This window comes from Thiobacillus thioparus DSM 505, from assembly GCF_000373385.1.
Classification (GTDB): Bacteria; Pseudomonadota; Gammaproteobacteria; order Burkholderiales; family Thiobacillaceae; genus Thiobacillus; species Thiobacillus thioparus.
Window position 1 is genome coordinate 1 of the sequence record NZ_KB891330.1, and the last position, 55883, is coordinate 55883.

The window sequence follows — 55883 nt, forward strand, 5'->3', positions numbered from 1 at the left end:
CATGTTCTTGACGTAGTCGGCGTGACCCGGGCAGTCAACGTGGGCGTAGTGACGCTTGGCGGTCTCGTACTCGACGTGGGCGGTGTTGATGGTGATGCCGCGCGCCTTCTCTTCGGGCGAGGAATCAATCTCATCATACTTCTTGGCAGCCCCGCCAAATTTCTTCGACAGAATGGTGGTGATCGCCGCGGTCAAGGTGGTCTTGCCGTGGTCAACGTGTCCAATGGTGCCAACGTTTACGTGCGGTTTCGTCCGCTCGAATTTTTCCTTAGCCATTTCCAAGTACCCCTCAAATTTGCACAAGAACGATGCGGCTCATCACAACCAACATCCCGACTACCGCTTTAATCAAATACAGGCACGCCGCCTCAAACGGCGACCACCCAAAACCTGGTGCCCATGGGCAGGATTGAACTGCCGACCTCTCCCTTACCAAGGGAGTGCTCTGCCACTGAGCTACATGGGCTTCGGACTTACTACCAAATAAGCCCACACAAAAACTGGAGCGGGTGAAGGGAATCGAACCCTCGTCTTAAGCTTGGAAGGCTTCAGCTCTACCATTGAGCTACACCCGCATGGGGTGGGCCGTGGTTGTAAAGCCGCTAAAGCGTCAACAACCACGCTCCTCCCGCTTCGCCCTGCTCCTACTTCAAAACTGGTGGTGGGGGAAGGATTCGAACCTTCGAAGGCAGAGCCGTCAGATTTACAGTCTGATCCCTTTGACCGCTCGGGAACCCCACCCAAACGAAGCGCGAGATTATAGGGGGGTTCCCGAGGCGCTGTCAAACACCTTCACTGCAAAAACCTGTCCAGATCACACATTGAACAGGAAATTCATGACATCGCCATCCTTGACGACATATTCCTTGCCTTCCGCACGCATCTTGCCCGCTTCCTTCGCCCCTTGCTCGCCCTTGCAGGCAATGAAATCGTCGAACGCAATGGTCTGTGCCCGAATGAAGCCCCGCTCGAAATCAGTATGGATCACGCCGGCCGCCTGCGGGGCGGTGTCGCCCTTGTGGATGGTCCAAGCGCGCACTTCCTTGACTCCGGCCGTGAAATAGGTCTGCAGGCCAAGCAGATCGTAGGCCGCGCGAACCAGGCGATTGAGGCCTGGCTCGTCCCAGCCGAGTTCCTTCAGATATTCCATGCGATCTTCCGGCGACAACTCCTGCAGTTCAGCCTCGAGCGCCGCGCACACCGGAACGACCGGGGCCCCCTCCTTTTCGGCAAAGGCCTTCAGCGCGTCCAGCATCGGATTGTCGTGGAAGCCGTCCTCGCTCACATTGGCTACATATAAAGTAGGCTTGACCGTCATCAGGCACAGGGGCTTGATCGCTGCCAGCCCCTCCGCATCCAGCCCGGCGGCACGCGCGGGGCGGCCCTCATTCAACGTGGCCACCACGGGTTTGAGCGCGGCAACCATTTTCTGCGCCTCCTTGTCGCCAGCACGCGCCGGCTTCTCGTAGCGCGCCAACGCCTTCTCGGCGCTCGCCAGGTCGGCGAGCGCCAGCTCGGTGGCAATGGTTTCCACATCCGACAACGGATCGACCTTGCCTGCGACATGGATCACGTTTTCATTGTGAAAACAGCGCACCACGTGACAGATCGCGTCCGTTTCGCGGATGTTGGCGAGAAACTGGTTGCCCAGACCCTCGCCTTTGGAGGCCCCTGCCACCAGGCCGGCGATGTCGACGAACTCGACGATCGCCGGCACCACACGCTGCGGCTTGATGATCTCGGCCAGCTGCGCGATGCGCGGGTCCGGCACCTCGACCACACCGGTGTTCGGCTCGATGGTGCAGAAAGGATAGTTCTCCGCCGCGATGCCCGCCTGGGTCAGCGCATTGAACAGGGTGGATTTTCCGACGTTGGGCAAGCCAACGATGCCGCATTTGAGACTCATGGGTTTTCCAGTTTAGGTTTGACTGAGGCGGTTTTTACGGACGGATTGGTATTGGCGCGCTGGGTGGCCGCATTCCACTCGCCTTGTTCGATCAACGGCACCAGATCGAGTGCACGATCGATGGCCGCGTCGATCTCTGCCTGCTCCTCGCGCCGCGGCGGCTTGAGGACATAGTTCACGACTTCGTTGCGATCGCCCGGGTGGCCGATCCCGATACGCAGCCGCCAGTAGTCCTGCGTGCCCAGATGCGAGGTGATGTCCTTGAGGCCGTTGTGCCCGCCCATGCCGCCGCCGAACTTGAGGCGCAACTGGCCGGGCGGAATGTCGAGTTCGTCATGCACCACCAGGATCTCGCCCGGCGCAATGCGATGAAAACGCGCCAGCGCGCCGACCGCCTGGCCGGAACGGTTCATGAAGGTCTGCGGCAACAGCATCCAGATGTTTCCCGCACTGCGCCCGACAATGCCGTGAAAGCGCGATTCATGCGCCAGCGGAATGTTCCACGCCTGCGCGAGACGCGCGCAAAACCAAAACCCGGCATTGTGCCGGGTTTCTTCGTAGTCACGCCCCGGGTTACCGAGGCCGACAATCAGGCGGGGGGCCATCATGACGACTCACAACGCAACCACAGCCGGGTTGCGTCAAGACTCAAGCTGCGGGTGCAGCAGGCGTCTCAGGCGCGGGTTCGTCAGACTTCATACCCTTGGGCAGTGTGACCGTCGCCACTGCGGGATTCTCGTGCTGTACATGCGCAACAAGCTCCACGCCCTCGGGCAATACGAGGTCATTCGCATGAATGGAATGACCGATCTCCAGCGCCCCCATGTCCACAGCAATGAACTCGGGCAGATTACCCGGCAGGCAGGTCACGTCAATTTCGGTCACCACATGGCTGACCTTGCCACCACCGGTTTTAACGCCAGGGGCGCTATCCGCATTCAGGAAGTGCAGCGGGACCTTGACGTGTATTTTGTGCGTCTTGTCGACACGCTGGAAGTCGACGTGCAGCACCTGCTGCCGGTAGGGGTGCCATTGCGTATCGCGCAGCAGCACCGACTCCTTGGCGCCGTCGACATTCAGCGTCAGCACGGAAGCGTGAAAAGCCTCCTTGCGCAGCGCATGGTAAAGCGCGTTGTGATCCAGCTCGATCTGTACCGGAGCGGTCGTGCCGCCGTAGACGATGCCGGGAACCTTGCCAGCGTGACGCAGACGGCGGCTCGCACCCGTACCTTGCAATTCACGCTTGGCGGCGATGACTTCGATTTCCATAGTATTTCTCCAATTTACCTATAAAAGCCCCCGCGACCAGGGGCATTCCCAGCCCGCTATTCGATGAAGAGCGAACTGACAGAATCTTCGTTGCTGATGCGGCGGATGGTTTCTGCCAGCAATTCAGCCACCGACAGCTGCCGGATTTTCTTGCATGCGCGCGCATCGTCGCGCAACGGGATGGTATCGGTCACCACCAGTTCGTCGATCGCGGAATTCGTCACGCGTTCGGCGGCGCTGCCAGAAAGCACGGCATGCGTGCAATACGCCATCACCTTCTTGGCGCCATGCTCCTTCAGCGCATTGGCCGCTTCGCACAGCGTATTGGCCGTATCGACCATGTCATCCATGATGATGCAGGTCCGATCCTTGACGTCGCCGATGATGTGCATCACCTTCGCCACATTCGGCTTGGGGCGACGCTTGTCGATGATCGCCAGGTCGCATTCCAGCCGCTTGGCGATCGCCCGTGCCCGCACCACCCCGCCCACGTCGGGCGACACCACCATCAGGTTCGGGTGGTTGCGCTTCCAGATATCGCCCAGCAGGATCGGACTGGAATAGATGTTGTCGACCGGAATGTCGAAAAACCCCTGGATCTGGTCCGAATGCAGATCCATCGTCAGCAAGCGGTCGATTCCCACGCCCTGCAGCATGTTGGCCACCACCTTGGCGGTGATCGCCACCCGGGCCGAACGGGTGCGCCGGTCCTGGCGCGCGTAGCCGTAATACGGGATCGCCGCGGTGATGCGGGCAGCCGAGGCGCGTTTCAGCGCATCGACCATCACCATCACTTCCATCAGGGTGTCGTTGGTCGGCTGGCAGGTCGACTGCAGTACGAACACGTCCTTGCCGCGCACGTTCTCCAGTATCTCGACCATCACCTCGCCATCGGAAAACCGCGACACCGTGGCACGGCCGAGATGAATGTTCAGATGGCGTACCACGTCGCTGGCTAGACGCGGGTTGGCATTTCCGCTGAACACCATCAGGTTGTCTATGGACACACGAGTCTCCGGCGATTTGGCTGGTCCGACACAACAACAAAAACAGCCGCCACCGGCGGCTGTTCGCTTAACTGGCTGGGGAGGTAGGGATCGAACCTACGAATGTCGGAATCAAAATCCGATGCCTTACCACTTGGCGACTCCCCAATAAAATCGGGTGCTGCTCAGTCGCAGTACTCGTACAGCGGATGCCGATCGAGCCCCTGCGCCACAAAACCCTGCATCGTTTCGGGCAGTTGGCGCAACACGCCGCGCGCCGCTTCTTCCGTCCCGAACGATGCAAATACGCAGGCCCCCGAACCGGTCATCCGCGCCTCGCCGAAATTCGCCAGCCATTCGAGATGACGCGCGACTTCGGGGTATCGACTGACCACCACGGACTGCAGGTCGTTACGACCCATGCCTGCGGAAAAGGGCGCTATTTTGAGGGGTGGCGTGTTGCGTGTCAATTCCGGTACGGCAAAAATTGCTGCGGTCGGCACCTGCACCGGCGGCATCAGTACCACATACCAGGCCGGGGGGGCGCTCACCGCATGCAGGATTTCGCCCACGCCTTCGGCAAATGCGGTCTGCCCGAACACGAACACGGGCACGTCGGCCCCCAGCCGTAGTGCCAGTTCCTGGAGCGTTTTGCGCGACAAATCAACCTGCCACAGGCGATTGAGCGCCAGCAGGACCGTAGCGGCGTCCGAACTGCCGCCGCCCAGGCCGCCGCCCAGCGGCAGATTTTTATCCAGCCGGATACTCACGCCCGCTCCGGCAGGTGCATAGGCCTGTAATAGCCGCGCCGCACGAACAGTCAGGTCATCGTCCTCGGACACGCCGGGAAGGTCGCCTTCACGCACGATCCGGTCATCGTCGCGCAATTCGAGATGCACGGTGTCGCTGCGGTTGATCAGCCGAAACACGCTCTGCAGGAGGTGGTAGCCGTCGGCACGCCGGCCGATGACATGCAGGAACAGGTTAAGTTTGGCCGGGGCAGGATAGGCGTGGCTGCTCATTCGTTTTGCCAACTGTCGGCCACCAGCCGGATTTCCAAGCCTTCGCGCGCCACCACCAGCTTGCGCGGGCGCGCAGACGCATCGGCAGCATACTGCAGGTAATCGATCGTCCAGCCATCCTGCCTGAGTTGCGCAAGACGGCCCGAGGCGTCACGCGTGGCCTCGAAAGCACTGCCCGGGGCCGGGCGCGCCTGCACCCACCAGGTGAGCCCCGTGACCGGCAGTACATAACCGAGCGCCTCGCGCGTCAGGGTATCGGCATCGCGGGCGTGACGCGTGGGCTGATTGGGGACTTCGAGCGTCACGCCATCGGCGTCGCGCACGATGCGCGCCACCCCCTGCCCCAAGGGCGACGTCATCAGCAACTCGTCCCGGTCTGCCCGATGCTGCCAGCGTATCTGGCCCGACAGATTCTGCTCGCCGCCCTGCACGCCGATGCGGCCCTGCAGGGTCCAGTTGGCGAAGGACTGGGCAGGCACCTCGACGACAGGAGGAACGGAGGAAACCGATGCGCAACCGCCCAGTAGCAGCGCCAGCAGCGCTGTCGCAGATGCGGCGCGCATCAAGGCTTGAGACGGCGCAGCGTTTCCAGCAGCACCTCGTTCTGCGGGTGACTCTGCAGGCTGCTTTGCCAGAGCTTGCCCGCTTCGTCGCGCTGGCCGCTCGCCCACAGGACTTCGCCCAGATGGGCGGCGATTTCGGGGTCGGGGCGGGCCTTGAAGGCACGTTCGAGATATTCCTGCGCGCGCGACAGATTGCCCGAACGGTATTGCGCCCAGCCCACGCTATCGAGAATGAAAGGATCGTCCGGCGACAAGGTCAATGCCTTGTCGAGAAGAGTGAGGGCTTCGGAAAGGCGCTTGGTGCGATCGGCCAGCGTGTAGCCCAGCGCGTTGTAGGCTTGTGCATCCATGGGACGCAACACGATCACGCGGCGTAAATCCGCCTCCAGCACATCGAGCTTGTCGAGTTTCTCGGCCGCCATGGCATGGTCATACAGCAGATCCGCCGAATCGGGGTAACGCTTGAGCCCCTCCGACAGCACGTCATAGATCGCCGCGTACTGCTTGCTGCCGCGCAGCACTTCGGCCTGGGCCTGAATCAGCCGCACATTCTGCGCATCGTTCTCGCCCCGGGTCGCTTTCAGCAAGGCGCTCGCCTCATCCGGCCGACCGGCTCCTACCAGCAGCGCGGCCTGACGCGCACGCGCCGGCACCAGATAATTGCCGGTCTTGACCCCGGCGTAATACGCGCCGGCCGCTTCCGGTTGTTTCATCTGTTCGGCCGCCTGTCCCAGGTAGTAGTACACGGCATCCGGATCGCGCGGGTTGTATTCCAGGGTTTTCGCCAGAAAATCGTGGGCCGTCTTGGCATCGCCCATTTGCAGGGACAACAGGCCCGCCGCGAAACTCGCTTCGGCATTGCGCGGAAAATCCCGGGTCAGCCGGGTGAATTCGGCGCGGGCCTCGTCGAAATGGTTGGCGCTGACGAGAACGCGCGCGTAGGCCAGCCGAACCTCGCGGGCATCGGCATGCGCAGCCAGAAACGTCCGCATGAACGCGAGCGCGTCGGCATGCGATGTCTGGTCGAGTATCTGGGCCCGCAGCAAAGCGGCAGGCTCCCAGCCGGGACGCAGGTCATCGGCCTTCTGCAAGGCGGCGACCGCCGCCTCGTTGCGTCCGACGCTGGCCGCGGCCTGGGCCACGGCAAAGCGCGCTTCCGGCAAGGCCGGATAGCCCGCAGCCAGCCGTTCGACCAGATCCAGCCCAGCCGGCGAACCACGCGTTTTCCCTATCACGGAGGTCAGATGCAGAAAGCCATTCGCAGGATCTTTCTTCAGCAGAACGCGCAGGATGGGCTCGGCCTCGGCGAATTTGCCCTCGTTCAGCAGCAGTACCGCCATCGTCTGCTGGGCAGACTCCGAGTCCGGTTCGGCCGTCATCCACAGCTGCGTGGCCTCCAGCGCGCCGGTCGGGTTACGGGCGAACATCGAAACCTCGGCGGCACGGCGAGCAATACGGGGATCGTGCGTCTCCCGCGCGAGATCGAGGTAGGTCGACTGGGCGATGCCGATCTGGCCGCGCTGCCCGGCCACTTCCGCCACCAGGAACTTGAACAGGATATCCGGCGTAAGCGGCTGCTTGGGCAATGCGGCTTGCGCCTTGGCCGCTGCCTCTGTTGCCGGGTCGACGGCAGGCTCGGCCACCGCCTCGGCAGACAACCGAGCCTGGGATTCCAGCGTGTCAGGCGGCGGTTTGACGCCAAGCTGGCTGCACGCGGCCACGAGCGCCAGCATTGCGTAGAGAGGGAAAGTCTTGAGGAATGCCATGTTGTACCTTGTTGATCGGTTGCTTGTCACGATTCTAAGCGTTCGAGGCCTGCCTGTATGCAAGGTTCAACCTTGCCCTCTATTGCGACCGTAGCGCGTCGATGGGATCGAGCCCTGCGGCGCGCCTGGCCGGGTAAAAGCCGAAAAACACGCCGATCAGGAAAGATACGCCGACTGCCATCAGCACCGAGGCCGGCGTGACCGCTACCGGCAACCCGGCCAGCCGCTCGACCAGCCAGGCGCCGCCGATGCCGAACAGCAATCCGATTCCGCAACCGATCAGTGACAGGGTCAGCGCCTCGATCAGAAACTGCCACAATACATCGCGGCGGCGTGCGCCGATCGCCATGCGGATGCCGATCTCGCGGGTACGTTCGGTCACCGACACCAGCATGATGTTCATGATCCCGATGCCGCCCACCACCAGCGAGATGGCGGCGATCGCGCCAAGTAGCAGGCTCATGATGCGGGTGGTCGAGGCGGCGGTCTCGGCGAGGGCCGTCAGGTTGCGCACGGTAAAGTCGTCATCCTGGCCCAATCCGATCCGATGCCGGCTGCGCAACAGGTCGTTGATGGACGCTTCGGCGGCATCCATGCGTTTTTCCGACACGGCTTGCACCATGATGAAGCGGGCGCGGTTGCGCAGGGTGTTGCTGAATATCTTTTGCTGCGCGCTGCTGATCGGCACCAGCACGGTGTCGTCCTGGTCGCGCCCGTCGAGGCTCTGGCCCTTGGACGCCAGCACGCCGATCACCTCGAACGGCGCCTGCTTGATGCGGATGATCTTGCCGACGGGATCCTCGTCGCCGAACAGTTCGCGCGCCACCACGCCACCGATGACCGCCACCCGCGCGCCCCGGCGCACGTCGGCGTCGCTGAAGAAACTGCCCGACGCCATCGACCAGTTCCGCACCACGGCATAGTCCGGCGTGGTGCCGTAGACCGAGGTATTCCAGTTCACGCCGCCGTAAATCAGCTGGGCGCCACCGGGCGATACCGGCGCCGACGCCATGATGTCGGGCAGGTCGCGGATGGCGTCGGCATCGTCGAAGGTGAGCGAGGGTGCATCGCCGGTCGCCACCCGCGCGCCCCCCGACGAGACGGCGCCCGACATGATGATGAAGAGATTGCTGCCCATCGACTCGATCGAGCTGCGCACCATTGCCTGTGCACCCTGGCCGATCGCCAGCATGAGAATGACGGCCGCCACGCCGATGACCATGCCGAGCATAGTGAGGAAGCTGCGCATGCGGTGCGTGGTGAGCGCATGCCAGGCGGTCTCGAAGAGGCTGGTGAAAATCATGCAGCGACCTCAGCCTGTGCCACGTCCTCGATCACCCGGCCATCCTGGAAACGGATGCATCGACGCGCATAGGCGGCGATGTCGGCCTCGTGTGTCACCAGAACCAATGTGATGCCTTCTTCGCGGTTGAGCTGGCTGAAAAGATCCATCACCTGGCGGCTGGTTTCGCTGTCGAGATTGCCAGTCGGCTCGTCGGCAAAAATGATGCGCGGACGCGTAGCCAGCGCGCGGGCGATCGCCACCCGCTGCTGTTGGCCGCCTGACAGTTGCAACGGAGTATGGTGCGAACGCTCGCCCAGTCCCACCCGCTCGAGCATGGCCTGTGCCTGCCGGCGGCGCGCCTCGCGCCCTATGCCGGCATACATCAGCGGCAGCGCGACGTTGTCGAGCGCGGTCAGCTTGGGCAACAGGTTGAACCCCTGAAACACGAAGCCGATTTCACGGTTGCGCAAGGCGGCCAACTGATCCGAAGACAAACGGCCGACATCCTGCCCGTCGAGGTGGTAGCTGCCGCGGGTGGGCCGGTCGAGGCAGCCGAGCAGATTCATGAAAGTGCTCTTGCCCGAGCCCGACGCGCCCATGATGGCGACGAACTCGCCCTCGGCGATGCGCAGGCTCACGCCGCGCAGCGCCTGGAATACGCCGGCACCGGTCGGGTAGTCCTTTTCGAGATTCTCCACCTCGATCAGGGGCGCCCCGGGTGTCGTCATCAGAACAGGCGTCCGCGCGACGTACTGGCATTGTCTTTCTTGGCTGCCAGATCGGCCACGATCACCACATCCCCCTGCTTCAGCTTGCCGGCGACGATTTGCGTAAAGGCCTTGTCGCTGATGCCAGTCTTCACCGTCACCCGCTCCGGCTTGCCGTCGACCAACCGATACACCGCCGCGCCGCGCGGCTTGCCGGCGCCCTCGACGACGTTGCCCGCCTGAGGGCGGAAACGCAGCGCCGTCGTCGGCACCCGCAGCACGTCCGGCCGCGTCTCGACCAGCACGCGCAGGTTGGCCGTCATCCCTGGCATCAGCGCCAGATCAGGATTGGCGACATTTACCACCACGTTGTAGGTCACGACGTTCTGCGCGGTCGTGGCATTCAATCGGACCTGCCGCACCGCACCGGTGTATTCGGTATCGGGAAACGCGTCGACGCGGAACTTGACCGGTTGCCCCACCTTGATCTGCCCGATATCGGCTTCCGACACGGTTGAGTCGATCTGCATCTGCGTCAGATCCTTGCCGATCTGGAATAGCGTCGGTGTCTGGAAGCTCGCCGCGACGGTCTGGCCGACGTCGACCTGGCGGTTGATCACGGTGCCGTCGACCGGCGAACGGATGATCGAAAAGCCGAGATTGGTCTGGTCGCGCGTCACCTGCGCGCGCGCCAGCCGCACCTGCGCCGCGGCCTGGGCGCGGGCCGCCAGCGTCTGGTCGAGCTCCTGCTGCGACACGTATTCCTGCTTGAACAGCGTCTGCATGCGCGCTGCGTTGGCCTCGGCCAGATCGAGTTGTGCCTGGGCGTTGGCGAGATTGGCCGTGCTTTGCGCGAGCGCCGCCTTGAACAGCGCCGGGTCGAGCTCGGCCAGCACCTGCCCTGCTTTCACCTGCTGATTGAAGTCGGCATCGATGCGCCGCACCGTTCCCGAGACCTGGGTGCCCACGTTGACCAGTGTGACCGGGTTGAGCGTGCCATTGGCCGACACTTCGGCCGCAATGTCGCCGCGATCCACAGTCACCGTCCGGTATTGCGGTTCGGCAGGCTTACTCTTGCCGTTCCACCACCACGCGGCCGCTGCAATCACCATGACCAGCAGTACAAGCATCCCTGTTTTTTTCATCGCTTTCCTTCCTGCTGCGCCGGTTCCAACCAGTCCCAACTCAAATCCCCAATGGCCTGCGCCAGCTGCGCCCGTGCCACCCGCAAGCCCAGCCGCGTCTGCAACTGGGTCTGGCGCGCCTGGGCCAGATTGGCCTGCGCGCTCAATACATCGAGCAGGATGCCAAGCCCTGCCTGGTACCGTCCCAGCGCGAGTTTCTCGGCCGCGGCCGCGCTTTCCACCAGATCGGCGCTGCGGCTGTCCGCTTCGGTCTCGCTCTTCACGCTGTAATAGGCGCGCCACACGTCCAGCGCCACCTGGTTGGCCACCCGGTCGCGTTCCGCTGCGGCCAGGCCGGCCTGGGTTTGCGCCGCGGCGACCTGATAGGTGTTGCGATAGCCGGTGAAGAGCGGAATGGTCAGATTGATCCCCACGCTGGAGCTGGTCGCCGCCAGGGAACCGTTGTCCAGCCGTTGCGCGCCATAGAAAGCCGAGAAGCTGGGCTTGCCGGCTGCCTCGGCGCTACGCACACCAGCCTGCTGGGCAAGCACCGTGGCCTCCGCCGCACGCAGATCCGGCCGACGGCTGCGTGCGGCTTCGATCAAACCATCCACTGCCGCGCTCAGGTCCGGCGTCTGGCTGAACGCCGCCTCGCTGTCGATGACGCTGAAGCCGGTTTGCCGGGTATCGCCCATCAGCGCAGCCAGCTCGCCCTGCATCCGCGCGGCCTCGCCCTCGGCACGGATCCGCTCGATCTGGCGCTGGGTATACACAGTTTTCGCCTGCAGCCGATCCAATGGAATGGCCGTCCCCACAGCCACCCGTGCGGTGGCGGCCTTGAATGCGGCAAGCGCCGAAGCCTCGGCCTCGCGCGCGACGCTGGCCGCACCCTGTGCGGTCAGCAGATTGAAATAGGCGGTGACCGTCTGCAGATAGAGCTGGCGCACACTGTCGTCCTGGCTGGCACGTGCCGCCGCCAGCAATGCCTCGGCGGCATCGCGCTGGGCCGCACGGCCCCCGAAGTCGTACAGCAGGTATTGTGCGTCCAGCCCCAGTTGCCAGGCGTTGCGATCGTTCGGCGGCATGCGGTCCCCGGTGCGGGACACACTGCCGCTGACCGACAGGCTGGGCAGATAGGCGCTGTATGCCTGCCCCAGTTCGGCGGCGCGCAGCCGCGCCGTGAGCCAGGCGGTGCGGGTGGCCGGATTGGCGCACAGGGCGCGCTCGACCGCGCGTGCCAGCGTAATCGGGCCGGTCGGAACAGCCGTATCGCATACCGCTGCCGGGCGCAGTTCGGCCATCGGCGACGGCGGCACCCGGTCGAGTACCCCGAAGGGATCCGCAGCCGAAGCCGCGCTGCTGACCAACATCACCAGCAGCAGAGAAAATCGTGCATTCAAAGTAAGGGGGTTCTGGGGTAAAAGCGCGTTATATAGAATGCCAGTGTATCGGTTCAGTTCCCATTTGCGGGGACAAACTATCGCAGGGCATCAGCGCTTCCCCGAAACGTCTCTGTCCCTTTACCGTCGACCCCTTCCGCCCACGCCATGCCCGAATTACCCGAAGTCGAAACCACCCGCTTGGGATTGCTGCCCCGCCTGCAGCATCGCACGCTCACGCGCATCGTGGTGCGCAATCCGCGCCTGCGCTGGCCGGTGCCAGCCGATCTGGAAACGCGGCTGGGCGGGCTGACACTCAAGGGGCTCGACCGGCGCGGGAAATACCTGCTGTTCGATTTTGGTGCCGCCACCCAGATCGTCCACCTGGGCATGTCGGGCAGCCTGCGCCTGGCCGGGCCTGACGAGCCTGCCGCCCTGCACGATCACGTCGACTGGCTGTTCGACGACGGCAGCACGCTGCGATTGCGTGACCCGCGCCGCTTCGGTGCCGTGCTATGGACCGACGACGTGACGCGGCACCCGTTGCTCGTCCATCTGGGACCGGAACCGCTGACGCCGGCGTTCGACGCCGCCTACATGCACGCGCAGTGCCAACGCCGCAACGCCGCGATCAAGCAGGTCATCATGGATGCACAGGTAGTAGTGGGTGTCGGTAATATCTACGCCTCCGAGTCGCTGTTCCATGCCGGCATCCGCCCGGCGACCGCTGCGCGTCGTCTCAGCCGCCCGGCCTGCGCCCGGTTGGTCACCGCAATCAAACAGGTGCTGACAGCCGCCATTGCCGCGGGCGGCAGTTCGCTGCGCGATTACGTCGCGAGCGACGGCGAGCTGGGTTATTTTCAGTTGCAAACACGCGTGTACGACCGCGAAGGCCTGCCGTGCAAGACGTGCAGCAACCCGATCCGCCGCATCGTGCAAGGTCAGCGCGCAAGCTTCTACTGCTCCACCTGCCAGCGTTGATCTGGCAGGCACAGAATCAAGTTTTGTCATTAATATGTCGTTAAATGACAATGCCTTATCTCTGACTGGCCCCATGCAATCCACCACCCTGGTTGACGAATTCGAGCACTACAGCACTTGGCGCGAAGCCGTGTATGTGCGCGTCGAAGCGTTGCGTGACTGGCTCGACGCCCAGGAACTGAGCGACGCCGAATCCGAGATGCGGTTGAATCAGCTGCTCGGCCGCCTGCAGGAAGACAAGCTGAACGTGGCCTTCGTTGCCGAATTCTCGCGCGGCAAGTCCGAACTCATCAACGCGATCTTCTTTTCGGACTACCGGCAGCGCGTGCTGCCGTCGTCTGCAGGGCGCACGACCATGTGCCCCACCGAGCTGTTTTTCGACCCGTTGCATCGCCCTTCGTTGCGTCTGCTGCCGATCGACACCAAGACCCGCGAGGGCAGCATTGTCGACTTCAAACGCGACGCGGATGCCTGGACCGAATTCCCGCTCAACCTCGATTCAGCCGAGGAGATGAGCGCAACGCTGATGCGGCTGGCCGACACGCTCGATGTCGACGCCGCCACTGCCGAAGCGTTCGGCCTGATCAATCCCGACGACGAGGAAACCGCACGCAGCCTGGAGCGCGACGGCAGCATCGCAATTCCGCGCTGGCGCCATGCGCTGATCAATTTTCCTCACCCACTGCTGAAGCAGGGATTGGTCATCCTCGACACGCCGGGCCTGAATGCCATCGGTACCGAGCCCGAACTGACGCTCAACATGCTCCCCAACGCCCATGCGGTGCTGTTCCTGCTAGCCGCCGATACCGGCGTCACCAGGTCGGACATCGAGATCTGGCGTCAGTACATTGCGCCGGTGCAAGGGACCAGCCGCGCGCGGCTGGTGGTGCTGAACAAGATCGACGGCCTGTGGGACGAACTGAAGACGGAAGCGCAAATCGACGCTGAAATCGCCAAACAAGTCGCCAGCAGCGCAGTCTTGCTCGGCCTGCCACCAAGCCAGGTCTATCCTGTATCGGCACAGAAAGCGCTGGTTGCCAAGATTCGCAACGACGGCGCCCTGCTGGAAAAAAGCCGTCTGCCTGGGTTGGAAGCGGCCCTGACGCAGGAGCTCATTCCTTGCAAGCAGGCATTGGTCAGCGAATCGTCACAGGCTGCAGTGGAAGACGTGGTGATCAAGACCACCGAGCTATTGGAAACCCGGCTCGCCACGATCCAGGATCAGGTCGACGAACTGCAGGGTCTGCGCGGCAAGAACCGCGACGTCATCCAGCACATGATGGTCAAGGCCAACGAGGACAAGCAGCAGTTCGAGCGCGGCCTGGAGCAGTTCAATGCCTTGCGCAATGTATTCGCGACGCAGGTCGAGGCGCTGAGGCAGCGGCTGGGCATGGAGGCGCTACGCAACGAGGTCCGTCATACCCGGCAGGCGATGGAAAAAAGCCATTTCAGCGTGGGACTACGCGAGGCGATGAGCCATTTTTTCCGCCAAGTGGACGGCAACCTGGATGCGTCGGCAGAGACTATCAAGGAAATCCGCGCCATGATGACGGCGATGTACCAGAAATTCAGCGACGAACACGGTCTGGCAGCGGTCAACCCGCCCGATCACAGCCTGCACAAATATCGCAAGGAAATGGCACGGCTGGAACGCATCTTCGACGATCGCTTCAACACCGTGTTCAAGATGCTGACGGTAGGCCAGAGCCAGCTGACCGCGCGCTTTTTCGAGACGCTGGCAAGCAAGGTGGTCCAGGTATTCGAACTGGCCAACAGCGAAACCGAATCGTGGCTGAAGGCCCTGATTGCACCCATGGAAACCCAGGTGCGCGAACACAAGCTTCAACTGAAACGTCGCCTGGAAAGCGTCAGCCGCATCCATGCCGCGACCGAGACGCTGGACGAACGCATTGCCGAACTGGAAGCCTCGATCGGAACCGTGAGCGACCAGCTGGACAACCTGGCACGCATCAACCTGCGCATCGCCGATGCCCTGGCAGATGAGCTAAACAAACCCGCTCTGGCCAGAACGGCCTGAGCGATTACTTGCTGGCGGTCAGACGCAGGAATTTCTCCTGCAGTTGTTCCTTGGTTTCCGGGTAATCCGGATTGAGCGGAATGCAATCGACCGGGCACACCTCGACACACTGCGGCGTATCGAAATGACCGACGCATTCGGTGCACTTGTTGGGATCGATGATGTAAATCTCGTCGCCCTGCGAAATGGCGTCGTTGGGGCATTCAGGCAGACAGACGTCGCAATTGATGCATTCGTCCGTGATCATCATTGACATGTCATTCTCCGAGTCATATCAGTTTTTTCTTATTTTCTCACTTAATCGCCGCGCCACCAATGGGTGGACGAAAGGCGTGACGTCGCCGCCCAGTTGCGCGATCTCGCGGATCATGCTGGCCGAGATGAACATGTATTGATCCGATGGTGTGAGAAACAAGGTTTCGATGTCAGGCTTGAGATTGCGGTTCATGCCCGCCAGCTGGAATTCGTATTCAAAGTCGGACGCCGCGCGCAGCCCCCGCAGTACTGCGATCGCGCCCTGTTCGGCGACAAAATCGATCAGGAGACCGGAAAACCCTTCGACCCGCACCTGCGGAACATCGGCCAGCACGTCGCGCGTCATCGCCACCCGCTCCTCCATGGTGAAGAAAGGCCGCTTGTTGCGCGATTCGGCCACCGCGACGATGACGCAGTCGAACAGCCGCACCGCACGCCGAACCAGATCCTCGTGGCCGCGTGTGATGGGGTCGAAGGTACCGGGATAGACGGCAGTCAGCATGGATTCATCATTCCTTGATCAGTAGCGCGAAATGCGAACGCCCCGCGCGTCCGCTGCGGTGGATGATAAACCCCGGAGGCGCCACGACTGCCGTCTCCTGTTCGATATAGGCATGTCCGCCGGGCTTGAGATGGCGCGCCAGATCGGCCAGCACCGTCCCGGCCAGGCCGCTGTCGAACGGCGGATCGACGAAAATCAGGTCGAACGTCTCGCGGTTGTTCGCCAGCCACGCCAGCGCGTCGGCGCGGAGGATCTCGACCTGGTTCACTCCGAGCGCCGCACGGTTCATTTCCAGCGCACCGCCGGCCTTGAGATCGCGTTCGATCATGACGACTCGTCCCGCCCCACGCGAGGCCGCCTCGAAGCCGAGCGCGCCGCTGCCGGCAAACAGGTCCAGACATGTCCATCCCGGCAGATCCTGGCCCAGCCAATTGAACAGCGTCTCGCGCACGCGGTCGGGCGTCGGGCGCAAACCCGCGCCATCGGGGAAATCGAGCAGGCGGCGGCGGTATTGCCCGCCGATGATACGCACCCGGTTGGACGCGCCGTGCGCCCGCTGGGGTGCGGCGCGCTTAGCGAGCACTCTCTCCTCCCACGATGACCGTCACCAGCTTGTCGGGATCGATGTGACGGGCAAACGCCTGTTTCACGGTCACCACATCAACTGCATTGATTTTGTCGACCCAGGTATCCAGATAATCCAGAGGCAGCTTGTAGAAGCCCATCAGCGACAGGTATTCGAGAATCTTCTTGTTGCTGTCGATACGCAAAGGAAAGCCGCCGGTGAGGTTGTCCTTGGCCTGCTTCAGTTCCGCCTCGCTGGGGCCGTCGGCGATGAACTGCCGCAGCGTGGCCTGCGCTACTTTGAGCGCGTCGTCAGTTTGCGCCAACTTGGTCTGCAGGCCGAGCTGGAAGGGGCCGGCCTCCATCATCGGCAGGAAATAGCTATACGCACTGTAGGCATAGCCACGCTTGTCGCGCACTTCGCGCATCAGCCGCGAATCGAAGCCGCCGCCGCCCAGCACATAGTTGCCCACGAATAACGGAAAGAAATCGGGGGCGTTACGCGCTACGCCTACTGCTCCCACCAACACATGACTTTGCGTGGAGGGAAACGCAATCCGCTGCTCATTTGTCCTCGCCGGCTCAGGCTTCGGCAACGCCGAAACGGCTGCCGCACTGGACAGGCCACCCGCCAGACGAGCGGCAATGGCCTCTGCCTCGGCACGGGAGATATCGCCCATCAGCGAAATCACGGCATTGGGTGCACTGTAGTGCGTACGGTAGAACGTCTGCACATCCCCGCGCGTCAGTTTTGCGATCGCTGCCGGGTCGCCTGATTCGTCGTGGGCATAGGGATGGGTGCCATACAACGCACGATAGAACGCCTTGTCGGCCACGGTGCCCGGGTCGGCCTCCGCCTCGCGGATACCGGCAATGAGTCGCTGTTTCTCGCGCTTGATCACGGCCTGCGGGAAATCGGGCTGTTGCAGCACGCGCGCCAGAATGTCGAGCGCTGCGTCCTTCTCGGCCTGGGACGACAAGGTACGCAACGTGACGCCTCCACGATCGCGGTCGAACGTGCCGCCCAGCACGGCTCCTACATCGGCCAGGCGATGGGCGATCGCCGTATCGCTGAGACCGCCGGCTCCCTGGTCGAGGAGAATGTGGGTCAGCTGGGCTAGGCCCGCCTGGTCGCCTGGATCGCGGGCGCTGCCCGCGGGGAAGTCCACCGAGATGTCGAGGATGGGCAATTCATGGCTTTCCACGAAAATCACCTGCGTGCCGTGCGGCGTTTGCCAGTGTTGGATGGCCAACGCTGCCTGCGCCGACAGAGGCAGGCTCAGCAATAGCGCGATACAAAAGGCCTTAATTGTCATGGCGGACTCCCGGCACCGCTGGGCGGCGCGTCTGGGGTTGCAAAGCTTGCGGGTCGAGTATGCCTACGCTCAACTGGTCATCCTGCAGCCATTGCTTTGCTGCGGCCTGCACCTCTCCGGCGCTCACCGCGCGCAATTTGTCGACCCTGTGCGCGAGCGCCTCGGGCGGCAGGCCCGCGGTCACGTATTCGCCCAGTTGCATCGCCTGGTAAAACAACGAGTCGCGCTGGTAGACGTCGGCCGCAATGACTTGCGCCTTCACCCGGGCGAGTTCCGCTTCGCTGACACCATCGCGCTGGATACGTTCGACCTGGCCACGTATGGCTTTTTCGAGTTCATCCGCCGTCTTGCCCGGCGCTGGCGTCGCGTCGATCATGAACATGCCCGGACCGCGCGAAACGGCGTCGTAGCCGGCACTCGTGCTCACTGCGATCTGCTGCGTCTTGACCAGCGATTTCTGCAGGCGCGCCGAGTCGTTCCCGGAGAGCACACCCGCGAGTATCTGCAGCGCATAGGGCGCGGTATCCTTTTCCCAGTCCTTGAGGATCGGCGCATGCCAGGCCATCAGCAGATAGGGAACCTTCGCCGGAACCTTGACCACGACGCGCTTCTCGCCGATCTGCGCGGGCTCGTCCTGCGGCTTGCGCACCGGCAACACACGGGCGGGAATCACTCCGAAATACCGCTTCGCCATGGCGATCACGTCGTCCGATTTCACATCGCCGGCCACTACGAGGGTCGCATTGTTCGGTACATACCAGCGGGCGTACCAATCGCGTGCTTCCTGCGCGGTCATGTGCTGGAGATCGTCCATCCAGCCGATGACGGGACGGCGATAAGGGCTCTCCTGGTAGGCCGTCGCCATCAGGCGTTCATATACCACCGACTGCGGCTGGTCGTCGGTGCGCAGCCGGCGTTCCTCCATCACCACCTGCATTTCCTTGGCGAACAGATCATCGCGGATGACGAGGTTGGCCATGCGGTCGGATTCCAACTGCATCGCCAGCTCCAGCCGGTCTTTCTGCATCTGCTGGAAATACGCCGTATGGTCGCGGTTGGTGAACGCGTTCTCGCGCCCGCCCGCGGCGGCAATGCGCTTGGAGAATTCGCCCGGCGGCACCATATTCGTGCCGCGAAACATCATGTGCTCCAGCACATGTGCCACCCCGGTGGTACCGTTGAATTCGTCCATCGATCCGGCGCGATACCATACCTGCGACACCATCACCGGTGCCCGATGATCTTCCTGTACGATCACCCGCATACCATTGTCCAGCGTGACGTCCGTCACCGCCGCCTGCGCGCTGCCCACCATCAGCAGCGCCAGCAGCATTCCCCGCATGCCGAGCATGTTTCCACCTCTTGTTGAATGAGTCCGAATGATAAGCCGTAGCCGAATGATAAGATTAGGCGTCCGTCAAACAGCTATGCTGACTGCCTTTATCCGTGTTTAGTTTCTTCAAGCCCAAACCGCCTGCTGCCGAACCGGCCACGCCTGCCACGCCGGTCGAGTCCGCACCCCTGCCAGTTGAGTCGCGTCCCGGCTGGGCGCAGCGGCTGAAGCAGGGTCTCGCCAAGACCCGCGATCGGCTGGGCGGCCAGCTGGCCGGCCTGTTCGGCGTCGGCCGCAAAATCGATGCCGAGCTGTTCGAGGAACTCGAGACCATCCTGATCACGGCCGATGTCGGCGTGGACGCGACCCAGGCCCTGCTCGACACCCTGCAAAAAAAAGTCAGACGTGAAAACCTGACCGAGGCCTCCGACCTGCAGGCGGCCCTGAAGCAAGCGCTGGTCGACCTATTGACCCCGCTGCAGGCACCACTCGACGTCACCCCGCACAAGCCCTTCATCCTCATGCTGGCGGGCGTCAACGGCGCCGGCAAGACCACCACCATCGGCAAGCTCGCCAAGCTGTACCAGTCGCAGGGCCTGTCGGTGCTGCTGGCGGCCGGCGACACCTTCCGCGCAGCCGCGCGCGAACAGTTGCAGGTCTGGGGCGAGCGCAACAACGTGACGGTGGTAAGCCAGGAAAAAGGCGATTCCGCCGCGGTGATTTTCGACGCCATCCAGGCCGCGCGCGCGCGCAACATCGACGTGGTGCTGGCCGACACCGCGGGCCGCCTGCCGACGCAGCTCCATCTGATGGAAGAGATCAGGAAGGTCAAACGGGTGATCGAGAAAGCGATTCCCGGCGCGCCGCACGAAGTGTTGCTGGTGCTCGACGCCAACACGGGCCAGAACGCCGTCACCCAGGTCAAGGCCTTCGACGATGCACTCGGCGTCACCGGCCTGGTGCTGACCAAGCTCGACGGTACCGCCAAGGGCGGCGCCATCGCCGCGATCGCCCACGCTTGTTTAGCACGGCCGCGGTCGATCCCGGTCCGTTATATCGGCGTCGGCGAGACCGTGGACGACCTGCGCCCCTTCGATGCGCGCGAATTCGTCGAGGCGGTGTTTACTGCATGATCAGCTTCAACCAGGTCACCAAACGCTACCCCGGCGGCCATGAGGCCCTGTCCAACGTCAGCCTTGCCATCGAGCAGGGCGAACTGGTTTTCCTGACCGGCCATTCCGGCGCCGGCAAGAGCACCCTGCTGAAGCTCATCGCCGCCATCGAGCGCCCCACCAGCGGCGTGGTGTCGGTCAGCGGCCAGAATGTCAGCCGCCTGTCGCGCCGTGCGGTGCCCTATCTGCGCCGCAATATCGGCCTGGTGTTCCAGGATCACAAGCTGCTGTTCGACCGCAGCGTGATCGACAACGTGGTGCTGCCGCTCGACATCGCCGGCTTCGACCGTCGCGAGTCGCTCAAACGCGCCCGTGCGGTGATCGACAAGGTCGGCCTGCTCAACCGCGAGAAGGCCAATCCCGTCAGCCTGTCGGGCGGCGAGCAGCAGCGCCTGTGCATCGCCCGCGCGCTGGTCTCCCGCCCCGCGCTGTTGCTGGCCGACGAACCGACCGGCAACCTCGACGCCGGCTACGCAGCTGACATCATGGCCATGTTCCGCGATTTCCATCAGGTCGGCACTACCCTGGTGATCGCCACTCACGACGAACGCGCCATCACGGCGCTGGGCGGACGCACGCTGCATCTGGATCACGGCAGAATCGGCGAGGTGCCGGCATGATCGGCTGGATGCGCCACCACAAACACGCGCTCGGCACCGCCTTGCATCGGCTGCGTATCCAGGCGTTCACGGCACTGCTGACCGCGCTGGCCATGGGCGTGGCGATCAGCCTGCCCAGCGGGCTGTATCTGGGACTGGAGAATCTCAGCCGAGTGGCAGGCGAACTGCCGGCGCAGCCGGAGATCAGCCTGTTTCTTGACGCTGGAGCGTCTCCCGAACAAAAACAGGCCATCGCCACTCGGCTCAAGCAGCCCGATATTGCCCAAGCCCGCTTCGTACCCAAGGACGAGGCGCTGGCCACCCTGAGCGCTTCACAGGATCTGGCTGACATCACGGCCGGCCTGACGGAGAACCCGTTGCCGGACGCCTGGATCGTGCGGCCCCAGGCCACGTCACGCGACGCGCTGGTACGTATTTCCGACGGTCTGCGCAAAATGCCGGGGATCGCCGAAACCCATCTCGACAGCCAATGGGCAGAGCGCCTGCAGGCCGCGCTCGCCATCGGACATACTGGGGTCTGGCTGCTGGCTGGATTGTTTGCCATTGCCTTGATCGCCATCTCGGGCAATGCCATCCGTGCCCAGGTGCTGGCCCGGCGCGACGAAATCCTGGTCAGTCGCTTGATCGGCGCCACTGACCGCCATATCCGCCGCCCGTTCCTCTACCTGGGCGCGCTACAAGGCTTGTTCGGCGGACTTGCAGCCGGTGGCGTGCTGGCGGTGGCGGGCACAATCCTGCGTGAGCCGGTCGAACATCTGGCGGTCCTTTATGGGTCGACATTTCATCTGCTTCCACCGGACGGGGCCGAAATCGCCATGGTGCTTGGACTGACCACGCTATTCGGCTGGCTAGGCGCCTGGCTCTCGGTGACGCGGAGCCTGCATCAGGTCGAAGCGACACGCTGATTTCCCCTTGTTTTCCCACGCCGGGGAACCCAGCCCGGCCTTAGCACTCTTAGGATGAGAGTGCTAAAATGTTTAAAAGGGGGTTTTACACGCATGAATCAATCGATGTCTTTACCCATTCCCGCGGCTTATAGCCTGGATAGCTATATTCAGACCGTCAACCGCTATCCCATGCTCAGTCTGGAGGATGAGCAGAAGTTTGCGCGTGCCTGGCACGACAAGCAGGATGTCGAAGCCGCCCGTCAGTTGGTTGTCTCGCATCTCCGCGTGGTCGTGAGCGTGGCGCGGCACTACCTCGGCTACGGCCTGCCGCACGCCGATCTCATCCAGGAAGGCAATGTCGGCCTGATGAAAGCCGTGAAACGCTTCGACCCGGACCGGGGCGTGCGTCTGGTGTCGTTCGCGCTGCACTGGATCCGCGCCGAAATCCACGAATATGTCCTGAAGAACTGGCGTCTGGTCAAGGTGGCGACCACCAAGGCGCAGCGCAAGCTGTTCTTCAACCTGCGCAGCCTGAAACAGTCGCTCAATGCCTTGACGCTCAAGGAAGCCGACGCCATGGCCCGCGAACTCAATGTCAGCCGCAAGGACGTACTGGAGATGGAAACGCGCCTGTCGGGGCACGATGTGTCGATCGACCCGACCATGGACGATGGCGAGGAAAGCTACAGCCCACTTGCCTATCTGGCGAGCCCGGACGAAAACCCTGCCCAGTTGCTGGAACGCGAGCAGACCGAACAATTGCGGCACAAAGGGCTGGCCAACGCACTGGAAGATCTTGACGAACGCAGCCGCCACATTATCCAGGCACGCTGGCTGACCGAGGGTGAGACCGCCACGCTGCACGAACTGGCTGCTGAATATGGCATCTCTGCTGAACGCATCCGCCAGATCGAAGCGCGTGCCCTGCAGAAAATGCGCGCCGCGATTCCCGCATAAGGTTTGCCTTTCCCCAATGACAAGGCCCCGCAATTGCGGGGCCTTGTCATTGGGGAATGGTTGATCAGAAAAACGAGCCGATCAGTACCGAAAAAATGCTGATCCAGGCCCAGACGATCAATCCCGTTACCACGACCATGGGAAAACCTTGAAAAGTCAAAAGCTGTTTCATTGTGCGTGCTCCATTAAAGTTGGTGAATTTTAATTGACTTGCGCCGTTTTGGGTACGTGTTCGCTCTTTATTGCCCTATGAATCCTCGTGCTTGCCGCTCGGGCGGCGCGTAGGAAGCAGGGGATCATCGTCGTCCATCAGAATACGTTCGGCAGGCCCTTCCAGATCGTCGAACTGGCCGCTTTTGATCGACCAGAACACGCCGAGGGCGATCAGCAACACGAATATGCCGGATAGCAAGAACAAGAACCCCAGGGTGCTGTTCATGGCATCACCAACTCCTGCGTATGCTGATAATGCAGCGTGTTTTGCCGCGAAAGGCGGAGTTCGGCCAGCCAGCGGCCGCTCGCAGGCACCCGCAGCACGCCGCCATACACGCCTGCATCAAGCTCCGGCAACGGAACAGTGAGCGTGGCCTGGATGGCGCCGGGACGATACAAGCGCAACTCGGCTACGACGCGGTCGACCGGCAAGCCGGTGTGATTCCGGACGCGGACTCGGATCGTCCGGACGGATTCGGCGCCGTCCAGGCCACTGACGTCAACGTCCCAGCCCAGCTCGGCCTCACGGTGCGCCTTGGAGAGCTCCGACGAAATCGCCGTGGCCGCCTCCTGATTGTGGGGAACGACGCCTGAGAATCCGCTATACACCGGCCCCCCATTGCTACCCAACCACCAGCGCCCGATCGGCTCGGGCAATCCTTTGTTTGCGATGTAGAGAAATCCTCCCATGAGCACCGTAAGTCCCGCAAAGAAAAGCATGAGCAGCTTGGGCGCCCAATGCATGCGGCCGCCACGCCGTCGGAACAAGGTCAGGGCAAACAGCACCAGTGCGGTCGCGAAGAAAACCGAGATATGGATGGCTACCACATCCAGCCCGGGCCAATGGCCGACGATGAGGACGAAATAGGCGACCAGCGGAATGCCGCCCGCCAGCACCGCCCGCAGGATGGGCGGCAGGCTGCGGACCAGCCCCCCCATGGCGTACAGGACGAGCACAGCGGCCAGCCCGCCAAACAGGGTGATCACTGTATTAATCATGCGCTTCTTTCGGGCTGTCAAATCGAACGGTTTCCGAACGCGCCTCACCCGGTTTGCCTTTCGGCGTGATGAGCAGTTCGAAATGATGGGTGTGTTCTGCCAGTTCAGGCGCCAGACGCACGCTGGCCTGAACGAGCCCGCTGTGCCCGGGCTTGATCGTGATTTCGCGGAAACTCCCCAGATCAAGCGCGCCAGCCGGTATGCCGCTTGCGCTGATCTCGTAGGTCTGGTCCTGCGCCGCCTTGTTGGTGATGCGGACCTGATATCGATTGCGGATGTCCCCGTTCGACAACACGACGTACAAGGGCTGCCGAATCTGGTTGACCGCACGGTCGTAGCTACCGCGGGTGCCGATGCTGTAGGCGAGATACGCGCTCATCAGAATCAGGGCCGCGCCATAGCCGATGGTTTTCAGACGCTTCCATTCCACCCTTGGCGCAGTCGGTTCGGGTGCGGCCAGATTCTTTTCCGAGTCGTAGCGGATCAGGCCCCGGGGGAAGCCGAATGAATCCATGATGGTGTTGCAGGCATCGATGCAAAGCCCGCACGAAATGCATTTGTATTGGAGCCCGTCGCGGATATCGATGCCGGTCGGGCATACCTGCACGCACAGTCCGCAATCGACGCAATCGCCCAAACCTTTTTCGTGCCGCTCTGCCAGTGCGCGCTCCCCGGCGCTCAGGCTAGCCTGGCGACGATCGACCGCTACCGGCTCGGCGCTTTCCGCGCGACGCCGTTCGACGACGATACCCCGCCCCGCACGCACCGTGGCTCGCCCATGCGCCCCTTCACCCCGTCTCGCGTCGTAATGCACGGCCAGGGTTTCGGGTTCGTACATCACGCTCTGGAAGCGTCCATACGGGCAGACATAGGTACAGATCTGCTCGCGCATCAACCCGGCCGCGGCGTAGGTGGAAATCGTGAGGATGCTGACGGTGATATAGGCAGCGGCAGCTGCCTGGCCGGTGAAAAAGTCCAGCACCAGCTGCGGCGCATAGGCATAGTAGATCACGAATGTCATGCCCGTCCAGAACGATGCCAGCACCCACAGGGCATGCGTGCCGCCGACCTTGAGCAGCTTTTCACGATTCCATGGCTGGCGGTAGAGACGCACACGTGCGGGCCGTTCGCCCTGAATTTTATGTTCGATCCAGATGAAGAAATCAGTCCACAGCGTCTGGAAACAGAAGTATCCGCAAAACGCGCGTCCCACCAGCCCGGTGACGAAGAAAAGCAGGATGGCAGCGATGAACAGCAGCAGCGCCAGCCAGACGACGTCCTGCGGATAGACCGTGAGACCGAAGATCAGGAAGCGCCGTCCCGGCAGATCAAACAGGACAGCCTGGGATGGGGCATCGAGCCGCGACCACGGCAGCCACGGCAGCAGAAAATAGATCGCATACGCCAGCAGCAGTACCGTCGTCTTGAAACGACGAAACCGCCCCTTCACCGAGCGGGTAAAAATCGGAATACGCTTCTGGTAAAGCCCTAGCTGTTCTTCTAAGCCTGTTTGCATGGTGTGGCCATTGGATCCGCGGGAAGCAAAAGCCCCCGTGAACGGGGGCTTTGCTCATCTCAGTCTGCAGTTTTATTGCCCACCGCCCAGTTCATGGACATAGACCGTCAAAACCTTGATCTGTTCAGGTGAAAGACGTCCAGCCCACGCTGGCATCACACCCTTGTTGAGGCCGCTGGCGATGACGCTGCGAATGGCTGCGACTTTTCCTTCCGCGCTGCTTGCTGCGGGCACGTTGGCCCACAGCCAGATATTGTCAGTCAGGTTTGCCGAACCGATCTCCTTGCGCCCCTTGGCGTCGGCGCCATGACAGTAGTAACAGGCCGCGGTTTCGCTATGGAACAGGGCATTGCCGGCAGCCGCCCTGGTTGCGTCATGGCCAATTCCCGAAAGACTGGCCACGTAATTGGCCAGCTGGTCGATCTGCTCGGGCGAGAGCACCTCGCTGAAGGTCGGCATGTAGCCATGACGGCCGCCCGTGATCGTTTCATGAATCTTGTCGAACGAACCGCCATACAGCCAGTCGTCGTCGGTCAGGTTGGGAAAGAAGCCCACCACGCCTTGGCCGCCCGCCTGGTGACAGGGCGCGCAGTTGTCGGAGAAGAGCGCCTTGCCCGCCGACAGGATGAAGCCGTTCATGTCCGGATCCTTGGCGACCTGGGCATAGGACATGGCCGCGACCTTGTCGAAATAGGGCTTTTGCGCGATCGCAGCTCGATTCATGTCCTCAAGCAGAAGCGCACGGGTATTCCAGCTGTGCGTCTTGGTCTCGCCATTGCTGTTGACGTAGGTGATGTTCGACAGACCGCCTATCCAGCCTTTGCCGAACGGCCAGGACGGGTAGATCGTCCAGTACACGAGGGCGAACACCACCGTGACGTAGAACGTGTAGACCCACCAGACCGGCAGTGGATTGTTGTATTCCTGCAGGTCTCCATCCCAGGCATGGCCCGTGGTTTGCACAGTTTGAGATTGTAGTTTTTGCTCGCTCATTGCTTGTCCTTCGTGTCTTCCTGATCGTCCAGGAACGGTATGTTGCGGTAGGACTCGAGTTGATCGCTCCGCTTCTTGCTACCGTAGGCGTAGATCACGATGCCGATAAAGGTGACGAAAAAGATGACCAGGCCAAGGGGTTTGGTGTTTTCGGGTTTCGAAAACCACATCAATAAGTCCATTTCAAACCCTCCGGCCTGTTTCGATCAGCGGTCGTTGACGAATGCATCGTCCTTGTATTTGCCGAAATCGACCATGGTGCCCAACACCTGCAGATAAGCCACCAATGCGTCCATCTCGGAAATACCCGAACGATCGCCGTCATAGTTGCCGAAGTTGGCCTGCTCGATCAGGCTCTGCTGTGCATTAGGAATGTGCAGCTGCTTGGCAACGGTCTCACCGAACTTGGCCACGTTCGCCTTGTATTCGGTGTCAGTCAGCGAGTACGGCACCCCGACCTTGCGCAACGCCTTCATACGTTCCGCGATATCGGACGTATCCAGCGGAGTCGCCTTCAGCCAGGGGTAGTTCGGCATTACCGACTCGGGCACCATCGAACGCGGCGCGGTCAAGTGCTGAACATGCCACTCGTTCGAGTATTTGCCGCCTACCCGCGCCAGATCAGGACCGGTACGCTTGGAGCCCCACTGGAATGGGTGGTCGTACTGTGACTCCGCCGCCAGCGAGTAGTGGCCATAGCGCAGCTTCTCGTCGCGGAACGGGCGGATCATCTGGGAATGGCAGAGATAGCACCCTTCGCGCTGATAGATGTCACGTCCGCGCTGTTCCAGGGGAGTATAGGGACGTACGCCGTCGACTTTCTCAATGGTTTTGTCGATGAAGAACAGGGGCGTGATTTCCACCAAGCCGCCGACACTGATCGCCAGCATGGTCAACACCGCCAGCAGGCCGATGTTGGTTTCAATCCATTCGTGTTTGAAGTTGAAGTTCATGATCTATCTTTTTCCCGAATCATGCGTGAGCCAGCTTGGCGGCCAGCTTGGCTTCCAGTGCAGCGCTTTCGCGTTTGCCCTGACGGATGGTCATGAACACGTTGAAGGCCATCATCACCATGCCGGTCAGGAAGAACATGCCGCCGATGGCGCGCATCGCGTAGAAGGGATGCATGGCCGCAACCGACTCGACAAACGAGTACTGGAGGTTGCCGAACTCGTCAAACGCACGCCACATCAGGCCCTGGGTGATCCCGGAAATCCACATTGCGACGATATAGAGGACGATGCCGATCGTGGCCAGCCAGAAATGCCACTCGATCAACTTGCGGCTGTACATTTTGGTGTCCCACAGCTTGGGCATCATGTGATACAGCGAGCCGAAGGTGATCATCGCCACCCAGCCCAGCGCGCCGGAGTGGACATGGCCCACGGTCCAGTCGGTGTAGTGCGACAGCGCATTGACTTCTTTCAGCGACATCATCGGACCTTCGAAGGTCGACATGCCGTAGAACGACAACGCCACGATCATGAAGCGCATGATCGGGTCGGTACGCAATTTATCCCAGGCGCCCGACAGGGTCATGATGCCGTTGATCATGCCGCCCCACGAGGGCATCAGCAGCAGGATGGAAAACGCGGCAGCCAGGGAGGAGGTCCAGTCCGGCAAGGCGGTCCAATGCAAGTGGTGAGCGCCCACCCACATGTACATGAAGCCCAGCGCCCAGAAGTGGACAATGGACAGGCGATAGGAATAGATCGGTCGGCCGGCCTGCTTGGGCACGAAGTAATACATCATGCCGAGGAAGGCCGCGGTCAGGAAGAAGCCCACCGCATTGTGGCCATACCACCATTGCGTCATCGCATCCTGCACGCCCGAGAACAGGCTGTAGGATTTCATCGAGAACAGGTCGATGGGCATCGCCAGATTGTTAAAGGTATGCAGCAGCGCGGTCGCCAGGATAAAGGCCAGGTAGAACCAGTTGGCCACATAAATATGCGGCTGCTTGCGGCGCATGATGGTCCCGACGAACACCGTGAGATACGCGACCCAGACGACTTCGATCAGGATGTCGATCGGCCATTCCATTTCCGCGTATTCGCGCGACTGGGTATAGCCAAGCATATAGCTGAAATCTGCCAGCGCGATGGCGGCCATCCAGCCCCAGAATGTGAAGCTGGCCAGACCGTCCGAAATCAGGCGGGTCTGGCAGGTACGCTGAACCACATAGTAGGAGGTGGCAAACAACGCCGAGCCACCGAAGCCGAAGATCACCGACGTGGTGTGAACGGGACGGAATCGCCCGAACGAGATGTAGGGACTATCGAAGTTCAGAAACGGCCAGGCCAGTTCGGAGGCGATATATACGCCCACGAACATGCCGATCACAGCCCAGACGATCGACATGATGGCAAATTTCTTAACGACTTCGAAGTTGTACTGCTCCGCACCGGAATATGTGGTTACCGCCATGGCCCGCTCCTGTTGTACCCGAAATAGCGCCTGCGCCGCGCCTTAACAGCATATGCTTATATTAAAAAACTGCGGGATTATATGCCTCCCCCTATCGTCCCGCAAGCCCAAAACCAGGCTCAGGAAGGTGGCAACAGCAGCTTCAGATCGTGCGCGATTGCTTCCGGGCTGCTGCCATAGGGCATGAGCAGCCTCAAATTTCCCTTAGGATCATAGATATACGTCCCGGCACTGTGATCGATCAGATAATCGTCCACAGCTTTAACCGATGTCTTTTGATAGACGACTTTGTATTCTTTTGCCAACTGCTTCAGCGTTTCGGCATCGGCGTACATGCCGAGGAAGCCTGGATTAAAGGCTGGGACGAACTGTTTCAGGATGTCAGGCGTATCGCGCTGCGGATCCAGCGTCACGAAAATGACTTGTATGCGTCCGGCCTGGTCTCCGAGAAGTTTGAGCGCCGCGGCAAAATCCGACAGTGTCGTGGGGCAGACATCCGGACAATGCGTATAGCCGAAAAAGATGGCTACGACCTTGCCTTTGAAGTCCGCCAGCGTGCGTACGCGGCCGTTGTGGTCGGTCAGGCGGAAATCCCGCGCGAAGCCTGCGCCCGTAATATCGGTGGCCTGGAATGAGGGCGGCTGCGGGGCAGGCTGGCACGCCGACAGTGCGAACAACGCCATCGTCCAAACCGCGGCGAGCCAGCGTGTCATACCTTGATCTGCTCGAACAACTGTCCCGGGATGTCCGCCAGCCGGTATTTGCCGGACTCCACTGCCTTCGCAAGCTTGTCCAGGGTGGTGTCCTGCAGCAGATCGATAATTTTCTTCTTCACGGGTACCCAGCGGAAATGCAGTGGGCAAGCCGTTTCATCGCTGCATTTCTTCAGCCCCAATAGGCAGCTCTGCGTAAACGCAGGTCCTTCGGTCAACAACAAGATCTGCATCAGAGTGATCTTGTCCCCTCCCTCGCGCAGGCAGAAGCCGCCCAGACGGCCGCGAAAGGAAAACAGCAGGTTGCCCTTGGCCAGGCTCTGCAGAATCTTGGCCAGATAGGGTGCGGGTACACCCAGTTTGGCGGCGATATCCTTGTTTAGCACCGGGGTGGCGTCAGGCTGGGTAGCCATGTAGATCAGTGCCTGAACGGCATACTGACTGGTGCGTGAGAGGATCATTCTGTACCCCAATGAAATAAATTGAGGACAATATAAAACAATCCTGTCTGAATATCTAGATAGAAGCCCGAATTCCCATACAAATCAAATGGGTAAGTTGATGTAATGATCAACCAGCATGATTGCAAACAGCAGACTCAAATACCAGATGGAATAGCGGAAGGTTTGCTTGGCGAGCGCATCGCTATATTCGCGATATAGGCGCCAGCCATAGTGGATGAAGCGACCGCCGAGCAAAACGGCACCCGCCAGATAGATCCATCCGCCCATGCCCGTCCCGACCGGCAACATGGTCACGGCAAACAGCAGCAGGGTGTAGAGCAGCACATGCAAGCGGGTGTAGGCCTCACCGTGCGTCACGGGCAGCATCGGCAAGCCGGCCCGGGCATATTCCTCGCGCCGGTATAGCGCCAAGGCCCAGAAATGGGGCGGCGTCCAGGCAAAAATGATCAAGAACAGCAAGAGCGCATCGTGATGGATTTCGCCCGTCGCCGCGGCCCAGCCAAGCACCGGCGGCATCGCGCCGGACGCGCCGCCGATGACGATGTTCTGTGGCGTGGCCGGTTTCAGCACGGCCGTATAGATCACCGCATAGCCGACGAACGTGGCCAGTGTCAGCCACATCGTGAGCGGGTTGACGAACACGTTCAGCAGATACAGGCCGGCCCCACCCACCACGCCGGAAAACACCAGCGTCTGGGTGCTGGTCAGCTCGCCGCGCGGCAGCGGACGGGCGCGTGTACGCGCCATCATCGCGTCGATTTTCTGTTCGATCAGGCAATTGAACGCCGCCGCCGCAGCGGCCACCAACGCAATCCCGAGCGTGCCGGCCCACAGAGCATTCCAGCTCGGCCAGCCGGGTACGGCAAGGAACATGCCGATCACTGCCGTGAACACGATCAGGCTGACGACACGCAGCTTGCACAAGGCCAGAAACTGTTGGCAACGGCAGGCCGCGCCCTGAACCATCAAGGATTCCATGCTCATCTCCTGCGCACCCGATAATTCAGCACAACCAGGCTGGACAGCAACAACGCCGCACCAGCATTGTGCGCGACCGCCACGGCCAACGGCAGGCCAAACAGGACATTACTGATGCCCAGCGAGACCTGCAGAACCAACAACCCGCCTATGGCCAGCCCCATGCCAGCATAGCCGGGACTGCGCATCAGGCGCAGAACCAGCCAGCCCAAATACAGCGTCACCACCAAGGCCATGACCCGGTGCGTCCAGTGGATGGCGGTCAATGCCGACAATGGCAACAGCTCACCGGTGGCGGTCTCGCCAAGATTCCGGTGCAGGGTGAAGCCCTGCTCGAAATCCATCGGCGGCACCCAGGCGCCGTGACACAGCGGAAAATCGGGGCAGGCCAAGGCTGCATAGTTGGTGCTCACCCATCCGCCCAGCCCGATTTGCATCGCCACCAGTACCAGCCCCAGCAAGGCGCCGCTGCGCAGATGGTCGCTATTCGCATAATAAGTGTGGGCCGATTGGCCGCGTTCGCGCAGCCAAAGCCACAGCAGCAGCGCGAGAGTCGTCATGCCGCCCAGCAGATGCGAACTGACAATCAGCGGCTTGAGCAACTGGGTGACCGTCCACATACCCAGCATGGCCTGGAACACGATCAGCCCGAGCAGCAACCAAGGCAAGCCAAGGCCACCATGCGTTTCACGCCGACCGCGCCATGCCAGCATGGCAATGGCCAATACCAGCAATCCCAGGGTGCCGGCAAAATAACGATGCACCATCTCCTTCCAGGCTTTGGCATGGGACACCGGCCCATCCGGGCGCACGGCAAGTTCCGCGTTGATGGCATCGACGGCATTATGCGGGGTCAGTTTGCCGTAACAGCCGGGCCAGTCGGGACAGCCCAGTCCGGCGTCGGACAGACGAACGTACGCGCCCAGCGCCACCACTCCGAACGCGAGGATCAGGGCCACCAGAATGATTTTTCGATATGTTGTCATGGTCAGCAGTCAACCTATCTGGGACGCCTTGAGCAGCAGCTTGAGGTCTTTCATCATGCGCTCGAAATCGGCCTGCGCCGGGAAACGCAACATCAGATTGCCCAGCGGATCGACCAGATAGATGTGATCGGCCCGATTCTGCGCCGCAGGAAACTGCGTCACAAAAGTCGCGTCCGTCGGCCGCCATACATGCAAATCGGGATGTTCCTGCAACAGCTTCGCGTCCGGCGTGCCGCTGTCGGTCACCACCCACAGCCGCTCGATGCGATCCTGCTCTTTGCCCTGCGCGATCCGCGTCTGGCGCATCAAGTAGAGCTGCCATGCACATGCGGCGTCGCAGTGAGTCGAGCCCACATGCACCATCACCCATTTGCCGCGCAGCGCATCCAAATCGTACGGGCGCCCATCGGGCGTGCTTCCCGCCGTTTGCTGCAAGGGCGTGACCTTGAGCAGATCGCCGTAATTGGAATGGCCCGCCGGACGCCATCCCGCGTAGGCCAGGTAAGCAGCCACCACAGGCATCAGGAACACGCCGACCAACAACAGGAATTTACCGCGGGGAGTCAATTGCATACTCGAAACCATTTCGGACGTTGGGTACATCAGTCATCGTCATTCCGGTGACGCTTCACATTCAGGACCAGCCACAACACCGCCAGCGTCGTCGCCAGACTGTACCACTGGATCGCATAGCTGACATGCATGCTGACGCCGGTATCGGGGCGCGGCCAGTCACGCAACAAGCCATCCGCCAGCGGAGTGGTCTGCAACAGCAGCACCGGTTGCAGCGCCAGCCTGGTGGTTGCGGCATAGCGTGCGAAATCCAGGTTCTGCCACACCCGTCCCTGCGACGGCGCATGCATCAACTCGATATAGCGGCTGTGGGGGTCGACAGCCATGCCTTCAAGCCGTACTTGGCCACCCGGTGTCGGCGGCAAAGGAATCTGTTCGCGAGAGGGTCCCACCGCCACCCAGCCGCGATTGACCAGTATGGCGAGCGGTCCGCCATCTATGATGAGCGGTGTCAGCACGTGATACCCCGCCACGCCTTTGTACACCCGGTTGTCGAGGAAGATGGTATGCGCCGCGTCAAACACGCCGCGCACTTCCAGCTTCCGGTACAGCACGCTGTCACGGTCCAGCAGCGCGCTGCCGACGTGGATGGGCGCTTCTCGTATCGCCACGTCGTAACGCGCCTGCAAGGCGCGCTTGGTTTCAGCGCGCCCGCTCTGCCAATTGCCGAGCCACAGGGTCAACACAAAAAAGAACAGTGCAGCCAGAGTCGGCCATACCCTCGGGGAAAACTGCCACGCGCCGACACGCAACTTCAGCAAGTGCATCGGCCCGCCAATCCGGTTAGACTGGAATTTTTACGAGCATACCGTTCCATGCGCATCGTTGCCCTGCTCTTCATCGTGTTCATCCTGGCCAGCCTCGCCAGCGCACTCTACTACCTCATCAAGGACAAGGGTCAATCGGATCGCACGGTCAAGATGCTGACCGTGCGCGTTACACTTTCCCTCACCCTTTTTCTCCTGCTGATGGGCGGTTACTACTTCGGCATCATCCCGCAAACCGGGCTGCGTTAACCCCCATCCCCCGCAACAAAAAGCCGCGCTGAACGCGGCTTTTTGTTGCACCGGTGCCACGTCAAGCGCGGCCCTCCTGCGTATCAACCCTCTGGCCTAGATCAACCAGTAAACCAGGATGAACAGCAGCACCCACACCACGTCGACGAAGTGCCAGTACCACGACACGGCCTCGAACGCGAAATGATGTTCGGCAGTGAAATGCCCGGCGATCGAACGCAGCAGCATGACAATCAGCATCGTCGTTCCCACCAGCACGTGAAAACCGTGGAAGCCTGTCAACATGAAGAAGGTTGCCCCATACACTCCCGCACCCAGGGTCAGACCCATCTGGGTATAGGCATGATGGTATTCGTAGGCTTGCAGGCAAAGAAAGACCACGCCAAGCGTCACCGTCATCCCCAGCCCCAGGATCAGCTGCATGCGGTTGTTCTTTTTCAATCCCCAGTGCGCCCAGGTGACCGTCACGCCCGAACTCAGCAGTAGCAGCGTGTTGATGGCCGGAATGCCCCATGCTTCCATCGGCGTGAATTTCAGACCGTCGGCGGTCAGGCCGGGGCCCGCAGTCGGCCACGCCGCCTTGAACGTGGGCCAGAGTTGCTGCATCGTATCGGACTCGCCCAGCCACGGCACTGACAGCACCCGGGTATAAAACAGCGCGCCGAAAAAAGCGGCAAAGAACATCACTTCGGAGAAAATGAACCAGCTCATGGACCAGCGATACGAGGAATCCACCTGCTTGTTGTAGCGACCCGCCTCGCTGTCTCGGATCACTTCGCCGAACCATCCGAACATCATGAAAAACAGCACGGCCACCCCGGCCAGCAGCACCCAGAGGCCATGGTTGATTTCGTGCATGGCCATGACGCCGCCTACGGCCATCGTCAGCAGGGCCACCGACCCGATGATCGGCCAGAGCGAAGGTTGCGGCAGATAATATTTATCGGTTTGTGCCAGGCTCATGTCTTCCCCTCTTCCTCGTCTATTGATCGTTTACTTCACGAACTGCAGCACCAGATACACCACCAGCAACAATGTCAGAACAAACACCACACCGCCGATCAATCCGGCAATGATGATCTGTGCCTGCGTCAGACTTTGCGCGTCGTCATCGTAATCGCGCCGTTTGCGCACGCCGAAAAAACTCCAGAACACGGCAAGTGCAGCACGCAGGTTTCCTTTTTCAGCCATGCGGCACTTTTTCCGGCAATGTCGCCGTTTGCGCCTTGGGATTCGTGTTGAAGAAGGTGTAGGACAGGGTCACGGTATGCAAGTCCTTGTCCATCGACGGATCCAGCACGAACAACACCGGCATCTGGCGCCGCTCGCCCGCAGCCAACTTCTGCGGCGTGAAGCAGAAGCACTCGATTTTCTTGAAGAACGCGCCTGCGCGGGCCGGCCCGTAACTTGGCACCGCCTGGCCCACGATTGCATGGTCGCTGTTGTTGGCCGCCTCGTATTCCACCTGCACCAGCTGGCCGGGATGCACCTTGATGCTGCGCTGCGTGGTTCTGAACTGCCACGGCAGCCCCTCGTTAGTATTGGCGTCGAATTCGATCGTCACCCAGCGGCTGGTATCGACCTGGGTGTTTTTCACCAGACTCTGCTCGTCGCCTGAATTGATCCCGGTCACTTCGCAAATCTTGTAATAAAACGGTACCAGCGCAAACCCAAACCCGAACATGCCCAACGCCACGACGATGAGCTTGGTCAGTGTGTTGGTTTTGCCGGCGATCATGGTCTATTTCAATCCGTTGTATAGCGTGAACAAGAACAGGCCAATCGCAATGGCAGCCAGAATGCTGGCCGTCAGATATTTGCCGTTTTGCTTGTTGTCAGCCATGCCGATTGAATCGCCGCTCATTTCACCACCGGCGCGGTTTCAAAGGTATGGTAGGGCGCGGGCGAAGGCACCGTCCACTCCAGGCCCTGGGCCCCTTCCCATACTTGATCGCTCGCCTTGGCCCCGCCCTTGATCGTTTTCAGCACCAGGACCAGGAAGATCAATTGGCTGAATCCGAAGATGAAGGCGCCCACGGTTGCAATCTGGTTGAACTCGGTGAACTGCAGCGCATAGTCGGGAATGCGTCGCGGCATGCCGGCCAGACCAAGGAAGTGCATCGGGAAAAACACGATGTTCATGCCGATGACCGACAGCCAGAAATGCGTTTTCCCGAGCGTCTCGTTGTACATATGGCCCGTCCATTTCGGCAGCCAGTAATAGATCCCGGCAAAAATGGAGAACAAGGCGCCGGAGACCAACACATAGTGGAAATGCGCCACGACGTAATAGGTGTCCTGCAGCTGAATGTCGACCGGCGCCATCGCGAGCACCAGCCCCGAGAAGCCGCCTATCGTGAACAGGCATACAAACGCGATGGCGAACAGCATCGGCGTTTCAAACGTCAGGGAACCCTTCCACATCGTGGCCACCCAGTTGAACACTTTCACCCCAGTCGGGACCGCGATCAGCATGGTGGAAAACATGAAGAACAGCTGCGCGGCCACCGGCATGCCCACGGCGAACATGTGATGCGCCCACACGGTGAACGACAGGATCGCGATCGACGCGGTCGCATACACCATCGAGGCGTAGCCGAACAAGGGCTTGCGGGAGAAGGTCGGAATAATCTGCGAGACGATGCCAAAAGCCGGCAGGATCAGGATGTATACCTCGGGATGTCCGAAGAACCAGAAGATATGCTGGAACATCACCGGGTCGCCGCCGCCCGCCGCGTTGAAGAAATGGGTACCGAAATTACGGTCGGTCAGCAGCATGGTGACCGCACCCGCCAGCACCGGCATGGTGGCGATCAGCAGATAGGCGGTAATCAGCCAGGTCCAGACGAACATCGGCATCTTCATCAGCGTGAGACCGGGCGCACGCATGTTGAGGATGGTGGTGATGATGTTGATCGATCCCATGATCGACGACAGGCCCATGATGTGCACGGCCAGAATCGTCAGGTCATACGACACGCCACCCTGGATGAAGAGCGGCGGGTACATCGTCCAGCCGCCAGCCACGGCGCCGCCCGGCAGCCAGAACGACCCCAGCAGCATGATGCCGGCCACCGGCAGGAGCCAGAAACTCCAGTTGTTCATGCGCGGGAATGCCATGTCGGGCGCACCGATCATCAGCGGCACCTGCCAGTTCGCAAATCCGGTGAAGGCCGGCATAATAACGCCGAAAATCATGATCAGGCCGTGCATCGTGGTGAGCTGATTGAAGAAATCGGGATGCATCAGCTGCATGCCCGGCTCGAAGAGTTCGGAACGAATCAGCAGCGCCATGGAGCCGGCGGTAAACAGCATGATGAGCGAAAACCACAGGTAGAGCGAACCGATGTCCTTGTGGTTGGTCGTAGTCAGCCAGCGCATGATTCCGGTGGGATGCGCGTGGTGTCCATGGTCGTCGTGGGCGTGTGCTGCGTCAGACATGACTGTGCTCTCCTCTCGGTTGTTCACTGCGCGGCGGGGGCGGCGGCGACGGCTGCTCCCCCACGGGCGGCTGCGATGTCCGCGGGCTGCGCCGCGTCACCCATCTTGTTGTCCCAGGCATTGCGCTCATACGTCACGACAGCGGCGATTTCCGCATCGGACAAGCGGTCAGCGAATCCGACCATGGCGGTACCCGGACGGCCGCCGTGCACCACGATATTGATATGTGCGGCAATCGGCCCGGTGGCGACCTTGGAACCGTTCATCGCAGGGAACACGCCTGGCAGGCCCGTGCCATTGGCCTGATGGCAGGCGGCGCAGTTGGCTTGATAGACTTTCTCGCCCCGCTCCACCAATTCCTTGACGTCAAAGGTTTTGGTGTTGTCGGCCGCAGCAGCCTGGGCCGAACCTTTCTTCTTCGCCACCCAGGCTTTGTAATCCTCCTCGGAGACCACTTTGACCACGATTGGCATGAAACCATGGTCCTTGCCGCACAGTTCGGCACATTGGCCGCGATAGGTGCCGATCTTGTCCGCCTTGAACCAACTGTCCCGGATGAAGCCCGGGATGCCGTCCTGCTTGACCCCGAACGCGGGAACCCACCAGGAATGGATCACGTCGTTGGCGGTAATCAGCAGCCGCACACGCTTGCCCACCGGCACCACCATCGGATCGTCCACTTCAAGCAGGTAGTGCTCATCCTTGGCCGCCGTGCCGTCGATCTGTTCGCGCGGCGTGGCGAGTGTGCTGTAGAAGTGGACGCCTTCGTTGAGGTAGTCGTAGCCCCATTTCCACTGATAGCCCGTGATCTTGACGGTCATGTCGGGATTGGAGGTGTCCTTCATCTCGATCACGACTTTGGCGGCCGGATAGGCCATTCCCACCAGGATGATGAACGGGATGATGGTCCAGATGATTTCGACTGTGGTGTTTTCGTGGAAGTGTGCCGCTTTGTGGCCGACCGATTTGCGGTGCTTGATCAGCGAGTAGAACATCATGCCGAAGACGATGATGAAAATCCCGACGCACACCAGCATGATGAGGTTATGCAGATGGAATACCTCCCTCGCCACCTGACTCGCCGGTTCTTGCAGGTTGTATGCATAGTCTGCCAGTGCTGACTGGCTGGCCGCCCATACCGCCCCCATCACCCCTGCCCTTTGCCACATGCTTTTCATCGCGTTCCCCGTCCTCTGACTTTGTTATGGGTAGTCGTTGCGGCGCGTATTACTTTATGCCTGCAACTTTCTGCGTAAGGTCGCAGCCAGTTGCAGCCGCGCCTCGTCACTCAGGTACTGTCCGACTTTTGTTTCGCGACCATGAGAACTCAGGCTGAGACGGCAGTTTCTGCCTGACGTCCCGCAGTCGCATATCACACGCGCCCATTGGCGATTCATTTCACGGCGCTCTCCATGCGTGCCGGCATGCCACTCCAGCACTACCACATCCCCTTCAATCGTAAGTGTTTCGTAATCCCCTTCCCGGCTGCGCAGCGCCTCCAGGGCCCATGCCAGCAATCCTATCTCCAGTCCGGCAAATGGCAGAATCAGCCAGTATCCCAGGAGTGCAAAGCCGCTTGCCGTTGCAAAACATACTGTCGCCAGACTCCAGAGCACCAGCTTCTGCTGGCGGTGTGTCAATGAATGGTTAGGGCGGGACTGGAATACAAACGCGCCTGCTGACACACCTTCACAGTCTTCCGTATTCACCTGTTCCATATGGAGAAGCGAGGAAACCGCGTGCGGCATCATGTCGCAGACAGTAACACGACGCCGCTCGCCAGAACAAGCGGTACGCTCGAATTAACTTATTGATTTGTTTATAAAATATCGTTATTACAGACTATTCTAAGATACTAACCAATCAGGCAGCGTCAGCCATTGCGGCATGTTCACCACCAAACCTTCCCCCTCAAAAAATCCCTGAACGCCCAGACATGGGCCGGGCAGGCGCGTACGCAAGGCCACCAGATTTTCCGCTGTCAGCTGCATCGCGGACTCGATGTGGTTGCCCACCCATCCTGCCCACGGGACACGCCGCAGGGCGATCGACTCGGCCGTCAACAACGCATGATTCAGGCAACCGAGTCGCAGCCCCACCACCAGCACGACGGGCAGGCCCAGACGCAAAGCAAGGTCCGCCATATCCTCGTGCTCATTAAGCGGAACCCGCCAACCTCCTGCCCCCTCGACCACCACGATATCGGCGGCGGCGGCGAGTCGTGCATACGCCTCGGCAATGACCTCCAGGTCGATCCGCACCCCGAGCGACTCCGCTGCAATATGCGGCGCGACAGGTTCGGCAAAGGCATAGGGATTCACATCGCGCACATCCACGTCGACGTTGGCCGCCTGCACAAGTGCCGCCACGTCCTCATTCAATTCACCCACTGCAGAGCCGGCCGACACCGGCTTCATTGCCGCCACCCGCAAGCCATGCGCGCGCAGCGCATGAATCAGTGCCACCGCCACGCGCGTCTTGCCGACGCCGGTATCGGTGCCGGTGACGAACAGTCCGCGCGCGCTCATGTCAGCCCCAGTTTGCGGCGGCGCTCGCCAATATTGAACTGGATCACCTGCCGTCCGTCTTCGCGCCGGGTCTTGTCACCTACCCAGGCATGGCCATAGATCACTTCAAAGGTCGCCGGCAGCCGTCCGTCGCGGCGTTGCATTTCATAGGCCTGTTCAAGCCGCGACCACGCCGTCTTGCCCAACAGGCCACGGCGTCGGGCCGAGGCTGCATTGTGCGCGCCGATTCCCTTGAGATCTCGCATCAATGTCTTGAGATCGGCGTAGGTCAGCGTCAGCATCTCCATTTCCATCACCGGGCTCGAGAAACCGGCGTGGATGAGCATGTCGCCGATGTCGTGCAGATCGATGAAACGGTTGACGTGCGGCGCATCGTCGATGGCCGTGAAAGCCTCGCGTAGTTCCTTCAGCGTGTCGGGACCGAATGTGGCGAAGATCAGCAGACCGCCTGGAGCCAGCACCTGATGAAACCCCTTGAACGTGGTTTCAAGATCGTGCGCCCACTGTATGGCCAGACTGGACCAGACGAGATCCATGCTGTTGGGCGAAAGCGGAAGCCGCTCCATATCGGCGCACACCAGATGATTCACCTCCGCAGGCGAAGGCGCCAGGCGATGCAGCACGCGCCGTGCCCACGTCGGCAGTGGCAGGCGAGTACGCGCCGCCTTCAGCATGGCCGGCGCGATGTCGAGCGCACAGAATTCGGATGCCGCATAGCGCGAACGCAGATGTGCCAGTCCATAGCCGGTGCCGGTACCGACATCGAGCACACGGCCCGGTTGCAGCGACATGAAATCGAGACGTTCCAGCAGGCGATCGCATACTTCGCGTTGCAATACCGCGTGTGCGTCGTAGCTGGCGGCGGCATGGTCGAACGCACGCCGCACTTCGGCGAAATCGAGCTCGGCTTCAGTCATGGGCAAAGCGCCTGATCGCAGCAGCCACGTCTGCACTGTGCGACAGATGCGGCGCATGCGCGGCTCGGGCCAGTTCGACATACCGTGCGTCCGGGAGGGTTTCAGCCAGCCAGCGCCCTGCCGCCACCGGCGTCAACGCATCGAGTGCGCCATGCAGCACCAACGTCGGCTGCGTCAGCTGCGGCAACTGCTCACGCAAATCTGTTTCACGCAGAATCGTCAATCCGCCCGACAAGGCTTCGGCGCGCGCCGGCGGCAGGGGCAGAAAGTGCTGGCGCAGCTGCTGCAGCAACGATTTTTGATCGGGCACGCCACGTGTCTGCAAGCTGAGAAATCGCAACAGCGTGGCCTGCGGGTCGGCCAGCAGCGCTGCGCCGAAATCCTTCAGGTCGGTTGCAGGCATCCCATGCAACCAGCTTTCATCCGAAACGAATCGCGGCGTCGAGGCCAGCAGGATCAGGCGCCTCAATTTGCCCGGATGATCGAGCGCAGCGCGCATCACCACTTGCCCACCCAGTGACCAGCCCAGCACGATGCTGTCTTCCGGAACCTGGGCCACCAGATCGTCTGCCCAGCTCTGCAGCGAGTTGTTCGGCAGATCATTGCGCCCGCCATGTCCTGGCAAATTGAGTGCGCGCACGTCGAAATCGTCAGCCAGACATTGCACCAGCACGTCGAAAACGCGTGTGTTCATACCCCAGCCATGCACCAGCGCCAGGATGGGCTTAGTCGAGCGCATGCAGGGCCTCCACCAGCTGAGCGACATCGTCGGCGCTATGCGACGCCGACAACGTAATGCGCAAGCGCGCCGTGCCGACGGGGACCGTCGGCGTGCGGATGGCAGGCACCATCAGCCCGCGCTGCAGCAGGTCTTTCGACAGCTGTACCGCATCGGCATTCGCACCGATCACCAGCGGCTGGATCGGTGTATCCGAGGGCATCAGAACGCCCCGTTTCAAACCTGCCAGTCCTTGACGCAATTGTGCGACATGCGCACTCAGCCGTGCGCGCCGCGCTGCGCCTGCTTCAATCTGGCGCAGGCTCTCCAACAGGCATGCCGCCAGGAACGGCGGCGAGGCAGTCGTGTAGATATAGGGGCGCGCCTTCTGGATCAGCCACTCGATCACGTCCGGCTGCGCCGCCACAGCGGCACCCGACACGCCAGCCGCCTTGCCCAACGTGGCCAGGTAGATGACACGGTCACTTGCACGTGCAGCGTCCGTCAGCCCACCTCGGCCCTGATTCAGCACGCCGAAACCGTGCGCATCGTCGAGATACAGCCAGGCGTCGTAACGTTCGACCAGGTCGAGCAGGGCGTCGACCGGCGCCAAGTCGCCATCCATACTGAAGACCAGGTCGGAGACAATGAGCCTGTCCTGGGCCGTACTGTCTGCGAGTTGCGATTCAAGTTGCGCGAGATCGTTGTGGCGGTAGCGGGAGAAACGCGCACCGGACAGCTGCGCTGCGTCGACCAGCGAGGCATGGTCGAGCCTGTCGGCGAAGAGCTCGCCGTGGCGGCCGACCAACGCGGTGATCACCGCGAGGTTCGCCATGTAACCGGTGGAAAACAGCAGGGCCGCCGGCTTGCCGATGAAACCGGCAAAGGCAGACTCGAAGTCGTGATGAAGGCGGTGATGGCCAGTGATGAGATGGGCGGCCCCTGCACCGACACCGCATTGGTCGAGCGCGGCATGCGCAGCCCGGATCAACGCCGGATCGGCGGCAAGGCCGAGGTAATCGTTGCTGCAGAAGGAAATGACGTGCTGGCCGTTGATCGTGACGTGGGCGCCTTGTGCGCCGTCAAGCAACAGGCGCCGCCGTTCGAGATGATCGGTCCTCAGCGCCGCCAGCCCCTGCCGCAGGCGGGTCAGCGCAGCGAAACTCACAACGGCTGCAGGCCCAGCGAATCGAACAGGCGCTGATCGCGTTCCCACTCGGGGTTGCCGGTGGTGAGCAGCTTTTCGCCGTAGAAGATCGAATTGGCCCCAGCGAGGAAGCACAGCGCCTGCACGGCGTCGCTCATCTGCTGGCGACCGGCCGACAGGCGCACGAAGCTCTTCGGCATGGAAATGCGCGCCACCGCGATGGTGCGAACGAACTCCAATGGATCGAGCGCTTCGGTGCCGGCCAGCGGCGTGCCTTCGACCTGGACCAGCAGGTTGATCGGCACCGATTCCGGCTGCGGATCGAGCGAGGCCAGCTGCGCGATCAGGCCGGCGCGCTGGGTGCGCGACTCGCCCATGCCGACGATGCCGCCGCAGCAGACATGCAGGTCGGCATGGCGCACGCGCTCGAGGGTATCGAGGCGATCCTGATACTCGCGCGTGGTGATGATCTCGCCGTAGAACTCGGGCGCAGTGTCGAGGTTGTGGTTGTAGTAGTCGAGGCCGGCCTGCTTCAGCTGCTCGGCCTGGCCGTCCTTCAACATGCCCAGCGTGGCGCAGGTCTCCAGCCCCAGCGCCTTCACTTCGCGCACCATGTCCAGCACGGGTTCGAGGTCGCGCTGCTTGGGGCCACGCCAAGCCGCGCCCATGCAGAAGCGCGACGCGCCGGCGGCCTTGGCGGCCCTGGCGGCTGTCAGCACGTCGTCGAGATCGAGCAGACCCTGGTTTTCCACGCCGGCGTCGTAACGTGCCGATTGCGGACAATAGCCGCAATCCTCGGAACAGCCGCCGGTCTTGATCGACAGCAGCGTCGACAACTGCACGCGATTGGGGTCGAAGTTTCCACGATGCACCGTTTGCGCCCGATACATCAGGTCGGCAAACGGCAAGGCAAACAGCGCCTCGATGTCTGCCATGGATAGGCGCGCAGGCGGTTGAGTCATGTCATTCATTGATGGCTACCTCGATGGTCATGTCCTGCCACGGCTCACGCGCGGCCCGGTAAATGTCAAACAACGCCCACGGCACGATCACCACCACCGCGAATCCCTGCACCAGCATCAGTCCCTGCCAGCCCCCCAGTAGGCCGTAGAGCGGCTGGCCGAACACCACCAGACTGCCCATTACGCCGTAATAGCGGTAACCTGCCCATTTGTTGTAATGCGTCGTGCGCGGATTCGGATGGTGCGCGATACTGGCATAGACGAAAATCGACGCGCCCAGCCAGATCATGACCGGCGGCAACGACAGCACGAACGGCAGGAAACCGATCTTGTGGCCGGCAAGCAGCTTGCCCAGCAGTAGCGCCGTCAGCGAAATCAGCAACACCACGACGGTGATGAAATTGAACAGCTGTGCGGCGAAGCGGGAAGATGAAGCTGGAATGACGCGTTTGGCTTTCATGACCGCAATTTTCAGGGTGCACGCAGCCCCTGTCAAATTTCATCGACGATAAAATTGAACATCCGATCAATTTTTAATCAACTCGCCCCGCGAACCTGCCTGCTGTGTGGCGACGCGGCGCGCACCGGGCATACATGCCCAGCCTGCCTGGCCGATCTGCCCTGGCACACGCAGCCACAGTGTCCGCAGTGCGCCACGCCCACGCCCCAGGGACAGACCTGCGGGCCCTGCCTCAAACGCCCGCCTGCGTTCGACCGTACCATTGCGGCGCTGAGCTATGTCTTTCCGCTCGACCGATTGATTCCGCGCCTGAAATACCATGGCCAGCTTGCCATCGCGCCGGCGCTGGGCGAGTGGCTGACCCGGGCCACGGAAGCTGCACCGGTCCCGGATCGCATGATTGCCATGCCCCTGCATGCGACACGCATCCGGGAGCGCGGCTTCAACCACGCCACCGAAATCGCCCGTGACGTGGCGGCCCGGCAGGGACTCCCGCTCGATCTCAGCAGTTGCCAGCGCATCCGCGACACGCCTCCCCAGATGGGACTGAAACACGATGCACGGCGCCGTAATCTGCGTGGCGCATTTGCCTGTTCTGGGGACGTACGGGGGCAGCACATCGCGCTGGTCGACGACGTGATGACGACCGGCACCAGCCTCGACGAACTGGCTGCAACGCTGAAGCGGGCCGGCGCACGCGAAGTGACGTGCTGGGTAGCGGCACGGACGCTACGCCCCGGGGCCTGACTCCCCAAATCAGCAGATAACCGGCGCAACACGGCTTGTTGCCATCCTTCCCGGGACGCGAGACAAGCCTGTTGCGGTTTGGGATGGCCGCGACAGGATTGACCAAAGCCCGTATTCATGGCGTCCTCGCACAGCACGACCTTTCCTTGCCCGAGAGGCCGGCCGCCCCGAATGCTTCGTCAAGCTTTCCCTTCATGGCCGCAAGCCCATCCGGGTCGCAGGTCGCCAGATAGGTGAATATCTCGCGCAGATTGACCGCGCCAGGCAGATACCCTTGGCGTACACGTCAGGGTCGCGGGTATCGATCACGACCAGGGCTCGCTCGCCATGGCAGCTTGCAGGTCAACGGGTTCAATCAGTACGCTCATCCATGTCTCCCGGGGCGGAATTGAAGTCGCTTCTGCTTGTGCAGCAAGCATGCCACCCCGAAAAGACGAATGGAATCAAACTCTATCCAATTCCGCTTCAGCTCGGGCCATGACGGATCGTTTACAAAATGCTGACAGATTGCGGAGAACGCTCGGGAAACGGAGAAGGGCTCCGCGAGGACATTGCCGGCTTGGTCTTCGCGATGAACCTGGCGTATGGACCGGTCAACCGTAGATTTCTTCCACCGCAAAAATCCGCTGGTGTTCGCGCATGGCATAGCGGTCGGTCATCCCCGCGATGTAATCGGCCACGGCGCGTGCACCCTCGAGCGACTCACGTGTCTGGTGCTCCGGCGGCAGTAGGCGGGCATCGCCGGTGAAGGCCGTGTAGAGATCGCTGATGATGCGCCCCGCCTTGGCACTCATGCGTGCCACCTTGTAATGGCGGTACAGGTGGCGCAGCAGGAAGCGTTTGAGTTCCCGGTGCTCGTCGAGCAGCGCGGGGCTGAACGCCGCCAGCGGCGGCGCGGCGCGCACCTCGTCCAGGGTCTGCACGCCGCGATTCTCGACGTTCATGCGCGTGGTATTCACCAGATCGAGAATCAGCGTGTTGATGATGCGGCGAACGGTTTCGGTCACCACCCGACGCCCCTGCAAGGCCGGATATTTCGCACGCACTTCCGCCAGGTGGCGGGCGAAGATCTGGACTTCGCTCAACTGCTCCAGCGTGATCAGCCCGGAGCGCAGGCCGTCGTCGACGTCGTGGTTGTTGTAGGCGATCTCGTCCGCCAGGTTGGCAATCTGTGCCTCGAGCGAAGGCTGCTGCTTGTTCAGGAAGCGCTCGCCCACTACGCCGAGCTTTTCCGCATTGGCGAGTGAGCAATGCTTGAGGATGCCCTCGCGTGCCTCGAAGGTGAGATTCAAGCCCTCGAATTCGGCATAGCGCTCTTCCAGCAGATCGACCACGCGCAGTGATTGCAGGTTGTGCTCGAAGCCGCCGTGTTCGCGCATGCAGGCATTCAGCGCATCCTGGCCGGCATGACCGAACGGCGTGTGGCCCAGATCGTGCGCCAGTGCGACCGCTTCCACCAGGTCTTCGTTCAGGTTCAGCAGGCGCGCGATGGTCCGGCCGATCTGCGCGACCTCGATGCTGTGGGTGAGGCGGGTGCGGAACAGGTCGCCTTCGTGGTTCACGAATACCTGGGTCTTGTACTCCAGCCGCCGGAACGCGGTGGAATGGATGATGCGGTCGCGGTCACGCTGGAATTCGGAACGCGGCGCGGCGGAAGGTTCGGGATGCAGGCGACCGCGGGTTTGGCTGGAATGCGCTGCGTAGGAGGCGAACGACGGTTCCATCAACAATCCTTTTTCAATGCGGTGCGATCAGCACGCCAGTCAGCACATCGGTCGGCACGTCCGCGGTAATCACCGCCTCGCCCAGTTTCTTCAGCAGGACGAAACGCATCTTTCCGCCCTCCACTTTCTTGTCGTGGCCCATGTATTCAAGATACGTGTCCGCGCCCAGATCCGGCGCCACGTCAGGCAACCCCGCGACACGGATCAGCGCACGCGTCCGCGCAACGTCGGCTTCGGACAGCCAGCCCATCCGCCGCGACGTTTCCGCCGCCATCGCCATGCCGGCGGCCACGGCCTCGCCATGCAGCCAGTTACCGTAGCCCATGCCGGTTTCGATCGCATGGCCGAAGGTGTGTCCCAGGTTGAGGATCGCACGAATACCGCCTTCGCGTTCGTCCTGTCCCACCACTTGCGCCTTGATTTCGCAAGAACGATAAATCGCATGGGTGATCGCCACGGGATCGAGTGCACGCAGCCTGTCCATGTTGGCTTCCAGCCAGGCAAGAAAGCCGGCATCCCAGATCAGGCCGTACTTGATCACCTCGGCGAGTCCTGCCGACAATTCGCGTGCAGGCAGCGTCTTCAAGGTGTCGGTGTCGGCCAATACCACTTTCGGCTGATAGAACGCGCCGATCATGTTCTTGCCGAGCGGATGGTTGATCCCGGTCTTGCCGCCCACCGACGAATCGACCTGAGACAGCAGCGTGGTAGGAATCTGGATGAAGGGCACGCCGCGCTGATAGCTCGCCGCGGCGAATCCGGTCATGTCGCCAATCACGCCGCCGCCCAGCGCGATCAGAGTGGTCTTGCGCTCGGCGCGCTGGGTCAGCAGCGCATCGAAAATCAAATTCAGCGTTTCCCAGTTCTTGCAAGCCTCGCCGTCCGGCAGCACCACCTGCGCAACCGCCACCCCCGCAGCCTCCAGTGTTGCCTTCAACTGCACCAGATACAACGGTGCCACAACGGTGTTGGTGACCACCATCACACGTTTTTGGGGCAAGTGCGGCAGAATCAGCTCAGGCCGGCCCAACAACCCCGAGCCAATATGGATAGGGTAGGAACGATCGCCGAGATCGACATGGAGGGTTTGCATGAAACGGAAAAAAGAAAAGGGTTGTTCGATTGTAACCAAAGCCGGCATATTCCCTGAATTACCGCGCATGGCATATAGCTTGCTGAACCACCACTCAATTAATAATGATGACCATGAATACTCGCTCACCACTCAGTTGGCGCTCATTTCCACATTGCCACAACCGAAACGAACGCACATGCCAAGCAGCGGCTTTGTTTCTGTGTCGTCATATCGCCAGGAGTGATGAAATCCCATTCACACCCATCCATCGCTCGATTTTCCATGCCTGACCGTATTCTGCTGGTTTCACCGGCGTCTCCATTCAATCCCCAGTCGGGCGCGCAACAGCGCACCGCCTTGCTGTACGAAGCCCTGCAGACGCTGGGAGAGGTGGAGGTGCTGTTGCTCGAGCCAGTCGCCGGCCCCAGCCGGCTGGACTCATCGCCCAAATCGGGGATCCTTGCGCATGGACACTGGCATCAGCGTCCGTTCGGCATTGGAAAATTCAAACCGGACAGAACACTCAACCTGGCACTCAAGACGGAGGGCGTTGACCTCAAGCGCTATAGGCTGGTCGTCAGCCGCTATCTCAATCCACTCGCCAAGCTGGTTGTCCCGCCAGGCGTGCACAGCGTGGTCGACCTGGACGACTGGGGCTACCATTACGGACCGGGGGCCCTGGCGCTGGCCGCACAATTCAAATCGCAGTACGCAGCCTGGCTGGCAAAACGACAGCTCAAACGCTTTGACGCGTATTTCTTTGTCAATCGCCGCGACCAGGCACAGCATCGCGAACTCAAATCGGCACTGCTGCCCAACATCCCATACGCACCCCCCACCCAGCCATTTCCACAGACGAACAGCCCTGTTCTGTTGTTCGTCGGCTCGCTTTGGTATGCACCCAATCGCGAGGGCATCGACCGTTTCCTGGCCCGCTGCTGGCCTGCTATCAAGTCTGCCCATCCGGAGGCAAGACTGCTACTGGTGGGAGCCGCACCACCCGCCGTGCGACAAGCATGGGAACAGTATCCCGACGTTTTCGCCCCCGGTTTCGTTGATGATCTGGGCGAGGCGTATCGCAATGCTGCATTCACCATCGCTCCGATTTACTCGGGCGGCGGCACCAACATCAAGATTCTGGAATCGCTCGCTTACGGCCGGGCATGCATCACAACGCCCCACAGCGCCGAAGCCTTCAAGGAAGATCTGGAGAGCGCAGGCTTGGGGGTTGCCCGGGACGACCGACATTTTGCCGAGCTATGCATCGCCTGGCTGGAAGATAGCGATGACCGGAAACGCAACGCAGAAGTGGGCTGGAACAAGGTCACGGCACGCTACACGCGTCCCCACTTTATCGAGCAAGTCACACAACTTTGCGCGCCACTCCTCATGATGGCCCAGACATGATGATGCACAGGCAATACCTGATCGACCAGGCTATTATTGCCCGTAATATTCTGCGGGTCGCTCTTCCCCTTCAACGGTTACGGGCTTCGGCAACCAGGCCCACCCTGCCGGAAACGCCCACGCGCTTCGCCATCATCGCGGGCGATGTCACTGATCCCTCCAGTTCCCTGGGGGATCTAGCCATGTTCAGCGCCTTGATGCAATCGCTTCGAGCACAAAATCCGGACTCGATATTCACCATCATCGGCGAACGGCGCCACACCATTGTCGTACCTGGAATTGGCGAGACGCCAGTCGAGCCTGCATGGGCCGGGAAAACCGGAACGCTCGCTTTCGACGAATTGATACGCCAGCACCATGCCTTGTTTGTGATGGGTGCCGACATCCTGGACGGCAAATATGGGGCTGCCCTGGTACAACGTATCGTTGCCTACTGCAATCACAGTGTATTGCTCGGTATTCCAGCCACGATGCTGGGTTTCAGTTTCAACCGTAACCCAAGGGCCCCTGCGGTCCACGCCCTGTCGAGACTGCACCCCCACGTAACCGTCAACATCCGCGACCAGCCGTCTCTTGACCGCTTCACCCGGATTGTTGGCGTCCTTGCGCAACTATGTGCGGATAGCGCGTTCCTGATGCCTTCCGCCACCGACCCTATCACCGAGCCAGAAGCCTGGATCGCCTCCATGCGCCAGGAAGGCCGAACACCCGTGGGCATCAACCTGAATGCCCACGCACTGGCACCTGCCATTGCAGAAGTAGGCATGGATCAGCTGATCGACCATTTCGCCGAACAGTTCAAGCGTGCAGGCGAGCAGAATGGGCTCGCCTTCATGCTGCTTCCACATGATCTCAAATCGCAGTCAGGCGACGTGAGCATGTTGCAGGCGCTCGACCAGGCACTGCAACGGAAGGGGTTCACGCACGTACGCTATGCCTCGATCGATCAGCCCGATAAAATCAAACGGCTCATAGGCCTGCTCGACCTTGCCATTACCGGACGCATGCATCTGGTGATCGCCTCGCTGGGCAGCGGCACGCCTACGCTGTCGATTACCTACCAGGACAAATTCGAAGGCCTTTACCAGCACTTCGAACTGTCGCTCGAACACACCATTACCCCGATGCAGTGTCTTACCGACGAGCTCCTGAGGAAAATCAACGATGCATTCATGCATAGGCACGACAATCGCGCACGTATACTCAGCCACCTGCCCAGAGTGAAAGCATTGGCTTCGCAAAATCTTGCGATCGCAACGTGCGGCCACACCGATTAGACGCCCATACGCCAGCACATTAGTTACTACAGACTAACCTGACCATCATTGCGAAACAGGAGGGGTGATGTTTATCCGGGATATCCAGGCAAAACATGAAGACGGCCAGTACCGTGTGCAGGCCGAAGCGGTGCTTGAGGGACGCCCCTTGCGGGAAACCATCTTCTTCTCCGTACCCTCGGAGCAAGCCGACTGGATCCGTCCCGAACCCAATGCATTCATGGTGGGAACCGCCATAGCCGCCATGTGGAACGGTGAAAGCAGGCTCGCAATTGAAGGGAGCGTAGATCCGCAACTCCGTACCAGGCTCACCATAGCCATGCGGCTGTTTCAAACCGAGCACGCACTCAAGCTCTATCGTTTGCGCCCGTTTGCCAAGAAACTTCTGGGCAGAAACTGACACGATTTCTCACATGGATATATGAGCCCTGATCACAATGACCACCTCTCTCCTCAAGCGCCCCAGCAATCCCAGATGAGATGCCATCTTTGCGGCGCAGAACCCAGGATCATGTTCACTGCGGAGATTCTCCACAAATACATGGTTCCCTATCACTACTGCGCAGCGTGCGACCACCTGTTTGTCAGCAATCCAATCTGGATGGAAGAAGCTTATTCGGATGCCATCGCGCAGGAAGACACGGACGTTGCCGCCCGGAATGTCTTTAACGCGTTAAGGCTCGCCGCAATCGATTTCCTGGCCCTGGGCGATCGCGGACAGGGGAAATACGTTGACGTGGCAGGAGGTTATGGGCTGCTGACCCGCCTGATGCGCGACCTGGGATTCGACTACTATTGGTCTGACCCCTATGCAAACAATCTCTATGCGAGAGGTTTCGAGTACGATCCCGCGCTAGGCGCCTGTCTGGCCGTCAGCGCCATCGAGGTTCTGGAGCACACAACCAATCCGCTCGATTTCATACAACGCACCCTGGCCGACCATCAGTCCGACACATTCATTTTCACGACCGAAGTCTTCGCCGACAATGACCCGCCCCTGCCTGGCCACTGGGGTTATTACGCATTCGAAACCGGCCAGCACATCGCTTTCTTTTCCCGCCTGGGGCTGACGCGCCTGGCCGAACGACTGGGCATGACTTACTACCCGCTGGGACGCCTGCATGTCTTTTCGAAGAAAAATCTGCCGCGCTGGAAACTCAAACTGGCCAGTTGCAAATGGCTGGTCATCCCCCTCGCATTAATTGCGGCATCAAGACTAGGCTCCAGGCGAGGCCGGGATCAGGCAATAATACGCAACCGAACGAACCGGACCCAGGCATAGAGTTTGCTTTTCAATCCCCCATGTTCTCCTTCGACTCCGTATCACTCAAAGAAAAATGAGCCTTGGCCATTCCATCCGCCATGGCGCCAAGTGGGTCTTCATCGGCAACACCGGCAGCCAGGTCGTCAACTTCGCGCTGGGATTGATACTTGCGCGCCTCCTGGTGCCGGCCGAATTCGGCATGGTGGCGACCATCCAGATCTTCACCAGCCTGGCCGGGTTCGTTGCCGGCGGCGGCATGGGACAAGCCATCGTACGCGCCAAGGAAGCCGGCAAGCGTGATTACGATCTGCTGTTCACGCTGCAATTCCTCATCGGGCTGGTGATCGTCAGCTTCTTCTTCGTCATCGCCCCCTGGTTCGGACGCTGGTACGCGAACCCTGTGTATGCCGATCTGCTGCGCGTGGCAGCACTGTCTTTCCTGGTGCGTCCGTTTTTTAACGTACCCAGCAACATGTTGCATCGGGAAATGCGCTTCAAGGCCAAGACGGCGGTCCAGCTAGCCAACCTGGGGGTCTACAACAGCATTGCCTTGAGCCTGGCCTACCTCGGCCACGGCCCCTGGAGCCTGATCCTCGCCGGCCTGTTCAGCTCGGTGGCTGGCGCCCTCCAGTTTGCCTGGTATGCACGCTGGCGTCCCGGCATAAGCTTCGATTTCGCACGCGCGGGCGAATTGATGCGCTACGGGCTTCTGGCCTCCACCAACAACATCGTTTGTTACATACGCGTCCAGCTGCCCACTTTCATCTTGTCCCGCAGCCTGGGACCGGCCAGCGTGGGTCTGTACAACAAGGCCGAAAGTCTGGCGGCGCGCCCGCATGGTTTCATCACCGGGTCGGTGTATGAAGTCCTGCTCCGCGCGTTGGCCAAGGAACAGGACAACCTCGACAAATCCCGCTACCTGTTCTTTCGCAGCCTCACGCTGGTCGCCGTCTATGCCCTGCCGTTTTATATCGGTTTTCTCTGGCTGGCGAAGCCGCTGGTGGTGACGCTGTTCGGCCAGCGCTGGGCTGACTCGGCCGGCTCTCTGATGATCCTCAGCCTGGCCGCCCCCCTGATGATGATCGAGAATCTGTCCGGTGCCGTGCTGGCTGCGCGCAGCTGGCTGGGCAAGGAACTGGTCGCGCAGGTCGTCATGATTGGTGTTGCCTCGGCCGCTATCCTGGTCGGCCTGCCTTACGGGTTGACTGGCGTGGCGACCGGCATGGTCTTCGCCCTGCTCTATCTCACCCTACACATGTTCTGGCTCGCCAAGCAGTCGCTCGATGCCCGCTGGATTGACCTGGCTCGGGCCTTCATGCCGGCAACGCTCCTCAATGCCATCCTGATTGGCACTTTGTGGCTTGCCAATCGCATCATCCCGCCATCCATCCAATCGGTCGATGCACTGTACGTGTTGTGCATGGCGGCCGCGGGCGGACTGGTTTATGCGATCTGTTTCCTGTATCTGCCCATCACGGCCCTTGCGTCGGAAACTGATCGCTGGAAGATCAGGCTCAAACTCGCCAAAGCCCCCGCATGACCATGATCGACCCCATCTCGCGCGCGCTCCATCGTCAGGCTGGCCAGCACGGGCCGGTCATCCTCATGTATCACGCCGTGACAGCCGGCCAGACTACCCCCGTATGGCCATGGGCCGTATCCATGCAGCAGTTCCGTGACCAACTCGACTTTCTGGCCACCGAAGGCTACCAAACACCAACCATGGCCGAGCTGGCTGCCGCGCCCACGAAAACATGGCAAGGGCGCACAGCCGTGATCACGTTTGATGACGGCTATGTCGACAACCTCGCCGCCTGCGAAGAACTACAGAAACGCGGCATGCGCGCCACATGGTTCATCGTGTCCGGCTCGATCGGTCAGCCACCACGCTGGCCCGAGGATGGCCGCCCCGCAGGTCGGCTACTGAACGCTGACGAACTTCGCGAGATGCGGGAAAATGGCATGGAAGTTGGTTCCCACACAGTCAGCCACACGCGCATGACAGGACTCGACGACATGAATTTGATGCGGGAGTTAGCCCATTCCAAGGTCACTCTAGAAGATCTCCTTGGCAACCCTGTCGATAGTTTTGCTTATCCCTATGGCGACTGGGATGCGCGTTGCGCTGAGGCAGTGCAACAGGCTGGCTATAGCGCGGCCTGCACCACCCGCACCGGTTGGGCATTACGCGACAACACCCCTTACCAATTGCGACGGCTGACCGTATTCAATACGGACACCACTAGCAGCTTCGCACGAAAACTTTATTTCGGGAGCCACGACGTGCGCTGGAGAGACATCGCCCGCTATGCCTTGCGACGCTTTCGAAATGCCTGAGTTGGCCGATGACACCTGCCATCTCCATCATCATGCCCTGCTACAACGCCGCAGCCCATTTGCCGGCCAGTGTCGGCAGCGTGCTGGCCCAGACGTTCTCCGACTGGGAGCTGATCGCCGTCGACGACGGGTCCGACGACACCACACTGGCGTGGCTGCAAGCGCAGACAGACCCACGGATCCGCACGCTCGCCCAGTCCAATCAGGGCGTCAGCGCCGCACGCAATGCCGGTCTGGCGGCGGCGCGCGGCCAGTATGTGGCGTTTCTGGACGCAGACGACACCTGGGCCGAGCGCTTCCTGGAAAAGATGCAAGCCGCATTGCAACATCGTCCTGATGCGGTGTTGGCGTATTGCGGCTGGCAGAACCTCGGACTGCCCGGCGGGTGCGGCGAGCCGTTTGTGCCGCCCGATTATGAAACCCCGGACAAGGCGAAAACTCTGTTTGCCGGCTGCCGTTGGCCGATCCATGCCGCGCTGGTCCGGCGCGAGGCCGTGCTGGCCGCAAACGGTTTCGATCCCGCCCTGAAGAATGCCGAGGACTACGCGCTATGGCTGCAAGTAGCGACACGTGCTCCCATCGTCCGCGTACCGGAAGTACTGGCCTTCTATCATTTCCACGGCAACGGCCAGGCCTCGGCCGACCATGCCCGGGCGGCGCTGCAACACTGGCAGGCACAACGCAGCTATCTGGCCGCCCACTCCGCTTTCCACGCCGCACTCAGCCATGCCGACAGACGCGCGCTGACCGTGGGCGAGTTGCTGCAACGCGGCTACGCCAGTTACTGGCAACGCGACCTGCCCGCCGCGCGGCTTATTTTTCGTACGGTCATGAAACAAGGCTATGGCACACTCACCGACTGGAAATACATGTTGCCCGCCTGGCTGCCCGAATCCTGGCATCGGAGGCTGATCGGGTTGCGAGACCGGAATACGTAAACACAACCGTATGGACAACTTCGACCCCACGCTGATCTCCGTTGTCATGCCCTGCTACAACGCCGCGCCCTACGTGGAAGAGGCGATCGAATGCGTGCTGCAGCAAAGCTACCGGAATGTCGAACTCATCGTCGTGGACGACGGGTCGAACGACGCGTCCATGCGGATCGTCGAACGCCTGGCGGCAGGCAACCCCGACCGCATCACCGTGCTGCACCAGACCAACAGCGGCCCGTATGCGGCGCGCAATCACGGCCTGTCCCATGCGCATGGCAATTTCGTCGCCTTTCTGGACGCGGACGATTACTGGCATCCCGACGCACTCAACCGGCTGCACGCCGCGATGACGGAAACCCTCGCCGATGTGGCGTATTGCGGCTGGCAAAACGTAGGGGAAGCCGCCGCCAGCACACATCCCTACATCCCGCCCGACTATGCCCAGTCGGACGCCACCGCATTGTTCCTGCAATCCTGCCCGTGGCCGATCAACGGCGTCCTGGTGCGGCGTCAGCTTATCGACACCTTGCGCGGATTTTCGGAACGTCTGCCCACCGCCATGGACTACGACATGTGGCTGCGCATGCTCGCCCTCCAGCCCACGGTGGTGCGCGTTCCCGAGGTGCTGGCGTTCTACCGTCGCTACCCGCGCGGCGATGCGCATATCCCGCGCTGGCGCCAGGTCTTCGATGCCATTGCCGTGCGCGAGGACTTCGTCCGCCGGCATCCCGTCCAGGTCGCCCATCTCAGCCGGGCTGAACGTGATGACCGGGTGTACGGCTCGCTGCTACCCGAGGCCTATCGCTGCCATTGGCGGCGCGATACCGATTCCGCGCGGCGCCTGTTCCGTCGCGCGTCTCGCAAGACAGAATGGAAGGCACGCGATGCCAAATACATCCTGGCCAGTTTCTTGCCTGCATCGGTATTCGAATCGCTGATCCGGATGATCGATGCTCGGCGCAGCACACGCAATTCCATATGAACCATCGTCATGCCTGTGCTTACCTTTGCTTTTTGCACCTATAACCGCGCGGACCGCCTGGAAAAACTCGTTGCGGCAATGCGTGAACAAACCTGCCCGATACCCTTCGAGATCCTCGCGATCAACAACAACAGCAGCGATGCCACGGTCGACATCCTCGCGCGCCTTGAACAGTTGCCGGGCCCGACGCTGCGCTGGGTGACCGAGCCCGTGCAGGGGATCGTGGCCGCACGCAACCGCGGCATTGCCGAGGCGCTGGACAGCGACATCCTGGTCTTCATCGACGACGATGAACTCCCCCTGCCGGGCCTGCTCGAAGCCGCGGCCGATGCCATTCTGAACGAAGGTGCAGCGTGTGCGGGCGGCCGCGTGGAGATGGATTTCACAACCACCGTACGGCCGCGCTGGCTCGAAGACGATCTGCTCGGCTTTCTTGCCGCCGTCGACCATGG

At 61.3% G+C, this 55883-nt stretch carries 62 protein-coding genes and 4 tRNA genes (1 of these 66 running past the window's edge); 18 read left to right on the top strand and 48 right to left on the bottom strand.

The genetic code is table 11. The annotated features are described in order from the left end of the window. From B058_RS17320 to B058_RS16965, 16 genes are all read right to left on the bottom strand, one after another. A partial coding sequence (locus B058_RS17320; RefSeq protein ID WP_018507898.1) for a GTP-binding protein occupies window positions 1-276 on the bottom strand: 276 nt, incomplete at its 3' end. Between the two features lie 115 nt (window positions 277-391). After that, window positions 392-466, bottom strand: a tRNA-Thr gene (locus B058_RS0112655). 35 nt (window positions 467-501) lie between these two features. After that, a tRNA-Gly gene (locus B058_RS0112660) sits at window positions 502-575 on the bottom strand. Between the two features lie 81 nt (window positions 576-656). Then, window positions 657-741 (bottom strand) — tRNA-Tyr (locus B058_RS0112665). Window positions 742-814: 73 nt separating this feature from the next. Next, window positions 815-1906: a redox-regulated ATPase YchF gene (gene ychF, locus B058_RS0112670; RefSeq protein WP_018508858.1), complete on the bottom strand. Its 1092-nt coding sequence runs from the start codon at window positions 1904-1906 to the stop codon at window positions 815-817. Continuing rightward, on the bottom strand, window positions 1903-2514 hold the full coding sequence (gene pth, locus B058_RS0112675; protein WP_018508859.1) for an aminoacyl-tRNA hydrolase: 612 nt from the start codon (window positions 2512-2514) through the stop codon (window positions 1903-1905). Before pth ends, ychF begins: the two co-directional genes overlap by 4 nt. A gap of 40 nt (window positions 2515-2554) precedes the next feature. Further along, a complete protein-coding gene (locus tag B058_RS0112680) occupies window positions 2555-3175 on the bottom strand; it encodes a 50S ribosomal protein L25/general stress protein Ctc (protein WP_018508860.1) in 621 nt (206 codons plus the stop codon). A gap of 56 nt (window positions 3176-3231) precedes the next feature. Further along, window positions 3232-4182 carry a ribose-phosphate pyrophosphokinase gene (locus B058_RS0112685; RefSeq protein WP_026240893.1) on the bottom strand — a complete coding sequence of 317 codons (951 nt, stop codon included), beginning with the start codon at window positions 4180-4182 and terminating at the stop codon, window positions 3232-3234. Between the two features lie 72 nt (window positions 4183-4254). Next, a tRNA-Gln gene (locus tag B058_RS0112690) sits at window positions 4255-4329 on the bottom strand. 17 nt (window positions 4330-4346) lie between these two features. After that, entirely contained in the window at window positions 4347-5183 is an 837-nt protein-coding gene (ispE, locus tag B058_RS0112695; RefSeq protein ID WP_018508862.1) for a 4-(cytidine 5'-diphospho)-2-C-methyl-D-erythritol kinase, read from the bottom strand. Continuing rightward, on the bottom strand, window positions 5180-5746 hold the full coding sequence (lolB, locus tag B058_RS0112700; protein ID WP_018508863.1) for a lipoprotein insertase outer membrane protein LolB: 567 nt from the start codon (window positions 5744-5746) through the stop codon (window positions 5180-5182). Before lolB ends, ispE begins: the two co-directional genes overlap by 4 nt. Beyond that, window positions 5746-7512 carry a tetratricopeptide repeat protein gene (locus tag B058_RS0112705; RefSeq protein ID WP_026240894.1) on the bottom strand — a complete coding sequence of 589 codons (1767 nt, stop codon included), beginning with the start codon at window positions 7510-7512 and terminating at the stop codon, window positions 5746-5748. The genes lolB and B058_RS0112705 overlap by 1 nt, the downstream gene beginning before the upstream one ends. 79 nt (window positions 7513-7591) lie before the next feature. Continuing rightward, window positions 7592-8815 carry an ABC transporter permease gene (locus B058_RS0112710; protein ID WP_018508865.1) on the bottom strand — a complete coding sequence of 408 codons (1224 nt, stop codon included), beginning with the start codon at window positions 8813-8815 and terminating at the stop codon, window positions 7592-7594. After that, window positions 8812-9525 carry an ABC transporter ATP-binding protein gene (locus tag B058_RS0112715; protein ID WP_018508866.1) on the bottom strand — a complete coding sequence of 238 codons (714 nt, stop codon included), beginning with the start codon at window positions 9523-9525 and terminating at the stop codon, window positions 8812-8814. The genes B058_RS0112710 and B058_RS0112715 overlap by 4 nt, the downstream gene beginning before the upstream one ends. Continuing rightward, a complete protein-coding gene (locus B058_RS0112720; protein WP_018508867.1) occupies window positions 9525-10649 on the bottom strand; it encodes an efflux RND transporter periplasmic adaptor subunit in 1125 nt (374 codons plus the stop codon). The genes B058_RS0112715 and B058_RS0112720 overlap by 1 nt, the downstream gene beginning before the upstream one ends. Next, window positions 10646-12028, bottom strand: coding sequence for a TolC family protein (locus B058_RS16965; protein ID WP_157265867.1), 1383 nt, complete (start codon window positions 12026-12028; stop codon window positions 10646-10648). The genes B058_RS0112720 and B058_RS16965 overlap by 4 nt, the downstream gene beginning before the upstream one ends. Window positions 12029-12175: 147 nt before the next feature. On the opposite strand from B058_RS16965, the gene mutM reads away from it, so the two are divergent. Both mutM and B058_RS0112735 read left to right on the top strand, forming a co-directional pair. After that, window positions 12176-12988 (top strand): bifunctional DNA-formamidopyrimidine glycosylase/DNA-(apurinic or apyrimidinic site) lyase, encoded by an 813-nt coding sequence (mutM, locus tag B058_RS0112730; RefSeq protein ID WP_018508869.1) that lies wholly within the window; start codon window positions 12176-12178, stop codon window positions 12986-12988. A 73-nt stretch (window positions 12989-13061) separates the two neighbouring features. Beyond that, window positions 13062-15026, top strand: a complete 1965-nt coding sequence (locus tag B058_RS0112735) for a dynamin family protein (RefSeq protein ID WP_018508870.1) — start codon at window positions 13062-13064, stop codon at window positions 15024-15026. Between the two features lie 4 nt (window positions 15027-15030). Here B058_RS0112735 and B058_RS0112740 read toward each other — a convergent pair whose 3' ends face one another. From B058_RS0112740 to B058_RS0112760, 5 genes are read right to left on the bottom strand one after another with little or no spacing between them, the layout of a single operon-like run. Next, window positions 15031-15282: a YfhL family 4Fe-4S dicluster ferredoxin gene (locus tag B058_RS0112740; RefSeq protein WP_026240896.1), complete on the bottom strand. Its 252-nt coding sequence runs from the start codon at window positions 15280-15282 to the stop codon at window positions 15031-15033. Window positions 15283-15300: 18 nt separating this feature from the next. Beyond that, on the bottom strand, window positions 15301-15783 hold the full coding sequence (gene coaD, locus B058_RS0112745) for a pantetheine-phosphate adenylyltransferase (protein ID WP_018508872.1): 483 nt from the start codon (window positions 15781-15783) through the stop codon (window positions 15301-15303). A 7-nt stretch (window positions 15784-15790) separates the two neighbouring features. After that, the gene (rsmD, locus tag B058_RS0112750) at window positions 15791-16366 is read right to left on the bottom strand and encodes a 16S rRNA (guanine(966)-N(2))-methyltransferase RsmD (protein WP_026240897.1); all 576 of its coding nucleotides are present in this window, start codon (window positions 16364-16366) and stop codon (window positions 15791-15793) included. Beyond that, window positions 16356-17663, bottom strand: a complete 1308-nt coding sequence (locus tag B058_RS0112755) for a M16 family metallopeptidase (RefSeq protein ID WP_026240898.1) — start codon at window positions 17661-17663, stop codon at window positions 16356-16358. Before B058_RS0112755 ends, rsmD begins: the two co-directional genes overlap by 11 nt. Then, complete coding sequence (locus B058_RS0112760; RefSeq protein WP_051082122.1) at window positions 17653-19014, bottom strand: M16 family metallopeptidase; 1362 nt, start codon at window positions 19012-19014, stop codon at window positions 17653-17655. Before B058_RS0112760 ends, B058_RS0112755 begins: the two co-directional genes overlap by 11 nt. Before the next feature lie 95 nt (window positions 19015-19109). Here B058_RS0112760 and ftsY point away from each other — a divergent pair, with 95 nt between their 5' ends. From ftsY to rpoH, 4 genes are all read left to right on the top strand, one after another. Then, entirely contained in the window at window positions 19110-20129 is a 1020-nt protein-coding gene (gene ftsY / locus B058_RS0112765; protein WP_018508876.1) for a signal recognition particle-docking protein FtsY, read from the top strand. Next, window positions 20126-20788, top strand: a complete 663-nt coding sequence (gene ftsE, locus B058_RS0112770) for a cell division ATP-binding protein FtsE (RefSeq protein WP_018508877.1) — start codon at window positions 20126-20128, stop codon at window positions 20786-20788. Before ftsY ends, ftsE begins: the two co-directional genes overlap by 4 nt. Window positions 20789-20796: 8 nt before the next feature. Further along, entirely contained in the window at window positions 20797-21693 is an 897-nt protein-coding gene (ftsX, locus tag B058_RS0112775) for a permease-like cell division protein FtsX (RefSeq protein WP_245539307.1), read from the top strand. 93 nt (window positions 21694-21786) lie between these two features. After that, a complete protein-coding gene (rpoH, locus tag B058_RS0112780; RefSeq protein ID WP_026240900.1) occupies window positions 21787-22632 on the top strand; it encodes an RNA polymerase sigma factor RpoH in 846 nt (281 codons plus the stop codon). A 247-nt stretch (window positions 22633-22879) separates the two neighbouring features. Here rpoH and ccoS read toward each other — a convergent pair whose 3' ends face one another. From ccoS to B058_RS0112850, 13 genes are all read right to left on the bottom strand, one after another. Further along, a complete protein-coding gene (gene ccoS, locus B058_RS0112790; protein WP_018508881.1) occupies window positions 22880-23071 on the bottom strand; it encodes a cbb3-type cytochrome oxidase assembly protein CcoS in 192 nt (63 codons plus the stop codon). Further along, window positions 23068-23844 (bottom strand): FixH family protein, encoded by a 777-nt coding sequence (locus B058_RS0112795; RefSeq protein WP_245539308.1) that lies wholly within the window; start codon window positions 23842-23844, stop codon window positions 23068-23070. Before B058_RS0112795 ends, ccoS begins: the two co-directional genes overlap by 4 nt. Continuing rightward, a complete protein-coding gene (locus B058_RS0112800) occupies window positions 23837-25360 on the bottom strand; it encodes a 4Fe-4S dicluster domain-containing protein (RefSeq protein ID WP_040724483.1) in 1524 nt (507 codons plus the stop codon). Before B058_RS0112800 ends, B058_RS0112795 begins: the two co-directional genes overlap by 8 nt. Before the next feature lie 72 nt (window positions 25361-25432). Beyond that, entirely contained in the window at window positions 25433-26353 is a 921-nt protein-coding gene (gene ccoP, locus B058_RS0112805) for a cytochrome-c oxidase, cbb3-type subunit III (RefSeq protein ID WP_026240902.1), read from the bottom strand. After that, window positions 26350-26535 (bottom strand): cbb3-type cytochrome oxidase subunit 3, encoded by a 186-nt coding sequence (locus B058_RS0112810; RefSeq protein ID WP_018508885.1) that lies wholly within the window; start codon window positions 26533-26535, stop codon window positions 26350-26352. The genes ccoP and B058_RS0112810 overlap by 4 nt, the downstream gene beginning before the upstream one ends. Before the next feature lie 24 nt (window positions 26536-26559). Continuing rightward, entirely contained in the window at window positions 26560-27306 is a 747-nt protein-coding gene (ccoO, locus tag B058_RS0112815) for a cytochrome-c oxidase, cbb3-type subunit II (RefSeq protein ID WP_018508886.1), read from the bottom strand. Between the two features lie 19 nt (window positions 27307-27325). Further along, entirely contained in the window at window positions 27326-28780 is a 1455-nt protein-coding gene (gene ccoN, locus B058_RS0112820; protein WP_018508887.1) for a cytochrome-c oxidase, cbb3-type subunit I, read from the bottom strand. Window positions 28781-28899: 119 nt separating this feature from the next. Next, window positions 28900-29493, bottom strand: a complete 594-nt coding sequence (locus B058_RS0112825) for an SCO family protein (RefSeq protein WP_026240903.1) — start codon at window positions 29491-29493, stop codon at window positions 28900-28902. Further along, window positions 29490-29954, bottom strand: a complete 465-nt coding sequence (locus B058_RS0112830; protein ID WP_026240904.1) for an RrF2 family transcriptional regulator — start codon at window positions 29952-29954, stop codon at window positions 29490-29492. Before B058_RS0112830 ends, B058_RS0112825 begins: the two co-directional genes overlap by 4 nt. Window positions 29955-30038: 84 nt before the next feature. Then, the gene (cyoE, locus tag B058_RS0112835) at window positions 30039-30935 is read right to left on the bottom strand and encodes a heme o synthase (protein ID WP_018508890.1); all 897 of its coding nucleotides are present in this window, start codon (window positions 30933-30935) and stop codon (window positions 30039-30041) included. Window positions 30936-30937: 2 nt separating this feature from the next. Continuing rightward, entirely contained in the window at window positions 30938-31921 is a 984-nt protein-coding gene (locus tag B058_RS0112840) for a COX15/CtaA family protein (RefSeq protein WP_018508891.1), read from the bottom strand. 9 nt (window positions 31922-31930) lie between these two features. Next, complete coding sequence (locus B058_RS0112845) at window positions 31931-32452, bottom strand: SCO family protein (RefSeq protein ID WP_245539312.1); 522 nt, start codon at window positions 32450-32452, stop codon at window positions 31931-31933. A gap of 71 nt (window positions 32453-32523) precedes the next feature. Further along, the gene (locus tag B058_RS0112850; RefSeq protein WP_018508893.1) at window positions 32524-33261 is read right to left on the bottom strand and encodes an SURF1 family protein; all 738 of its coding nucleotides are present in this window, start codon (window positions 33259-33261) and stop codon (window positions 32524-32526) included. 48 nt (window positions 33262-33309) lie between these two features. On the opposite strand from B058_RS0112850, the gene B058_RS0112855 reads away from it, so the two are divergent. Further along, window positions 33310-33510 carry a twin transmembrane helix small protein gene (locus B058_RS0112855; RefSeq protein WP_018508894.1) on the top strand — a complete coding sequence of 67 codons (201 nt, stop codon included), beginning with the start codon at window positions 33310-33312 and terminating at the stop codon, window positions 33508-33510. A 96-nt stretch (window positions 33511-33606) separates the two neighbouring features. On the opposite strand, the gene B058_RS0112860 is transcribed toward B058_RS0112855, so the two are convergent. The 12 genes from B058_RS0112860 to B058_RS0112920 all read right to left on the bottom strand — a co-directional run bounded on the left by B058_RS0112860 (window position 33607) and on the right by B058_RS0112920 (window position 43683). Continuing rightward, complete coding sequence (locus B058_RS0112860) at window positions 33607-34473, bottom strand: cytochrome c oxidase subunit 3 (protein WP_018508895.1); 867 nt, start codon at window positions 34471-34473, stop codon at window positions 33607-33609. A gap of 30 nt (window positions 34474-34503) precedes the next feature. Continuing rightward, window positions 34504-34701, bottom strand: a complete 198-nt coding sequence (locus B058_RS0112865; RefSeq protein WP_018508896.1) for a DUF2970 domain-containing protein — start codon at window positions 34699-34701, stop codon at window positions 34504-34506. After that, window positions 34694-35248: a cytochrome c oxidase assembly protein gene (locus B058_RS0112870; RefSeq protein WP_018508897.1), complete on the bottom strand. Its 555-nt coding sequence runs from the start codon at window positions 35246-35248 to the stop codon at window positions 34694-34696. Before B058_RS0112870 ends, B058_RS0112865 begins: the two co-directional genes overlap by 8 nt. 122 nt (window positions 35249-35370) lie before the next feature. Next, window positions 35371-36951 (bottom strand): cytochrome c oxidase subunit I, encoded by a 1581-nt coding sequence (gene ctaD / locus B058_RS0112880; protein WP_018508899.1) that lies wholly within the window; start codon window positions 36949-36951, stop codon window positions 35371-35373. Between the two features lie 23 nt (window positions 36952-36974). Next, complete coding sequence (gene coxB / locus B058_RS0112885; RefSeq protein WP_026240905.1) at window positions 36975-38129, bottom strand: cytochrome c oxidase subunit II; 1155 nt, start codon at window positions 38127-38129, stop codon at window positions 36975-36977. Between the two features lie 54 nt (window positions 38130-38183). Continuing rightward, the gene (locus B058_RS0112890) at window positions 38184-38669 is read right to left on the bottom strand and encodes a DUF2244 domain-containing protein (RefSeq protein ID WP_018508901.1); all 486 of its coding nucleotides are present in this window, start codon (window positions 38667-38669) and stop codon (window positions 38184-38186) included. Window positions 38670-38798: 129 nt separating this feature from the next. Beyond that, a complete protein-coding gene (gene bioD, locus B058_RS0112895) occupies window positions 38799-39479 on the bottom strand; it encodes a dethiobiotin synthase (RefSeq protein WP_018508902.1) in 681 nt (226 codons plus the stop codon). Then, window positions 39476-40396 carry a malonyl-ACP O-methyltransferase BioC gene (bioC, locus tag B058_RS0112900; protein ID WP_018508903.1) on the bottom strand — a complete coding sequence of 307 codons (921 nt, stop codon included), beginning with the start codon at window positions 40394-40396 and terminating at the stop codon, window positions 39476-39478. Before bioC ends, bioD begins: the two co-directional genes overlap by 4 nt. Next, window positions 40389-41135 carry a pimeloyl-ACP methyl ester esterase BioH gene (gene bioH, locus B058_RS0112905; protein WP_018508904.1) on the bottom strand — a complete coding sequence of 249 codons (747 nt, stop codon included), beginning with the start codon at window positions 41133-41135 and terminating at the stop codon, window positions 40389-40391. The genes bioC and bioH overlap by 8 nt, the downstream gene beginning before the upstream one ends. Continuing rightward, window positions 41122-42282 carry an 8-amino-7-oxononanoate synthase gene (gene bioF, locus B058_RS0112910; RefSeq protein ID WP_018508905.1) on the bottom strand — a complete coding sequence of 387 codons (1161 nt, stop codon included), beginning with the start codon at window positions 42280-42282 and terminating at the stop codon, window positions 41122-41124. Before bioF ends, bioH begins: the two co-directional genes overlap by 14 nt. After that, window positions 42279-43232, bottom strand: a complete 954-nt coding sequence (bioB, locus tag B058_RS0112915; RefSeq protein WP_026240906.1) for a biotin synthase BioB — start codon at window positions 43230-43232, stop codon at window positions 42279-42281. Before bioB ends, bioF begins: the two co-directional genes overlap by 4 nt. Beyond that, a complete protein-coding gene (locus B058_RS0112920) occupies window positions 43225-43683 on the bottom strand; it encodes a hypothetical protein (protein WP_018508907.1) in 459 nt (152 codons plus the stop codon). Before B058_RS0112920 ends, bioB begins: the two co-directional genes overlap by 8 nt. Before the next feature lie 54 nt (window positions 43684-43737). On the opposite strand from B058_RS0112920, the gene B058_RS0112925 reads away from it, so the two are divergent. Continuing rightward, window positions 43738-44430, top strand: a complete 693-nt coding sequence (locus B058_RS0112925; RefSeq protein ID WP_026240907.1) for a ComF family protein — start codon at window positions 43738-43740, stop codon at window positions 44428-44430. A gap of 593 nt (window positions 44431-45023) precedes the next feature. Here B058_RS0112925 and B058_RS0112930 read toward each other — a convergent pair. Next, window positions 45024-46154 (bottom strand): deoxyguanosinetriphosphate triphosphohydrolase, encoded by a 1131-nt coding sequence (locus tag B058_RS0112930; protein WP_018508909.1) that lies wholly within the window; start codon window positions 46152-46154, stop codon window positions 45024-45026. Window positions 46155-46167: 13 nt separating this feature from the next. Further along, window positions 46168-47247, bottom strand: a complete 1080-nt coding sequence (aroB, locus tag B058_RS0112935; protein ID WP_026240908.1) for a 3-dehydroquinate synthase — start codon at window positions 47245-47247, stop codon at window positions 46168-46170. Here aroB and B058_RS17930 point away from each other — a divergent pair. From B058_RS17930 to B058_RS0112980, 10 genes are all read left to right on the top strand, one after another. Continuing rightward, entirely contained in the window at window positions 47246-47473 is a 228-nt protein-coding gene (locus B058_RS17930) for a hypothetical protein (protein ID WP_157265870.1), read from the top strand. The two genes, aroB and B058_RS17930, sit on opposite strands and share 2 nt — an antisense overlap. Window positions 47474-47511: 38 nt before the next feature. Continuing rightward, window positions 47512-48636 carry a glycosyltransferase gene (locus B058_RS0112940; protein WP_018508911.1) on the top strand — a complete coding sequence of 375 codons (1125 nt, stop codon included), beginning with the start codon at window positions 47512-47514 and terminating at the stop codon, window positions 48634-48636. Then, window positions 48633-49913 carry a polysaccharide pyruvyl transferase family protein gene (locus B058_RS0112945; protein ID WP_081616798.1) on the top strand — a complete coding sequence of 427 codons (1281 nt, stop codon included), beginning with the start codon at window positions 48633-48635 and terminating at the stop codon, window positions 49911-49913. The genes B058_RS0112940 and B058_RS0112945 overlap by 4 nt, the downstream gene beginning before the upstream one ends. Before the next feature lie 67 nt (window positions 49914-49980). After that, complete coding sequence (locus B058_RS0112950) at window positions 49981-50313, top strand: hypothetical protein (RefSeq protein WP_018508913.1); 333 nt, start codon at window positions 49981-49983, stop codon at window positions 50311-50313. A gap of 111 nt (window positions 50314-50424) precedes the next feature. Then, window positions 50425-51195, top strand: coding sequence for a class I SAM-dependent methyltransferase (locus B058_RS0112955; protein WP_018508914.1), 771 nt, complete (start codon window positions 50425-50427; stop codon window positions 51193-51195). 55 nt (window positions 51196-51250) lie between these two features. Next, complete coding sequence (locus tag B058_RS0112960) at window positions 51251-52717, top strand: lipopolysaccharide biosynthesis protein (RefSeq protein WP_018508915.1); 1467 nt, start codon at window positions 51251-51253, stop codon at window positions 52715-52717. Then, complete coding sequence (locus tag B058_RS0112965; protein ID WP_018508916.1) at window positions 52714-53514, top strand: polysaccharide deacetylase family protein; 801 nt, start codon at window positions 52714-52716, stop codon at window positions 53512-53514. The genes B058_RS0112960 and B058_RS0112965 overlap by 4 nt, the downstream gene beginning before the upstream one ends. 8 nt (window positions 53515-53522) lie before the next feature. Further along, window positions 53523-54452, top strand: a complete 930-nt coding sequence (locus B058_RS0112970; RefSeq protein WP_018508917.1) for a glycosyltransferase family 2 protein — start codon at window positions 53523-53525, stop codon at window positions 54450-54452. Window positions 54453-54462: 10 nt separating this feature from the next. Continuing rightward, window positions 54463-55431, top strand: a complete 969-nt coding sequence (locus tag B058_RS0112975; RefSeq protein WP_018508918.1) for a glycosyltransferase — start codon at window positions 54463-54465, stop codon at window positions 55429-55431. Window positions 55432-55440: 9 nt separating this feature from the next. After that, window positions 55441-55883, top strand: the 5' portion of a protein-coding gene (locus B058_RS0112980; protein ID WP_018508919.1) for a glycosyltransferase family 2 protein. It continues 484 nt past the right edge of the window; only the first 443 of its 927 coding nucleotides appear in the window; it begins with the start codon at window positions 55441-55443; its stop codon lies off the right edge, out of view.

Coding starts and splice junctions, on each gene's coding strand:
- ychF (WP_018508858.1), bottom strand. CDS start 1,906: ATGAGTCTCAAATGCGGCATCGTTGGCTTGCCCAACGTCGGAAAATCC.
- pth (WP_018508859.1), bottom strand. CDS start 2,514: ATGATGGCCCCCCGCCTGATTGTCGGCCTCGGTAACCCGGGGCGTGAC.
- B058_RS0112680 (WP_018508860.1), bottom strand. CDS start 3,175: ATGGAAATCGAAGTCATCGCCGCCAAGCGTGAATTGCAAGGTACGGGT.
- ispE (WP_018508862.1), bottom strand. CDS start 5,183: ATGAGCAGCCACGCCTATCCTGCCCCGGCCAAACTTAACCTGTTCCTG.
- lolB (WP_018508863.1), bottom strand. CDS start 5,746: ATGCGCGCCGCATCTGCGACAGCGCTGCTGGCGCTGCTACTGGGCGGT.
- B058_RS0112705 (WP_026240894.1), bottom strand. CDS start 7,512: ATGGCATTCCTCAAGACTTTCCCTCTCTACGCAATGCTGGCGCTCGTG.
- B058_RS0112710 (WP_018508865.1), bottom strand. CDS start 8,815: ATGATTTTCACCAGCCTCTTCGAGACCGCCTGGCATGCGCTCACCACG.
- B058_RS0112715 (WP_018508866.1), bottom strand. CDS start 9,525: ATGACGACACCCGGGGCGCCCCTGATCGAGGTGGAGAATCTCGAAAAG.
- B058_RS0112720 (WP_018508867.1), bottom strand. CDS start 10,649: ATGAAAAAAACAGGGATGCTTGTACTGCTGGTCATGGTGATTGCAGCG.
- mutM (WP_018508869.1), top strand. CDS start 12,176: ATGCCCGAATTACCCGAAGTCGAAACCACCCGCTTGGGATTGCTGCCC.
- B058_RS0112735 (WP_018508870.1), top strand. CDS start 13,062: ATGCAATCCACCACCCTGGTTGACGAATTCGAGCACTACAGCACTTGG.
- B058_RS0112740 (WP_026240896.1), bottom strand. CDS start 15,282: ATGTCAATGATGATCACGGACGAATGCATCAATTGCGACGTCTGTCTG.
- coaD (WP_018508872.1), bottom strand. CDS start 15,783: ATGCTGACTGCCGTCTATCCCGGTACCTTCGACCCCATCACACGCGGC.
- B058_RS0112755 (WP_026240898.1), bottom strand. CDS start 17,663: ATGACAATTAAGGCCTTTTGTATCGCGCTATTGCTGAGCCTGCCTCTG.
- B058_RS0112760 (WP_051082122.1), bottom strand. CDS start 19,014: ATGCTCGGCATGCGGGGAATGCTGCTGGCGCTGCTGATGGTGGGCAGC.
- ftsE (WP_018508877.1), top strand. CDS start 20,126: ATGATCAGCTTCAACCAGGTCACCAAACGCTACCCCGGCGGCCATGAG.
- ftsX (WP_245539307.1), top strand. CDS start 20,797: ATGCGCCACCACAAACACGCGCTCGGCACCGCCTTGCATCGGCTGCGT.
- rpoH (WP_026240900.1), top strand. CDS start 21,787: ATGAATCAATCGATGTCTTTACCCATTCCCGCGGCTTATAGCCTGGAT.
- ccoS (WP_018508881.1), bottom strand. CDS start 23,071: ATGAACAGCACCCTGGGGTTCTTGTTCTTGCTATCCGGCATATTCGTG.
- B058_RS0112795 (WP_245539308.1), bottom strand. CDS start 23,844: ATGATTAATACAGTGATCACCCTGTTTGGCGGGCTGGCCGCTGTGCTC.
- B058_RS0112800 (WP_040724483.1), bottom strand. CDS start 25,360: ATGCAAACAGGCTTAGAAGAACAGCTAGGGCTTTACCAGAAGCGTATT.
- ccoP (WP_026240902.1), bottom strand. CDS start 26,353: ATGAGCGAGCAAAAACTACAATCTCAAACTGTGCAAACCACGGGCCAT.
- B058_RS0112810 (WP_018508885.1), bottom strand. CDS start 26,535: ATGGACTTATTGATGTGGTTTTCGAAACCCGAAAACACCAAACCCCTT.
- ccoO (WP_018508886.1), bottom strand. CDS start 27,306: ATGAACTTCAACTTCAAACACGAATGGATTGAAACCAACATCGGCCTG.
- ccoN (WP_018508887.1), bottom strand. CDS start 28,780: ATGGCGGTAACCACATATTCCGGTGCGGAGCAGTACAACTTCGAAGTC.
- B058_RS0112825 (WP_026240903.1), bottom strand. CDS start 29,493: ATGACACGCTGGCTCGCCGCGGTTTGGACGATGGCGTTGTTCGCACTG.
- B058_RS0112830 (WP_026240904.1), bottom strand. CDS start 29,954: ATGATCCTCTCACGCACCAGTCAGTATGCCGTTCAGGCACTGATCTAC.
- cyoE (WP_018508890.1), bottom strand. CDS start 30,935: ATGGAATCCTTGATGGTTCAGGGCGCGGCCTGCCGTTGCCAACAGTTT.
- B058_RS0112840 (WP_018508891.1), bottom strand. CDS start 31,921: ATGACAACATATCGAAAAATCATTCTGGTGGCCCTGATCCTCGCGTTC.
- B058_RS0112850 (WP_018508893.1), bottom strand. CDS start 33,261: ATGCACTTGCTGAAGTTGCGTGTCGGCGCGTGGCAGTTTTCCCCGAGG.
- B058_RS0112855 (WP_018508894.1), top strand. CDS start 33,310: ATGCGCATCGTTGCCCTGCTCTTCATCGTGTTCATCCTGGCCAGCCTC.
- B058_RS0112860 (WP_018508895.1), bottom strand. CDS start 34,473: ATGAGCCTGGCACAAACCGATAAATATTATCTGCCGCAACCTTCGCTC.
- B058_RS0112865 (WP_018508896.1), bottom strand. CDS start 34,701: ATGGCTGAAAAAGGAAACCTGCGTGCTGCACTTGCCGTGTTCTGGAGT.
- B058_RS0112870 (WP_018508897.1), bottom strand. CDS start 35,248: ATGATCGCCGGCAAAACCAACACACTGACCAAGCTCATCGTCGTGGCG.
- ctaD (WP_018508899.1), bottom strand. CDS start 36,951: ATGTCTGACGCAGCACACGCCCACGACGACCATGGACACCACGCGCAT.
- coxB (WP_026240905.1), bottom strand. CDS start 38,129: ATGAAAAGCATGTGGCAAAGGGCAGGGGTGATGGGGGCGGTATGGGCG.
- B058_RS0112890 (WP_018508901.1), bottom strand. CDS start 38,669: ATGGAACAGGTGAATACGGAAGACTGTGAAGGTGTGTCAGCAGGCGCG.
- bioD (WP_018508902.1), bottom strand. CDS start 39,479: ATGAGCGCGCGCGGACTGTTCGTCACCGGCACCGATACCGGCGTCGGC.
- bioC (WP_018508903.1), bottom strand. CDS start 40,396: ATGACTGAAGCCGAGCTCGATTTCGCCGAAGTGCGGCGTGCGTTCGAC.
- bioH (WP_018508904.1), bottom strand. CDS start 41,135: ATGCGCTCGACTAAGCCCATCCTGGCGCTGGTGCATGGCTGGGGTATG.
- bioB (WP_026240906.1), bottom strand. CDS start 43,232: ATGAATGACATGACTCAACCGCCTGCGCGCCTATCCATGGCAGACATC.
- B058_RS0112920 (WP_018508907.1), bottom strand. CDS start 43,683: ATGAAAGCCAAACGCGTCATTCCAGCTTCATCTTCCCGCTTCGCCGCA.
- B058_RS0112930 (WP_018508909.1), bottom strand. CDS start 46,154: ATGGAACCGTCGTTCGCCTCCTACGCAGCGCATTCCAGCCAAACCCGC.
- B058_RS17930 (WP_157265870.1), top strand. CDS start 47,246: ATGAAACGGAAAAAAGAAAAGGGTTGTTCGATTGTAACCAAAGCCGGC.
- aroB (WP_026240908.1), bottom strand. CDS start 47,247: ATGCAAACCCTCCATGTCGATCTCGGCGATCGTTCCTACCCTATCCAT.
- B058_RS0112940 (WP_018508911.1), top strand. CDS start 47,512: ATGCCTGACCGTATTCTGCTGGTTTCACCGGCGTCTCCATTCAATCCC.
- B058_RS0112945 (WP_081616798.1), top strand. CDS start 48,633: ATGATGATGCACAGGCAATACCTGATCGACCAGGCTATTATTGCCCGT.
- B058_RS0112950 (WP_018508913.1), top strand. CDS start 49,981: ATGTTTATCCGGGATATCCAGGCAAAACATGAAGACGGCCAGTACCGT.
- B058_RS0112955 (WP_018508914.1), top strand. CDS start 50,425: ATGTTCACTGCGGAGATTCTCCACAAATACATGGTTCCCTATCACTAC.
- B058_RS0112960 (WP_018508915.1), top strand. CDS start 51,251: ATGAGCCTTGGCCATTCCATCCGCCATGGCGCCAAGTGGGTCTTCATC.
- B058_RS0112965 (WP_018508916.1), top strand. CDS start 52,714: ATGACCATGATCGACCCCATCTCGCGCGCGCTCCATCGTCAGGCTGGC.
- B058_RS0112970 (WP_018508917.1), top strand. CDS start 53,523: ATGACACCTGCCATCTCCATCATCATGCCCTGCTACAACGCCGCAGCC.
- B058_RS0112975 (WP_018508918.1), top strand. CDS start 54,463: ATGGACAACTTCGACCCCACGCTGATCTCCGTTGTCATGCCCTGCTAC.